The sequence below is a fragment of the Ensifer sp. LC11 genome, assembly GCF_001695835.1.
In the GTDB taxonomy this organism is placed as follows: Bacteria; Pseudomonadota; Alphaproteobacteria; order Rhizobiales; family Rhizobiaceae; genus Ensifer.
This window is the reverse complement of record NZ_MBSO01000072.1, coordinates 1-57060: the sequence shown is the minus strand read 5'-3', so window position 1 is coordinate 57060 and position 57060 is coordinate 1. Positions and strand designations below refer to the sequence as shown.

General features: G+C 62.5%; 52 protein-coding genes and 1 pseudogene (1 of these 53 only partly in view). 26 read left to right on the top strand and 27 right to left on the bottom strand.

The window, feature by feature from the left end:
- Positions 1–1416, bottom strand: partial view of a sensor histidine kinase gene (locus tag BBX50_RS28130; protein ID WP_083213737.1) — the 5' portion only. 408 nt of this gene lie to the left of the window's left edge; only the first 1416 of its 1824 coding nucleotides appear in the window; its start codon is at positions 1414–1416; its stop codon lies beyond the left edge, outside the window.
- 236 nt (positions 1417–1652) lie between these two features.
- Between BBX50_RS28130 and BBX50_RS28125 the strand changes: the two genes are divergently transcribed.
- Positions 1653–2585, top strand: coding sequence for a VOC family protein (locus BBX50_RS28125; protein WP_065778587.1), 933 nt, complete (start codon positions 1653–1655; stop codon positions 2583–2585).
- 81 nt (positions 2586–2666) lie between these two features.
- Entirely contained in the window at positions 2667–3269 is a 603-nt protein-coding gene (locus BBX50_RS28120; RefSeq protein ID WP_065778586.1) for an alpha/beta hydrolase, read from the top strand.
- 2 nt (positions 3270–3271) lie between these two features.
- On the opposite strand, the gene BBX50_RS28115 is transcribed toward BBX50_RS28120, so the two are convergent.
- The 8 genes from BBX50_RS28115 to BBX50_RS28080 form a co-directional block, all read right to left on the bottom strand.
- Positions 3272–4384 carry an ABC transporter permease gene (locus BBX50_RS28115; protein ID WP_065778585.1) on the bottom strand — a complete coding sequence of 371 codons (1113 nt, stop codon included), beginning with the start codon at positions 4382–4384 and terminating at the stop codon, positions 3272–3274.
- Between the two features lies 1 nt (position 4385).
- On the bottom strand, positions 4386–5534 hold the full coding sequence (locus tag BBX50_RS28110) for an ABC transporter permease (RefSeq protein ID WP_065778584.1): 1149 nt from the start codon (positions 5532–5534) through the stop codon (positions 4386–4388).
- Positions 5531–7261 (bottom strand): ATP-binding cassette domain-containing protein, encoded by a 1731-nt coding sequence (locus BBX50_RS28105; protein ID WP_065778583.1) that lies wholly within the window; start codon positions 7259–7261, stop codon positions 5531–5533. The genes BBX50_RS28110 and BBX50_RS28105 overlap by 4 nt, the downstream gene beginning before the upstream one ends.
- A 3-nt stretch (positions 7262–7264) precedes the next feature.
- Positions 7265–8266, bottom strand: coding sequence for a secretion protein HlyD (gene hlyD / locus BBX50_RS28100; protein ID WP_065778582.1), 1002 nt, complete (start codon positions 8264–8266; stop codon positions 7265–7267).
- Positions 8263–8967, bottom strand: coding sequence for a CerR family C-terminal domain-containing protein (locus BBX50_RS28095; RefSeq protein WP_065778581.1), 705 nt, complete (start codon positions 8965–8967; stop codon positions 8263–8265). Before BBX50_RS28095 ends, hlyD begins: the two co-directional genes overlap by 4 nt.
- A 134-nt stretch (positions 8968–9101) precedes the next feature.
- Positions 9102–10268 carry an HPP family protein gene (locus BBX50_RS28090; RefSeq protein WP_065778580.1) on the bottom strand — a complete coding sequence of 389 codons (1167 nt, stop codon included), beginning with the start codon at positions 10266–10268 and terminating at the stop codon, positions 9102–9104.
- Between the two features lie 174 nt (positions 10269–10442).
- Positions 10443–11795 (bottom strand): HAMP domain-containing sensor histidine kinase, encoded by a 1353-nt coding sequence (locus BBX50_RS28085; protein ID WP_065778579.1) that lies wholly within the window; start codon positions 11793–11795, stop codon positions 10443–10445.
- A complete protein-coding gene (locus BBX50_RS28080) occupies positions 11792–12466 on the bottom strand; it encodes a response regulator transcription factor (RefSeq protein ID WP_065778578.1) in 675 nt (224 codons plus the stop codon). Before BBX50_RS28080 ends, BBX50_RS28085 begins: the two co-directional genes overlap by 4 nt.
- 271 nt (positions 12467–12737) lie before the next feature.
- Here BBX50_RS28080 and BBX50_RS28075 point away from each other — a divergent pair, with 271 nt between their 5' ends.
- From BBX50_RS28075 to BBX50_RS28060, 4 genes are all read left to right on the top strand, one after another.
- Entirely contained in the window at positions 12738–14453 is a 1716-nt protein-coding gene (locus tag BBX50_RS28075) for a phosphoethanolamine--lipid A transferase (protein ID WP_065778604.1), read from the top strand.
- A 161-nt stretch (positions 14454–14614) separates the two neighbouring features.
- Positions 14615–14986 carry a hypothetical protein gene (locus BBX50_RS28070; protein WP_065778603.1) on the top strand — a complete coding sequence of 124 codons (372 nt, stop codon included), beginning with the start codon at positions 14615–14617 and terminating at the stop codon, positions 14984–14986.
- Positions 14987–15249: 263 nt separating this feature from the next.
- Entirely contained in the window at positions 15250–15918 is a 669-nt protein-coding gene (locus BBX50_RS28065) for a metallophosphoesterase family protein (protein ID WP_065778577.1), read from the top strand.
- 122 nt (positions 15919–16040) lie between these two features.
- The gene (locus BBX50_RS28060; protein WP_065778576.1) at positions 16041–16715 is read left to right on the top strand and encodes an HAD family hydrolase; all 675 of its coding nucleotides are present in this window, start codon (positions 16041–16043) and stop codon (positions 16713–16715) included.
- 85 nt (positions 16716–16800) lie between these two features.
- Here BBX50_RS28060 and BBX50_RS28055 read toward each other — a convergent pair whose 3' ends face one another.
- A complete protein-coding gene (locus BBX50_RS28055; RefSeq protein WP_065778575.1) occupies positions 16801–18390 on the bottom strand; it encodes an ABC transporter substrate-binding protein in 1590 nt (529 codons plus the stop codon).
- 163 nt (positions 18391–18553) lie between these two features.
- The gene (locus BBX50_RS28050) at positions 18554–19240 is read right to left on the bottom strand and encodes a GntR family transcriptional regulator (RefSeq protein ID WP_244513197.1); all 687 of its coding nucleotides are present in this window, start codon (positions 19238–19240) and stop codon (positions 18554–18556) included.
- 242 nt (positions 19241–19482) lie between these two features.
- Here BBX50_RS28050 and BBX50_RS28045 point away from each other — a divergent pair, with 242 nt between their 5' ends.
- From BBX50_RS28045 to BBX50_RS28030, 4 genes are all read left to right on the top strand, one after another.
- Positions 19483–20514 carry an amino acid ABC transporter substrate-binding protein gene (locus tag BBX50_RS28045; RefSeq protein ID WP_065778573.1) on the top strand — a complete coding sequence of 344 codons (1032 nt, stop codon included), beginning with the start codon at positions 19483–19485 and terminating at the stop codon, positions 20512–20514.
- A gap of 106 nt (positions 20515–20620) precedes the next feature.
- Complete coding sequence (locus BBX50_RS28040; protein WP_065778572.1) at positions 20621–21772, top strand: ABC transporter permease subunit; 1152 nt, start codon at positions 20621–20623, stop codon at positions 21770–21772.
- Positions 21773–21775: 3 nt separating this feature from the next.
- Positions 21776–22879 carry an amino acid ABC transporter permease gene (locus tag BBX50_RS28035; protein ID WP_065778571.1) on the top strand — a complete coding sequence of 368 codons (1104 nt, stop codon included), beginning with the start codon at positions 21776–21778 and terminating at the stop codon, positions 22877–22879.
- Positions 22872–24320: an amidohydrolase family protein gene (locus tag BBX50_RS28030; RefSeq protein ID WP_065778570.1), complete on the top strand. Its 1449-nt coding sequence runs from the start codon at positions 22872–22874 to the stop codon at positions 24318–24320. The genes BBX50_RS28035 and BBX50_RS28030 overlap by 8 nt, the downstream gene beginning before the upstream one ends.
- 32 nt (positions 24321–24352) lie before the next feature.
- Here BBX50_RS28030 and BBX50_RS28025 read toward each other — a convergent pair whose 3' ends face one another.
- Positions 24353–24940 carry a YqaA family protein gene (locus BBX50_RS28025; protein WP_065778569.1) on the bottom strand — a complete coding sequence of 196 codons (588 nt, stop codon included), beginning with the start codon at positions 24938–24940 and terminating at the stop codon, positions 24353–24355.
- 91 nt (positions 24941–25031) lie between these two features.
- Complete coding sequence (locus tag BBX50_RS28020; protein WP_065778568.1) at positions 25032–25934, bottom strand: AraC family transcriptional regulator; 903 nt, start codon at positions 25932–25934, stop codon at positions 25032–25034.
- 97 nt (positions 25935–26031) lie between these two features.
- Between BBX50_RS28020 and BBX50_RS28015 the strand changes: the two genes are divergently transcribed.
- Positions 26032–26775: an SDR family oxidoreductase gene (locus BBX50_RS28015; RefSeq protein ID WP_065778567.1), complete on the top strand. Its 744-nt coding sequence runs from the start codon at positions 26032–26034 to the stop codon at positions 26773–26775.
- 158 nt (positions 26776–26933) lie between these two features.
- Here BBX50_RS28015 and BBX50_RS28010 read toward each other — a convergent pair whose 3' ends face one another.
- Both BBX50_RS28010 and BBX50_RS28005 read right to left on the bottom strand, forming a co-directional pair.
- Positions 26934–29213 (bottom strand): methyl-accepting chemotaxis protein, encoded by a 2280-nt coding sequence (locus tag BBX50_RS28010; RefSeq protein WP_065778566.1) that lies wholly within the window; start codon positions 29211–29213, stop codon positions 26934–26936.
- Between the two features lie 170 nt (positions 29214–29383).
- Positions 29384–30031: a TetR/AcrR family transcriptional regulator gene (locus BBX50_RS28005; protein ID WP_065778565.1), complete on the bottom strand. Its 648-nt coding sequence runs from the start codon at positions 30029–30031 to the stop codon at positions 29384–29386.
- A gap of 145 nt (positions 30032–30176) precedes the next feature.
- Between BBX50_RS28005 and ligD the strand changes: the two genes are divergently transcribed.
- The 5 genes from ligD to xth are packed head-to-tail and all read left to right on the top strand — an operon-like array spanning position 30177 to position 36071.
- Complete coding sequence (gene ligD, locus BBX50_RS28000; protein WP_065778564.1) at positions 30177–32639, top strand: DNA ligase D; 2463 nt, start codon at positions 30177–30179, stop codon at positions 32637–32639.
- 26 nt (positions 32640–32665) lie between these two features.
- Positions 32666–33556: a Ku protein gene (locus BBX50_RS27995; RefSeq protein WP_065778563.1), complete on the top strand. Its 891-nt coding sequence runs from the start codon at positions 32666–32668 to the stop codon at positions 33554–33556.
- Positions 33556–34641 carry a tetratricopeptide repeat protein gene (locus BBX50_RS27990; RefSeq protein WP_065778562.1) on the top strand — a complete coding sequence of 362 codons (1086 nt, stop codon included), beginning with the start codon at positions 33556–33558 and terminating at the stop codon, positions 34639–34641. Before BBX50_RS27995 ends, BBX50_RS27990 begins: the two co-directional genes overlap by 1 nt.
- Position 34642: 1 nt before the next feature.
- Positions 34643–35284 (top strand): alpha/beta family hydrolase, encoded by a 642-nt coding sequence (locus tag BBX50_RS27985; RefSeq protein ID WP_065778561.1) that lies wholly within the window; start codon positions 34643–34645, stop codon positions 35282–35284.
- A gap of 13 nt (positions 35285–35297) precedes the next feature.
- Entirely contained in the window at positions 35298–36071 is a 774-nt protein-coding gene (gene xth / locus BBX50_RS27980) for an exodeoxyribonuclease III (protein WP_065778560.1), read from the top strand.
- Between the two features lie 115 nt (positions 36072–36186).
- Here the strand turns inward: xth and BBX50_RS30180 are convergent.
- Positions 36187–36288, bottom strand: a pseudogene (locus BBX50_RS30180) (tRNA (N6-threonylcarbamoyladenosine(37)-N6)-methyltransferase TrmO); the annotation flags it as partial.
- A 166-nt stretch (positions 36289–36454) separates the two neighbouring features.
- On the opposite strand from BBX50_RS30180, the gene BBX50_RS27975 reads away from it, so the two are divergent.
- From BBX50_RS27975 to BBX50_RS27935, 9 genes are all read left to right on the top strand, one after another.
- Positions 36455–38227, top strand: coding sequence for a cytochrome c biogenesis protein DipZ (locus BBX50_RS27975; RefSeq protein WP_065778559.1), 1773 nt, complete (start codon positions 36455–36457; stop codon positions 38225–38227).
- A gap of 10 nt (positions 38228–38237) precedes the next feature.
- Positions 38238–38975: a peptide-methionine (S)-S-oxide reductase MsrA gene (gene msrA / locus BBX50_RS27970; RefSeq protein WP_065778558.1), complete on the top strand. Its 738-nt coding sequence runs from the start codon at positions 38238–38240 to the stop codon at positions 38973–38975.
- Positions 38976–39215: 240 nt separating this feature from the next.
- Positions 39216–39434, top strand: a complete 219-nt coding sequence (locus BBX50_RS30635; RefSeq protein WP_065778557.1) for a hypothetical protein — start codon at positions 39216–39218, stop codon at positions 39432–39434.
- A 121-nt stretch (positions 39435–39555) separates the two neighbouring features.
- Complete coding sequence (locus tag BBX50_RS27960; protein ID WP_065778556.1) at positions 39556–40356, top strand: SDR family oxidoreductase; 801 nt, start codon at positions 39556–39558, stop codon at positions 40354–40356.
- An 84-nt stretch (positions 40357–40440) separates the two neighbouring features.
- Positions 40441–41784, top strand: a complete 1344-nt coding sequence (locus BBX50_RS27955; RefSeq protein WP_065778602.1) for an epoxide hydrolase family protein — start codon at positions 40441–40443, stop codon at positions 41782–41784.
- A 55-nt stretch (positions 41785–41839) separates the two neighbouring features.
- On the top strand, positions 41840–42478 hold the full coding sequence (locus BBX50_RS27950) for a VOC family protein (RefSeq protein ID WP_065778555.1): 639 nt from the start codon (positions 41840–41842) through the stop codon (positions 42476–42478).
- 78 nt (positions 42479–42556) lie between these two features.
- Positions 42557–43498 carry a GlxA family transcriptional regulator gene (locus tag BBX50_RS27945; protein WP_065778554.1) on the top strand — a complete coding sequence of 314 codons (942 nt, stop codon included), beginning with the start codon at positions 42557–42559 and terminating at the stop codon, positions 43496–43498.
- A gap of 157 nt (positions 43499–43655) precedes the next feature.
- Positions 43656–44708 carry an alpha/beta hydrolase gene (locus tag BBX50_RS27940; protein ID WP_065778553.1) on the top strand — a complete coding sequence of 351 codons (1053 nt, stop codon included), beginning with the start codon at positions 43656–43658 and terminating at the stop codon, positions 44706–44708.
- 382 nt (positions 44709–45090) lie between these two features.
- The gene (locus BBX50_RS27935; RefSeq protein ID WP_065778552.1) at positions 45091–45507 is read left to right on the top strand and encodes an organic hydroperoxide resistance protein; all 417 of its coding nucleotides are present in this window, start codon (positions 45091–45093) and stop codon (positions 45505–45507) included.
- Positions 45508–45749: 242 nt separating this feature from the next.
- On the opposite strand, the gene BBX50_RS27930 is transcribed toward BBX50_RS27935, so the two are convergent.
- From BBX50_RS27930 to BBX50_RS27880, 9 genes are all read right to left on the bottom strand, one after another.
- Positions 45750–47084, bottom strand: a complete 1335-nt coding sequence (locus BBX50_RS27930) for a HAMP domain-containing sensor histidine kinase (protein WP_065778551.1) — start codon at positions 47082–47084, stop codon at positions 45750–45752.
- Positions 47081–47821 carry a response regulator gene (locus BBX50_RS27925; protein WP_065778550.1) on the bottom strand — a complete coding sequence of 247 codons (741 nt, stop codon included), beginning with the start codon at positions 47819–47821 and terminating at the stop codon, positions 47081–47083. The genes BBX50_RS27930 and BBX50_RS27925 overlap by 4 nt, the downstream gene beginning before the upstream one ends.
- 269 nt (positions 47822–48090) lie before the next feature.
- Positions 48091–48330, bottom strand: a complete 240-nt coding sequence (locus BBX50_RS27920) for a 4-oxalocrotonate tautomerase family protein (RefSeq protein ID WP_065778549.1) — start codon at positions 48328–48330, stop codon at positions 48091–48093.
- Positions 48331–48442: 112 nt separating this feature from the next.
- The gene (locus BBX50_RS27915; protein ID WP_065778548.1) at positions 48443–49156 is read right to left on the bottom strand and encodes an SDR family oxidoreductase; all 714 of its coding nucleotides are present in this window, start codon (positions 49154–49156) and stop codon (positions 48443–48445) included.
- Positions 49157–49299: 143 nt separating this feature from the next.
- Positions 49300–50232, bottom strand: coding sequence for a LysR family transcriptional regulator (locus tag BBX50_RS27910; protein ID WP_065778547.1), 933 nt, complete (start codon positions 50230–50232; stop codon positions 49300–49302).
- Positions 50233–50817: 585 nt separating this feature from the next.
- The gene (gene chrA / locus BBX50_RS27895; RefSeq protein ID WP_065778544.1) at positions 50818–52224 is read right to left on the bottom strand and encodes a chromate efflux transporter; all 1407 of its coding nucleotides are present in this window, start codon (positions 52222–52224) and stop codon (positions 50818–50820) included.
- Position 52225: 1 nt separating this feature from the next.
- Positions 52226–53047 carry a sulfurtransferase/chromate resistance protein gene (locus BBX50_RS27890; RefSeq protein WP_065778543.1) on the bottom strand — a complete coding sequence of 274 codons (822 nt, stop codon included), beginning with the start codon at positions 53045–53047 and terminating at the stop codon, positions 52226–52228.
- Between the two features lie 295 nt (positions 53048–53342).
- Positions 53343–54101 carry an alpha/beta hydrolase gene (locus BBX50_RS27885; RefSeq protein ID WP_065778542.1) on the bottom strand — a complete coding sequence of 253 codons (759 nt, stop codon included), beginning with the start codon at positions 54099–54101 and terminating at the stop codon, positions 53343–53345.
- A 229-nt stretch (positions 54102–54330) separates the two neighbouring features.
- A complete protein-coding gene (locus tag BBX50_RS27880) occupies positions 54331–54597 on the bottom strand; it encodes a hypothetical protein (protein WP_065778541.1) in 267 nt (88 codons plus the stop codon).
- Between the two features lie 172 nt (positions 54598–54769).
- Between BBX50_RS27880 and BBX50_RS27875 the strand changes: the two genes are divergently transcribed.
- Complete coding sequence (locus BBX50_RS27875; protein WP_065778540.1) at positions 54770–55099, top strand: YciI family protein; 330 nt, start codon at positions 54770–54772, stop codon at positions 55097–55099.
- 21 nt (positions 55100–55120) lie between these two features.
- Here the strand turns inward: BBX50_RS27875 and BBX50_RS27870 are convergent, their stop codons facing one another.
- The gene (locus BBX50_RS27870) at positions 55121–56260 is read right to left on the bottom strand and encodes a sulfate/molybdate ABC transporter ATP-binding protein (RefSeq protein ID WP_065778539.1); all 1140 of its coding nucleotides are present in this window, start codon (positions 56258–56260) and stop codon (positions 55121–55123) included.
- 32 nt (positions 56261–56292) lie between these two features.
- On the bottom strand, positions 56293–57060 hold a 768-nt coding region (cysW, locus tag BBX50_RS27865; protein WP_065778538.1), incomplete at its 5' end, for a sulfate ABC transporter permease subunit CysW.

Genomic DNA, 57060 nt, shown 5'->3' with positions numbered 1-57060 from the left:
AGCCGCCTTCAAGCGAACAGAGACGATCTCCATCGTGTCACGAACGACTTCATCGATGAGAACCGGCCCAAGCTTTTCGTTTGGCTTGCGCGCGAAATTGCGCAAATGCTTGCTGATGGCGGCCATGCGGTCGACGAGACCTGAAATCCGCCGGATGTTGTCGCTGGCTTCCTCCGAGCGGCCACGCTCGATCAGGAGCGTCGCGCTGTCGGCATAGGTCTTGGCGGCGGCAAGCGGCTGGTTGAATTCGTGCGAAAGCGCCGCGGACATCTGTCCGAGCCCGGCCAGTTTTCCGGCCTGGATAAGATCGGCCTGGGTGCGACGCAACTGCTGTTCGGTCAGTCGCCGTTCGGCAATTTCCTCTTCGATCTGAGTGTTGACGCGCGCAAGGTCGGCCGTGCGTTCATCCACCCGTCGTTCGAGTTCGACCTGGGCTTCGGCCTGCATCGAGATCCGTTCGTTGAGCCGCGCGCGCCGCTGCAGAATGATCGCAACACCAAGTCCGGCAAGACAAATCATGAGCAGGGCGGCAATGACTGATGTCAGTGCCTGTGCGCGCACGGAGGCGGTGTCGATGAGGACATTCACCGTCCAGTCGGCCTCGGGCATCGGTTGCGAAAGCATGAGATATTCGCGGCTGGAATTGTTGGACGATACCGTGAGGAAATGGTTGCCGGCCGAGATGCTCTCGGACGCGGGAAGGGCGTGCACCGTTGCATCGGCGTAACGCCTTGACGCCTCGCTGCGGGCCAGGCGTTCGGAGGTTAGCGGCTGGATCGAAGCGTAAAGCCAGTCTCGATTACCGGACATAAAGATAATGCCGTCGGGGTCGGAGACGAAGATCTTGTATTCGCCGCCTTCCCAGGAGGCCTCGATGCTTTCGACATCGACCTTGAACACCATGACGCCGCGGATCTCGTCGCCGATGCGGATAGGCGAACCGAAGAAGTAGCCCCGTTTCAATGATGTCGTGCCCAAGGCGTAGAACCGAGATTCCTGGCCGCGCAACGCCTCCTGGAAGTAGGGCCTGTAGCTGAAATTCTGGCCGATGAAACTTGTCGGCCCGTCGTAGTTGCTTGCCGCGATCGTATCGCCATCAGGGGTGATGACGTAGATGTCCGAGGACTGGAGAAGGGTGTTGATGCTTTTCAGGTAGGCGTTGACCGCTTCCTTCAGCCGCCGGTCACGCGGTCGGGTGACCAGTTCCTGGACATCCTCGTGATCGGCGATCAGCGCAGGCAGCGCCTGATAGCGACTGAGATGGCCGTCGAGCGCGGTAACGGCAAGCCGGAGCGCCGTCGTTGCCTGAGCGGTTGCTTCGCGCAGATAGCTGTCGGTCGCGACCTTATGGCCCTGCCAGGCCAACATGCCTGCTAGCAACGGCAACACCAAACCGAGAACCAGTCGATACTTCACAGATGTCTGCGCCCCTCCTCGCGTGCTTGCGATAACCCGTCGCTCAACAATCTTAAGCATCGGCGACAAGGGTCACAAGCGGGACCTCACGATGCGGAGTGGTTGACGAATTTTGTTCGGCGTCAACGGTTCGTTGACAATGCGTCTGTTCGTGGCCGTCTTTCGTCGACGGTCTGATGAGCGCATCTATGACGCAACGGAGCGCCCGATGGCGCCGGAGAGAAAGGATCACGGCAATGCTCAATCAGATCAAGGGTCTGCATCATGTCACCTCGATGGCGGACGATGCGCGCGAAAACAATCAGTTCTTCACCAAGTCGCTCGGCCTGCGCCGCGTCAAGAAGACGGTCAACTTCGACTCGCCCGATGTCTACCACCTCTACTATGGCGACGAAGCCGGAACGCCGGGCACGGTCATGACTTACTTTCCGTTTCCGCAGATGCCGCGCGGTCGCGCCGGTACCGGTGAGGTCGGAACGACTGTTTTCTCGGTACCTGAAGGTTCGCTCGGCTTCTGGAAGGATCGCCTGGCGACGCTTGGCGTTTCCGGTCTCAAGGACGAGCAGACCTTTGGTGAAAAGCGTCTGAACTTTGCCGGCCCTGATGGCGACGGCTTCGCGCTGGTTGAAGTCAAGGACGATCAGCGCGCTCCGTGGACCGAAGGGGGTATCTCGGCGGACCACGCGATCCGCGGGTTCCACTCCGCTGCACTCCGCCTTCGTGATGAAGGTGCAACGGCGGAACTGCTGAAGTTCATGGGCTACGAGGAACTCGACCGCAAGGACGGCGTCACGCGGCTGATCGTGCCGGGTGGCAACGATGCGCGCGTCATCGACCTCGAAACGATGCCGAACATTGGTCGCGCCTCTCAGGGGGCCGGCTCGGTGCACCACATTGCCTTTGCCGTCGAGAGCCGTGAAAAGCAGCTCGAAGTGCGCAAGGCCCTGATGGACACCGGCTATCAGGTAACGCCGGTCATCGACCGCGACTATTTCTGGGCGATCTACTTCCGCACGCCGGGCGGCGTGCTGTTCGAAATCGCAACCAATGAGCCGGGCTTCGACCGCGACGAGGATCTTGCCCATCTCGGTGAGGCGCTGAAGCTGCCGCAGCAGCACAAGCACCTGCGGCCGATCCTGGAAACTCATCTGCAGAAGATTGACGACTAACGCGGCCGAAACCGGGAGAGACGGCTCGCCCTTGCAGCGGGCCTCCGCGGATCTTAGCTGATGCAAAACAAGGAGACAGCAATGGCCGACTTTGGCTACGTCCACAAACTGAAGGCCGGCCGGCCCGGCCAGCCGATCATCTTCGTCTTCCACGGAACGGGCGGCGACGAGAACCAGTTCTTCACCTTTGCCTCGGAGCTGTTGCCCGATGCGACGATCGTTTCGCCGCGCGGCGATGTCTCGGAACATGGCGCCGCGCGCTTCTTCAAGCGCACAGGCGAGGGCGTCTACGACATGGCGGACCTCGCACGCGCCACACAGAAGATGGCAGGCTTCGTCAAGACACTTGCCGCCGAGCATGGCGCGTCGGAGGTGATCGGCCTTGGCTATTCCAACGGCGCGAACATTCTTGCCAACGTGCTCGTCGAAGAGGGCATATTTGACAAGTCAGTGCTGATGCACCCGCTGATCCCGTTCCGGCCGAAGGACAACGCTGGCCTCAAGGGACGCCGCGTGTTGATCACGGCCGGTGAGCGCGATCCCATTTGCCCGGCGCCGCTGACGCAGGCGCTGGCGGGCTACTTCCAGGGGCAGGGTGCCGTGACCGAAACCGAGTGGCACTCGGGCGGCCACGACATCCGTCAGAATGAAATCGCTGCAATCACGCGCTTCCTGAAAGGCTGAGGCTATTCCAGCCGGCGGCGGAACAACCAAGAGGCGGCCGAGAGGGTGACCATGGCGATCAGCAACAGCGGGATCGTCTGGCGCGCCACCTCGACCGCCGGAATGTCCTTGAGAAACACGCCTTTGACGATGACGAGGAAGTAGCGCAGCGGATTGACGTAGGTGATCGGCTGCAGCCACGAGGGCATGTTCTCGATCGGCGTCGCGAAGCCCGAGAGCAGCATCGCCGGTACCATGAAGAGGAAAGCGCCGAGGATGGCCTGCTGCTGCGTCATCGACAATGCCGAGATGAAAAGTCCGAGGCCGACGACCGAGGCAAGGTAGAAGACCGCGCTGCCATAGAGCAGCAGCAACGATCCGCGCAATGGCACCCCGAAGATGAAGACGGCTGCCAGGATGTAGATGGTGATGTGGAAGAGGCCGATCATCATTGGCGGGATCAGCTTGCCGATCAGGATCTCGTGGGTTCTAAGCGGCGAGACCATGAGCTGGTCGAAGGTGCCGAGCTCCCGTTCGCGCGCGATCGACAGCGCCGTCACGATCAGGCCGATCAGCAGCGCAATGCTCGCGACCAGGTTCGGCACCATGAACCATTGATAGGTGAGGTTCGGATTGAACCAGTTGCGCGCAACGACGCTGACGGCGTCTGGCGCCGTGCGCTTGCCCGCGGGTGTGTTGGCCGCGAGTGTTCCGACGATGCGACTGAGATAACCGGAGACGATCTGTGACGCGTTGGAACGCCGCCCATCGAGAATGAGCTGGACTTCAGCCGGCTGGCTCGCTTCGATGTCGCGCGAGAAGGTCGGGCCAATTTCGATGGCGGCAATGACCTTCTGGGTGTCGATCGCCACTCGCACCTCGTCGGGATTATCGGTGAAGCGGATGCTGCGGAAGGTTGGCGAGCCGTCGATCTCCTGAATGAGGTCCTGGCTCCAGTGGCCGTTGTCGCGGTTGAGCACCATCACGTCGACATTGGTGACCTCCAGCGTCGCGGCATAGGAGAATACCAGCAACTGCAGAATGGGCGGCACGATCAGGACGGTGCGTCCCTTGGGATCGCGCAGCACTGCCAGCAGTTCCTTGACGATCAGGGCTTTCAGTCTTGTCCACCACATTTCAAGCGATCCTCTTGCGGGTGCTGCGCGCGGCGAGCGCGAAAAAGACGCCGCCGATCAAGAGCATGACGGCGATGGCTCGCGTGAACATCGGCCAGATGTCGCCGGCGAGGAACACCGTCTGCAGGCTCGGGATCAGATAGCGTGCCGGCACGATGAGGGTGATCCACTGAATGACCGTCGGCATAGAATTGATTTCGAAGAGAAAGCCCGAGAGCAGGAAAGCCGGCAGGAAGGCGGAGATCAACGCCAGCTGCGAGGCCAGGAACTGGTTTTTCGTCGCCGCCGAGATCAACAGACCCTGACCGAGCGCCGGCATCAGAAAGGTCGCCGACAGCGCGTAAAGGGCCGCGACCGAGCCGCGGAAGGGCACGCCGAAGAGGAAGACGGCCAGCAATACGCAGAGCGTCATCGAGGTGAGACCGAGAAGGAAATAGGGTAGCAGTTTGCCGGCCAGCAGTTCCGCGGCCGAGACCGGCGTTGCCATCATCGCCTCCATTGTGCCGCGTTCCCATTCGCGGGCGACGACGAGCGAGGTCAGAAGCGTGCCGACGAGCGTCATGACGATGGCGATCGAGCCGGGCACCAGGAAGTTGCGGCTCGTCAGTTCCGGGTTGAACCAGAAGCGCTGTTCGGCGGTAATCGCCGGCGGCCGGCCGGCGCCGTCGCTCAAGCGCTGGCGCGTCCAATTGGCAAGCGTGGCCTGGGCGTAGTTTTGCACGAAGTTCGCAGTGTTCGGATCAGAGCCATCGACGAGCACCTGCAAGCTCGGGTGCCGGCCGGCCGCATAGTCCGCCATGAAGCCAGTGGGAATTACGACGATGCCGCGCACGCGGCCAAGCACCAGGTCATCCTCGAATTCACGCCGATCGCGGCCGACGGTCACCTTGAAATAGCGCGACGCCTGAAAGCCGGCTGCGAGATCGCGCGTCAGCGGCGCCTCCTGCTCGATGACGAGACCGATGCGGGTCTGGGTCGTGTCGAGCGAAACGCCGTAGCCGAAGAGGAACAACAGGATCAACGGCAGCACGAAGGCGATCAGGATACTGCTCGGGTCGCGGACGATCTGATAGCTTTCCTTGCGGACCAGCGCGGCAAAACGCCTGATCCGGGCAGACCGCCTTTCAGTATGGGAGGGATGTTCGGTCATGCGGCCTCCTTCTCCTCCGAGCCTTGAACGAGCGCGACGAAGGCGTCTTCCATCGTCGGGTCCGGAAGTTCGGCGCTCACGACCTGCGCCTTCAGCTCGTCCGGCGAGCCAAGCGCGATCGAGCGGCCGCGATAGATCAGCGAAATACGGTCGCAGTATTCCGCTTCGTCCATGAAATGGGTGGTGACGAGCACTGTCACGCCCTTTTCGACGAGCCCGTTGATGTGGGTCCAGAACTCGCGGCGTGTGATCGGATCGACGCCGGACGTCGGTTCATCAAGAAACAGTGCTTCGGGCTCGTGCAGCACAGCGCAGGCCAGCGCCAGCCGCTGCTTGAGGCCAAGCGGCAGGTCCTTGGCCGACATGTCGAGCAGTCGGCCGAAGCCGAAGATATCGATCATCAGCTGGATGCGCTCGCGCTTGCGTGCGCCGGACAGTCCGTAGACGCCCGCAAAGAAACTCAAGTTCTGGGCAACGCTGAGGTCGCCATAGAGCGAGAATTTCTGTGCCATGTAGCCGAGCCGATTGCGCGCCTCGGCGGCATCCCGTCGCAGGTCGAAGCCGGCGACGCGGCCTTCGCCGGCAGACGGTTTCAACAGACCGCACAGCATCTTGAAGGTCGTCGATTTGCCGGCGCCATTCGGGCCGAGCAGTCCGAAGATCTGCCCGCGCGGGATGTCGAAGGTTATGGCGTCGGCAGCGGTGAAGTCACCGAAACGTTTCGTCAGGCCACGCGCCTCGATGACCGGCCTGCCGTTCTCGATGACAAACGGGGTCTGGGTTTCGGCGAGTTTGGAACGGCCGCCAGGCCCGCCGCCGAGCATATCGATGAAGGCGTCCTCGAAACGAGGAGCCGTGGTCGCTGCGCTTGGGCCGTGCGGGTTATCGTTCAGTCCAGGTGGTTTTGTGTCAGGCCGCATCACCAGGCGGATGGCTTCGCCCTGGATGACACCGTCAACGACATTTTCCTCGTCGAGATAGCGCGCGAGCTTCTGACGGCGTCCATGCGCAATGCCGGACACCTTGAAGACGCGGCCGGCAACGCGGGCGGTCAATTCCGCAGGGCAGCCCGAAAACAGCAGTTTGCCCTCGTTGAGCAGGAGCACGCTGTCGCAGGCCTCGGCCTCATCAAGATAGGCCGTCGACCAGACCACGCCGATGCCTTCGGCCGTCAGATTCTCAACCATCTTCCAGAGATCGCGACGGGAAATCGGGTCGACCCCGACACCCGGTTCGTCGAGGAGGAGCAGGCGAGGCTTGCGCAACAGCGCACAGGCAAGGCCAAGCTTTTGTTTCATTCCGCCCGAAAGCTTGCCGGCAAGCCGCGCCGTGAAGCGCTTGAGATCGGTAAACTCGAGCAACTCGTCGAAGGTGGCGACGCGTTCGGGGAGCGGCAAGCCGCGCAGATCTGCATAGAGGTCGAGGTTCTCCTGAACCGAAAGATCCTCATAGAGACCGAAGCGCTGCGGCATGTAGCCGATCGACGCCTGGATGTCGGCGGCATTCGTCACCGTGTCGAAACCGAGGACCTCGACCTTTCCCGCGTCCGGCACCATCAGCCCGGTCATCAGCCGGATCAGCGTCGTCTTTCCGGCGCCATCCGGGCCGACCAGACCGGTGATCCGGCCGCCCAGGATCTCGCCGGCAACGTGGTCGAGTGCCGGCGGAGCGTTGCCGAAGCGTTTGAGCACATCGACGATCCGGACGAAGGGGGCGGCGTCGCTCATCGTTCAGCCTCCCTCTTGTTTCGGAAGGTGCACGGTGACCGGCATGCCCTGCCGGAGGTCGGGGCCAGGCTTGCCGACGACGATACGCAGACGGTAGACGAGATCGGTCCTGAGCTCTGGCGTTTCCACCGACTTCGGTGTGAATTCAGCGACGGGCGAGATGAAGCCAACGGTCCCCTTGTAGGGCCGGCCGGGCGCGGTGTCCGAGGTAACCTCGACAGCCATGCCGGGATGCACCCGGCCGAGTTCCGGCTCGGCCACATAGGCCCGAACCCAGACAGGTTCGTTGAGCGAGATAACATAGACCATGTCCGATGGCGCGACGATCGCGCCAGCTTCACGGACCCTGGATAGTACCGTGCCGGCACTTGGCGCCAGCAGGCGCGTATCGGCAAGTGACGTGCGGGCGCTCTCGAGCTTGGCTTCAGCGGCCAGAACCTGTGCCTGGGCCGCCTCTATGTCCTCGATCCGACTTCCCTCTTCAAGCAGGGCCAGCGCTTCGCGAGCAGAGGTGGCGCGGGCTGCGGCTGCGGCCCTGTTGGCACTTGCCTCGTCGAGATTGGCCTGAGAGATCGTCCCGTTCGGGCGCAGTTGGCGCGCCCGATCATAGGCGAGGTTGGCGTTTTCCAGGTCTGCAAGACGCTCCTCGTGGGTTGCGCGTGCCTGGGCAATTTCGGTTGGCCGAGCGCCGGCCTTCAGCTTTGCCAGATTGGCCTTCAGCGAGCCGAGTTCAGCTTCGGCCGCCGCCTCAGCCTGCTCGAACGGAGCAGCGTCGAGGCTGGCCAGAACGTCGCCGGGCTTCACCGTGTCGCCTTCGTCGACAGCGAGGCCGGCGATGCGGCCGCTGACGCGGAAGCCGAGAGACACCTGGCGGATATCGACGTTGCCGTAGAGCACGGACGTCCGCTCCGTAGCGGCCCATCCGAGCCGCTGGGGGAGCTCGAACCACCAGGCGCCGGCTGCTGCACCGGCCATCAAGATAAGGGTGATCGCTGGCTTGTTCATGACTGGCCCTCCTTCCCACTGCCAAGAGCCGTGACGAGTTCGGCGGTGTGACGACGCAAGAGATCGAGTTCATCAGGGCCCACGGCCTGCCAGTTCATCTGCCGAAGCACGGCAGCGTGAGCCATGCGAAAGACGAGGATGCTGCCAACGAAAGACAGGGTCTTCAGCCGGACGTGTTCGGATTGGACCGGTTCGCCGAGAATGGTGGCGACCAGCCGGCCGGCCATGCCGATCATCGGGCCCATGACGTTGGAATAGACGCGCTCGAAGGCTTCGGTCGGCTCCATCTGCTCGCGGATGATGAAGCGCGCCCAGCTTTCAGACTGACGGCTGACGAAGAGAGCGATCATGCGCTGCGCCATCTGGGTGAGCAGGTCACGGGCTTCCTGCGATCCCATCGCCCTGCCTTCGCCGTCGAGATGGGCAAGGCGCGCGAGGATCGTGTTTCGGAGCTCTGCGACGTGACCGATGATGATCGATGCAAGGTGCTCTGCGGCAGCGATGTAGAGGCCTTCCTTGCCGCCAAAATAATAGGGGATCGCCTGCAGGTTCACGCCGGCCGTTTCGGCGAGCACGCGGGTGGTGGCGCCGTCAAAGCCGTAGCGGCCGAAGACGTCGATGGAACTCGTCAAAAGCTTCTCGCGGGTGGCATCGCCGCGGTCCTGCTTTGTCGGTTGAGGTGCGCTTTCTTTTTTCATCATGTGCTAAAATTATATCATTCCATCGATTAAGTCAATCGAATGAATTGGCGGTCGACGTGACAAGTGCGAGTGGCCTGATTCTCCACGCCCCGGTAAGGACGTTGGATGCGCAGATTAGGAAAGGAGATATAGGCTCAAGCGACGTCGCGCTCTTCACCCCGTTCGAGCCTTCGCTGGAAGAGAGCTGCGATGAGGTCCGACTGGGTGACGATTCCAACCAGCCGGTTGTTGGCATCGACCACAGGCATATGGTGCAGGCCCATATCCGCCATTGGCGGCACGAGCTTGGCGATCATCGTCTCGGGCAGGGCTGATTGCACCCGGCGCGTCATGATGTCGGATACGAGCCGGGGCGACTTGGGGCCAAGGCCGACGACATTTCCGAGCCGCTGACGCAACCCAGCCTGGGGCGTGAGCATCGCGTGCTTCATGAAGTCGGTTTGCGTGACGATTCCGACCAAGCCGTCTTTCTCGGTGACGACCGGCAGGGCCTTGATGTGCTGCTTCAGCAGCGTCTGCCAGGCCTGACGCAGCGACGTTTCCGGCGTTGCCGTGGCAACATCACGCGACATGATCTCGGCGCAGGTGATTTCGCCGGAGCGGCGGTTGAAGGCGCGGATCTGCGCCTGGTGGATCAGGGCGTCGAGTTCCTCCGGGCTGACATCGACCACCTCTCCATATTGGGCCAGCACCGCTTGAAGATCCTCCGGCACGATGCCGAGCCGATGCGAGGGCGCAGGATCGGTGGTTCCGTGGAACGTCGCTGCCGGGGCGAGATGAGGATAGCGTCGGCCCGTGGCATTGTTAAACACGAGCGCGATCACGAGGATGACGACCGAGTTGATGGCAACCGGCGAGAGAACGAACCAATAGCCGGCCTCGTGGATCGCCGAGCCGCCGAGCACCGCCGTCAGCGCGACCGCCCCGCTCGGCGGATGAAGGCAGCCGAGCAGTAACATGACGGCGATGGCCAGCCCGACTGCGACCGCGGCCGCGACGACCGGTTCGGGAATGAACAGCGCCGCTGTGACGCCGATCAGCGAAGAGACGACATTACCACCGACGATCGACCATGGCTGAGCGAGCGGACTTGAAGGGGCAGCAAACAGCAGAACGGCCGAGGCCCCCATGGGTGCAATCAAGAGCGGCAGATTGGCGTCGGCACCGAGTGCATAGCTGCTGATGAAGCCTGTAAGCAGAATGCCGAGCAAGGCGCCAAGCGACGAACGCAGCCGCTCCAGATGACTGATCGGAGCGAGCGACGGCTTGAAACGCTTGAGATAGGCGGGGACCTGCGACATGGAGACTCTCGAAGGCGGGATCGAATATGCCTAGGCCAATAGCATATGGCGCACATTTGGGCATGAAATCCGCATCCAAAAACGCACGTCGGATTAAAATATATGCATCGCGCCTAAAAAGAGTTCGCCAGTTGCCGTGCGAGGTGATGCTCGCGCTCGACGAGGGAGCGGGTCTCAGGTCGCCGCAGAAAAATCTATCGAGATCCTGGTGCCGCGGTCCGGTGCCGTGTCGACGGCGACGGTTGCCTGGTGCAACGCGCTGATGCGCCGCACGATCTTCAGGCCGAGGCCGAGTTGTCCTGAACTCTTCACATAGCCAAGATCTTCATTGTGGTCCGGAAGGTCAATGAGCCCCTTGCCATTGTCCTCGACCGAGACGATCGGGCCCGGACCGCAGGCCAGAACGATGCGCGTGCCCGGCGGATTGTGCTTGACGGCGTTCTCGATCAGGTTGCGCAGCATGTTTTCGACCAGTGCCGGGATGGCGGTAATCGGCGGCGTGCCCTCGTCAACGAATTCCAGCGATTTGTCGTGGTCGAAAACGAATGGCGCGATTGCCTCTGCCACGGCAGCGCCGATCTGCGACAGGCTGGTGCGCTGATAGGCCGACGGGTCGACGGCATCGGCGCGTGCCAGCGAGGTGAGCTGCTCCAGAATATGCGTCAATGCGTCCAGATCGCGCTCTGCGTTGCGCGCTCTTGGGTCATCGATGCGGCTCAGCTCCATCTTGGCGATCGAAACCGGCGTGCGGATCTCGTGGGCGATCGACGACGAGAACAGTTTCTGGGACTGGATGAGATCGGCGACCCGCGTCAGCATCCGGTTGACGGCGGTGACGAGCCGGGCAATCTCCTGCGGCATTCTCGTCACCGGCAGGCGCGCATTGCTGTCGCGCGGGTCTAGCGCATCCGCTGCCCGGGCGGCCATGGCGACCGGTCTCAATGCACTGCGGATCGACCAGATCGTCGCGCCGATCACCAGGCAGAACATCAGCGTCATTGGCACAATCATCGAATCGACCATCTCGTGCAGCAGGGCGCTGTACATGAAGCCATTCGGATCGTTGAGGATCGCCAGTTCGACGAGCACGGTCGTGCCGTTTCTTTCGAAGGTCTGTCCTCCGGCAACGCTGAAGGGTTTTCCCGGCGCAATCAGCCGTTTCCAGAATTGGGGCGCGTCGACGTTGAGCGGCAGAAAATGCTGCGCACACTCGATCGTGCAGTTTGAGTGGATGATTTCTCCCGACGCCGTACGGATACGAAGGAAGATCGAACCATTGTCGTCCTGTCGATCCAGATACCGTTGGCGCATATCGTGATCGGGCTCGAAGCGCGCCGCGCCATCACGCACATGCACATAGGCAACCAGACTTTCGGTTTCCTGCTGCAGCATGAGCACGCTGAGCTTGTCGTCATCGAACCAGTAGTCGGCAAAGACGACACCGATCTGGATCGCCATGGCGAGCAGCGAGAAAGCCACGATGCGGCGTGCGACGATTCCAATCAAAGACGGGTTGCGGCTCTTCATGGGGCTTGCCTGAGAAGGTAGCCGATGCCGCGTACGGTCTCGATCTGGACACCGCTGTCGAGCGGTTGCAGCCGCTTGCGGACCCGCGATACGGCAAGTTCCAAGGCGTTGGGAGTAACCTCCTGGCCGTACTCAGAAAGCGCCGTTTCAAGTTTTCGCTTCGGCACGACGCGACCGACCTCCCGCATCAGGATCTCCATCAATGATCGCTCACGCGGCGGCAGCGGCACGATTGCGCCATCACAGGTGAGATCCGCGGTGGCGGGATCGTAGCGCAACGCGCCGGCTTCCAGAACAGGCTGAACCGCCTGGGGGTTGCGCCGGAGCATCGCGCGGCAGCGCGAGAGAAGTTCGCGGTGATGGAACGGCTTCACGAGATAGTCGTCTGCGCCGGCGTCGAGCCCGGCAATGCGCTCGTCGACCGAACCCTTGGCGGTGATGATCAGCACCGGCAATCCCGGGTGCTCCTGGCGGACGCGGCGCAACAGCGACAGGCCGTCACCGTCCGGCAGACCGAGATCGAGCAACACCAGGTCGTGCTCGCGTGCGGCAATCGCCGTTTCCGCATCTGCCACCGTTGACACGGCATCGAGGCGCCAGCCCGCGTCCCGCATGGTTTCTCCGACCAGTTCAACCAGTCGCGGACTGTCTTCGACCAGGAGCAGGCGCATTGATTCGTCTCGATATTTTACAGGGGCCGCCGCCGACAATATGGGCTTTCGCCGAGGCTGCCAACTCCTTGCTGCGGCACCTACTTCCGCGCGCATCGGTCGGCCAATGAGCACTCTTGACGGGGTTTGGACAGCTTGTCCGCCGTATCTCCTTGGATGAAGGCGAGGCTGCAACCGAACAGCCCGCCTGGTGGCTTCCACCTCGACTGAATGCCCGCGTCTGCAGCGTCCCTCCCAGGCGCTCCTGCCGACGCCGCAGGAGAAGACCGTTTTGACATTTCCAGGAATTCGCCGGCCCGAGATCGGCAGCATTGCACTTAGCGCCATTGTCAGCGCCTATCTGCTTCTCGCCACCAACAGATCCTTCTGGACGCACACAGTCGCCTATTTCGACGATTCCGTCGTGGCGCTCCTTTCCTTCAGCGCCGCCCTGTGCCTGCTGACGTTCGCGGCGCTGACGACCGCTTCCGTCAAATTCGTGATGAAGCCGGTGCTGATCTTCTTCATCGTGGTTTCGGCCGCGGCGTCCTATTTCATCGACACGTTCGGCGTCATCATCGACAAGGATATGATCGGCAATGCAGCCGTCACGACACACGCTGAAGCCAGCCATCTCTTGACCGGCAGCCTGGCGATACATCTGCTGTTTTACGGACTGGTTCCGTCCCTCCTTGTCATCTGGGTCAAGGTCCGCCATCGCCGCTTTTTCCTGAATGCCGCGGTCAATCTCGCCGTCATCATTCCTTGCCTCCTTGTCAGCGGCGGGTTGGTTTATGCAAACTTCGCAAACGTCGCCTACGTGATCCGGCAACACAAGGATCTGATGAAGCGGTTCAACCCGACGGGGCCGGTCTCGGCCGCAGTGCGATATGCTGCTTCGACCTACAAGGAGCGCAACATCGTCGTCCAGCCGCTCGGCACCGACGCCCGGCAGGGCGGGCGGATTGCGGCCGCGGGCAAGCCGGTGGTCGTGGTTGTCGTTGCCGGCGAAACGGCGCGGGCGATGAATTTCTCGCTCAACGGTTATCAGCGCGAGACCAATCCCGAGCTGAAGGCGCTCGGTGTCGTGAATTACACCGACACCACGAGTTGCGGCACCGCGACGGCAATTTCACTTCCTTGCATGTTTTCCGTCTATCCGCGCAGCGAATACACGGACTGGAAGGCGCGTTCGACCGAAAACCTGATGAACGTTCTGACGCGCGCTGGTGTTTCAGCCACCTGGTGGGACAACAACACCGGTAGCAAGGGCATCGCCGATCTCATCAGCTTCGCCAGCATGACCAACCAGAAAAACAGCCCCCTGTGCAACAACGGCGAGTGCCTGGATGAGATCTTCCTTGGTGAACTCGACAAGAAGCTCGGCGCCACGACTGCAAACAGCGTGATCGTCCTGCATCAGCTCGGCAGTCACGGGCCGTCCTACTATCTGCGCTATCCGGAGAAGTTCCGGCGTTTCACCCCCGATTGCCGCACGCCAGAGCTGATGAAGTGTTCGGTTGACGAGATCACCAACGCCTATGACAACACGATCCTCTACACCGATTACGTGTTGGCAAGCGTTGCCCGTCTGCTGGAGAAGCACCAGGACCGCATAGCTGGCGCGATGATCTACATGTCCGATCATGGGGAATCGCTCGGTGAGAGCGGCATTTACCTGCACGGTGCGCCCTATGCCATTGCCCCGCGCGAACAGACACAGGTGCCGTTCATTGCCTGGTTTTCGAGACCCTATCAGGCGGCAATGGGGGTCGACACGGCATGCCTGGCCAAGGACACGGCGCAACCAAAATCTCATGACAACCTGTTTCACACCGTGCTCGGCATGATGAATGTCGAGACCAAGGTCTACAAACGCGACCTCGATGCTTTCGCCAACTGCACGAGGAAGCAGCCGAGCGGCCAACCGGCCTTCCAGTCCGCCGATACCGCCAAGGATCTGCCGACGGGAGCCACGGGCTCCATGGCGGCGCCCGGGGCGCTTTGAGTGCCCCAGCGCCCGCAGGCGCATAAATTCGCGCAGGCGCGGAACAAAAACGCGCGTCGATGCTTCCTTCGGAAGATGCCCTCGACTGCGTGCCGACTGCAGGCGTGACCCTCGCCAGGATGCCGTCGGTCGAAAGGGCAGCCCGCAGGAAGGAGAATTTGATGCGCATCGTCGGCATACAGGTTTCCCCCGAAAGAGCCGGCCGCGTCGGTTTCACCGTGGAGTTTATCGGCGATGACGGGCAAGTGGTCACTGTGATGTGCCCGCAGGACAGCGCCGGCTCCTTGAACCGGCTCAACGCCGTCGCGAAGGCGAAGGAGATGTTGAGCGCCGCACTTCAGGCGGATGCGTCGCTTGCAGGAGCGAGCGACCAGGCGGAAAGGCGACGCGGCGTTTTGCCGAACGCACGCCAGACTCACGATCGCGATCTTCTGGAAGAACAGCTCGAGGAGGGCCTCGAGGACACATTCCCCGCAAGCGATCCGGTCTCGATCGCCAGTTCGACAATCGCCAAAGGCCATTCCCGCCGCTAGGCAGCGGGGTCGGCGGAGGGCGTGTTCGCCATCTTTGCGGCTCTGTTGCAATGGCGACGGAGGCAAGCGTGACCTTCGAAGTTTGATCGTCACGGCAAACCGTCGGCAAGCGCCAGATGACCGCTCGCCGCAGTGGCAGGTGATCATCGCAGCGCATCTTGCATCCTTTCGCAAAAAGCCTGTTCTAGCGCTTTGATCTGGTGATATTTTTAGGCCGGAATCAGCTCCTTTGAGCCGTGTGCAGGTGTTTGGAGAAGAGGTGCATGGCCGTCCGGCATCTGACTTTCGCCGTTGGTGACATTCACGGCTGCCTTGACCAGTTGCGTGCGCTGCTGGACGAGATCGAAGCCTATGCAACCTCGGGCCGAGTGATCTTTCTCGGCGACCTGATCGACCGAGGACCGGACAGTCGCGGCGTCGTCGAATTGATCATGGCTGGCCCGACCAGGCCCGGCTGGACCTGGCTGACGCTTAAGGGCAACCATGAAGAGATGCTGTGGGGCGCAAGCAGCGGCGAGAGTGACGTCGACTGGTGGCTCATGAATGGCGGGCGGGAGACACTGATTTCCTACAACGGCACCGTTCCCGGTCGACATCTGAAGTGGATCAACGAGCTTCCCTCCATTCTTGTGGAGCGGTTTCGCATTTTCGTGCATGCCGGTGTCGATGAGACCCTGCCGCTGGAGCGGCAAGGTGATGAGATCTTTCTTTGGATCAGGAGGCCCGACGACTATTCGGGCGAATACTGGGGCCGGCATCTTTGCCACGGACACACGCCCAGCGCGGCCAATCCCTGCACCGTGGGAAACCGGACCAATGTCGATTCCGGTGCCGTGTTCAGTGGGGTCCTGTCCTGCGCCATTTTCGACGACGATCAGCCGGGCGGGCCGATCGACTTCCTCGCCACGGCGATAGGGTGGGGAACAAACTGAAAGCTGCCGTCTGCAGCGAAAACGTATAGGCCATTGTGCACTCGCCGATCAGGTAGTACGTGTGCCTCCTTCTTAAGGGCGATGCTGCTGCCGCCCGTTTCTCAACAGCTCAGGGGATTGCATTGGACGCCGCGCCTTCATCCGTCTTCACGAAGAACTTCGCTGCCCTGCTTTTCGATATGGACGGCACTCTGTTGAACTCCATGGCCGTCGTCGAACGCGTCTGGGGCGCCTGGGCGGAGCGCAACGGCCTCGACCCGATCGAGTTTATAAAGACCGTTCACGGCGTCCGGGCTGTCGATACGATCCGCAATCTGGAACTGCCCGGTGTCGATCCGGAAAAGGAAGCCTATGATCTGGCGCTTGCGGAGATCGCCGATGTCGAGGGCATCGTCGAAATCCCCGGAGCAATTGCTTTCCTGAACTCCCTGCCGCCGGAGAAATGGGCGATCGTCACGTCGGCGCCGCTCGATCTTGCGGTGCGCCGTCTTGCGGCGGCCGGCATCCCGATGCCGCAACTGATGATCGCTGGCGAAGATGTTTCCGTCGGCAAGCCTGATCCGCAAGGTTATCGATTGGCCGCCGAGCGCCTCGGCGTTCGGCCGGAAGATTGCCTGGTCTTCGAAGATGCGCCCGCGGGTATTCTGGCGGGTCTGGCGGCCGGCGCCGATGTCGTCGTCGTCACCGGCGCCCATGAAGCCGCCGCCGACACACCGCATGTGACGCTTGCCCGCTATCACGGTATCGAAGCAGAGCTTGCGAGTGATGGCACGGTATCGCTGCGCCGGGCGATCTGAGCTCGTCGCCCCGCGGCGCTCTTATTTCGTCCGATCTTTAAAGGGCCACAGGGCGTTCGCCGACCTGCGGCCCTTGAGCACCTGATCAGGCGTTCAGCCAGCACTTCGTCAGGGCATGGCCGTTCATCAGTTCGCCGTTCGGGTCAACGACCCAGCCCCCCACTTTTTCGCTCGTCGCATCGATGTAGTTGTTGAACATCGGCACGATGACGCCGCCTTCGTCGCGCAGGATCGTCGCCGCCTGGCGATAGAGCGCCTTCCGCTTGGCCTGGTCGGGTTCCCCCCGTGCGGCAAAGATCAGCTTGTCGAAGTCTTCGCGGAAGAAACGGGTATCATTCCATTCGGCCTTGGAGAGATAGGCGATCGAATAAACCTGGTCCTGCGTCGGCCGGCCGGTCCAGTAGGACATGCTGAAGGGCTGCTTGTTCCAGACGTCCGACCAGTAGCCGTCGCCGGGCTCGCGCTTGAGATCGATGGTGATGCCGCATTTGGCGGCGCTCATCTGGAAGAGCTGCGCCGCATCGACGGCGCCCGGGAAGGCGACGTCGGACGTCCTCAGCAGCACCGAGCCGCTGTGCCCGGACTTCTTGTAATGAAACTTCGCCTTGTCAGGATCGAAGACCCGCTGCGCGACATCATTGTCAAAAAGTGGATAGCCCTTGATCATCGGCGTGTCGTTGCCGACGGTGCCGTAGCCGGCGAGCACCTTTGCGACCATCTCCTCGCGATCGACCGCATATTTCAGCGCCAGGCGCAGGTCGTTGTTGTCGAAAGGTCCAGTGTTGCAATGGGCAATGAAGACGTAGTGTCCCTTGCCGGGCACGTTGCGGATGGCGACGCCCGGGAGGCGCTTGATCAGCGCGACGATTTTGGGCTCGATGCGATTGATCATGTGGATCTGGCCGCTTTGCAGGGCGGCCGTGCGCGCGGTCGAATCGTTGATGACGGCGATTTCGATCTGGTCGGCATGGCCACGCTCGGCCGATCCCCAGTACCCCTCATGCCGCTCGGCGATGTGTTTGACGCCGGGTTCGTTGGAAACCACCTTGTAGGGACCCGTGCCGATACCGGCCGTCGGATCGTCCTTGCCGCCGTTCGGCTGGATCATCAGGTGGTAGTCGCTGACGACATAGGGCAGGTCGGCATTCGGTTGGCGAAGGGTGATGACGACACTGTCGCCGTCGGCCTTGATCGTCTCGAATTCCTGGACGAAGGGCAGGGCCGCCGACTTGGAATCGGCGTCTCCATGGCGCTCGATCGTCGCCACGACGTCGGCCGGCGTCAACTCCTTGCCATTGTGAAAGGTGACATCCTTGCGGATCTTGAAACGCCAGGTCTTGGCATCGGGTGTCGCCTCATAGGCTTCCGCAATGCGATGCTCGATCTCACCCGTCGGTGAGACTTCCAGGAGCTGCTCTCCCCAGCAGCGTCCGAGCGTATAGGGGACCTGACTTGCCCAGGTCGCCGGATCGAGGCTGTTGGTCGATTCGCCGCCAACCAGGCCCGCTTTCAGAATTCCGCCCTTGATCGGCCCGGCGGCGCGTGCCGCCTCGCCAAGCAATAGGTTCGCCGATGCGACCGTTACCCCGAGCGCTGCCGCACGCCCCAGAAACTCCCTTCGCGACAGCCGTCCTGCGGCAACCTGACGGCTCATGAATTCCAGTTCTCTCGGCATGACTTACTCCCTCTCTTGCAAGACCTGCCCGGCGCACCGGTAACGTTGCAGGATATTGGAAGGAGAGGCGGCTGTCGGGCTTCTTGGCCCGCGACAGTTCGTGCCGCAGATCGACGTGAGAACGTCGTTTCTTCGAGCTCACGCGCTGCTTCTGCGGAAGGTCTCAGCTTTTGCGGGCGTAGCGCTGCAGGATGGCGGAGATGTCCGGTTCGGCCTTGTCGGTGTCGAGTTCGGCGCGCAGTTCGACTGCGTCGAGATGCTCGCGCATGATGCGCTCGGCGGTCGCTGTGTCACGTGACTGCAAGGCGCAAATGATTTGGACGTGTTCGTCGACCGCGCATTCCGGCGAATGCAGTCGCGCGAAGCGCGCAAGGATCAGCGAGCAGCGCGAGACGATCTCGCGAACAAACCGCGTCAGCGCCTGCGAGCCCGTGAGCTCCGCCAACAGGATGTGGAACTCGCCCGCAAGCCGGATTGAAAGAGGTCCGTGATCGGAAAGGGCGGCCTCTTCCTGCTTGACGTGCTGTTGCAGCCGCCTGACGCCGGCGCCGTCGAGATTGGCCACCAGCCGCCGGATGACCTCGGCCTCGAGCATGCGCCGAAGCGCGAAGATATCGCGTGCCTCTTCCAACGTCGGCTCGGCCACGCAGGCCCCCTTGTTGGCTCTCAGGTCAACGATGCCTTCGGCATTCAACCGGACCAGGGCTCCGCGCACGCTGGTGCGGCTGACCTTGAAGTGATCGGCGATCGTGTCTTCGGAAAGCTTCGTTCCCGGCTTCAAGGCTTGCTCCAGGATCGCCTGGCGCAGGAGCTTGTAGACCACCTCGCTGCGGCTTGATTTCTCAGACAAGGTTGCCTCCCCAACGGCGCCGGTCGCCGACCGGCCGAACATGCCCTTGCCCTTGGATAACGTTCCCAAATTTGCTCGTCAATATTGTATACAATCATGTTGATGTTTGTATCCGTCTATCGTATGCAATTATCGGCGCCGGCGATTATGGGGTCGGAGCCGATCGGTTCGGGAGGAGGCGTGCGACGAGGACCGCACGACCAGGACGGGTCAGGACAAAGAAAACCAATGGGAGGGAATTCATGAAACGCAGGATTCTACAGCTCTGCGCCACGGTTGCGGGCGTTGCCGTCGGGCTTGTCGCGGCGACGACGGCGAATGCGGCCTCGACGCTGGAAACCGTCAAGGCACGCGGCAAGCTAATCTGCGGTGTCTCGATGAGCACGCCAGGCTTTGCCACCGCGGATGCCAAGGGGCACATGCAGGGCTTCGACGTTGACGTCTGCCGCGCCGTCGCCTCAGCCGTATTCGGCGATCCGGAAAAGGTCGACTTCGTTCTGACCAATATCAACACCCGCTTCCAGGCGCTTCAGTCCGGCGAAATCGACATGCTGTCGCGCCAGACGACTCACACCTTCTCGCGCGAAGTTTCGCTCGGCCTCGATTTCGGGCCGACGGTCTTCTACGACGGGCAGGGGCTGATGGTGCCGAAGTCGCTTGGCGTCAACAGCGCCAAGGAGTTGACGGATGCGGCGATCTGTACGCTGCCCGGCACGACGACGGCGCAAAACCTCAGCGACTTCTTCCGCTCGATCGGCGGCAAATTCGAACTGGTCGTGTTCGAAAACCCGGACGAAAACCGCAACGCCTTCTTCTCCGGTCGCTGCGAGGCGATCTCGTCCGACCGCTCGGACCTGGCATCGATCCGAGCGGTTGCCAACAACCCGGATGATTACGTCGTGCTGCCGGAAACCATCTCCAAGGAGCCACTGGCACCCTCTGTCCGTCAGAACGATTCCAACTGGCGCGATATCGTATCCTGGTCCGTCTGGATGTTGATGGCCGCCGAGGAACGCGGGATCACCCAGGCCAATGTCGACGAGATGGCAAAGAGCGAGGATCCGGAGATCCAACGCATGCTCGGCGTCAGCGAGGAGCTCGGCAAGATGCTGAACCTCGACAACAAGTGGGGCTACAACATCATCAAGGGTGTCGGAAACTACGGCGAAGTGTTCGAACGCAACCTTGGCACCAAGACCGCGCTTGGCCTGACGCGCGGGCCGAACACGCGTTGGAGCGAAGGTGGCCTGCTTTACGCACCGCCGTTCCGTTGAGAACTGACGGGCCCGCGTTCCGGCGCGGGTCCATCTCCCTACTAAACTTTGCGCGTCTGACAAGACGCGCGGCGCTGTAGATCCTGCGTTAAGGGACGGGTGCCCCATGCCTCTGCTGTTTTACGATGCGCGCATTCGCGCCTATCTCTATCAAATGATCGCCATTGGCGCCGTGCTGTTCGTCGCCTGGGTGATGTTCAGCACCGCGAGTGCCAATCTTGCCAAGCAGGATATCGCGACCGGCTTCGGCTTTCTGGCGCGCCAGGCGGGCTTCGTCATCACGGAATCGGCGATTGCCTATGAGCCGACCGATACGATCGGCCGCGCCATCCTCGTCGGCATCACCAACACCGTAAAGGTCTCGTTGCTGGCAGCGCTGTTCGGCACCATTCTCGGGCTTCTGGTCGGTATCGGGCGACTGTCGCACAATCCCGTCCTGTCCCGCCTGATGCTCGCCTATGTCGAGGCGCTGCGCAACGTGCCACTGCTGCTCTACCTGCTGCTCTGGTATTCGCTGATCATTTCCGCATTCCCGCCGGTCAAGCAGGCGATTGAGATGCTTCCTGGCGTGTTCCTCTCAAACAGCGGCCTGGTCATGCCGGCGTTGCGCTGGGAGAGCGGCTTTACCGAGTTGATAGCTGCGCTCGTTGTTGGCCTCGCCGGTGCCGCTCTCGCCGCACGGGTTCTCGGTCGCCGCCGTGTCTTGACCGGAAAGGACATGCCGATTGCCCCTTGCGGGACGCTGGCGTTTGTGCTGCCGCTCGCGGCGGTATTCCTGGTCGCAAATATCGCCGTCTCTTGGGACGTGCCCGAACTCGGGCGGTTTCGCCTGAGCGGCGGCTATCATCTGCGCCCCGAATTTGTGGCGCTTCTGCTCGGGCTTACGTTGAGTGTGTCGGCTAACGTTGCGGAAATCGTGCGCGCCGGCATTCAGGCCGTCAGCAAGGGGCAATGGGAGGCGGCGACGGCGCTTGGCCTGTCACGTGGGCGCACCCTGAAACTGGTGATCCTGCCACAGGCGCTCCGGATCATCATCCCACCGCTCACCAACACTTACCTGACCGTCTTCAAGAACAGTTCGCTCGCCATCGCGATCGGTTATCCGGACCTGGTGATGGTCTCGAACACGGTTATGAACCAAACCGGACAGGCGATTGAAGCCATTGCCATTTTCATGGGTGTCTATCTCGGTCTGTCCATCCTGATCTCGCTGGTCATGAACTGGTACAATGCGCGGGTCGCGCTGAGGGAGCGCTGAGCGATGACGCAGATCGACACTCTCATCGCCGACACCACGCTCACCTCTCGCCAAGCGCCGCCGGCGCCGAATGGCCGGTGGCTCGGCGCCTATTTTGGAACGCCCGGCAACGCGCTGATCACCATCCTCTGCCTCGGCACGATCTTCACGCTTGCTAAGCTGGCGATCGGCTGGCTGTTCGTCGATGCGACGTTCTCGGGGACACCGGCGGAATGCAAGGCGACGAGCGGTGCCTGCTGGCCGTTCCTGTCGGCGAAGATGCGCTACATCTTCTTCGGCTTCTATCCGTTCGAAGAGCAATGGCGACCGCTGGCGGCCATGCTTCTGTTCCTCGGCGCCTGTCTCGTCTCTATGGTGCCGAAGGTCTGGGGGCGGGGGCTGCTGATCGCCTGGGTCGCGATCATCCTGCCGACGCTCTATGTGCTTATGGCTGGTGGCTACTTCGGCCTCAGCGTCGTACCGACGACGCAATGGGGCGGGTTGCCGCTCTCCTTCATGCTGTCCTTCATCGGGCTCGCCTGCGCGTTGCCGCTCGGCATCGCGCTTGCGCTCGCCCGCGCGTCAAACCTTCCGGCGATCCGCGTTCTCGGTGTCGGGTTCATCGAGATCGTGCGCGGCGTGCCGCTGATCAGCATCCTGTTCATGGCAACAGTCATGCTGCCGCTGTTCATGCCTGATGGCATCACCATCGACAAACTCATCCGGGCGCAGGTGGCGATCATCCTCTTTGCCGCCGCCTATATCGCCGAGATCGTGCGTGGTGGCCTGCAAGCGGTGCCTAAAGGGCAGGTGGAGGCCGGACACTCGCTCGGCCTGCACTATTGGCAGATCATGCGCAAGATCGTGCTGCCGCAGGCATTGAAGAAGGTTATCCCGCCGCTTGTCAGTCTGTTCATCGGCTTCTTCCAGGACACCACGCTCGTGACGATCGTTGGCCTCCTCGACTTCCTCGACACCGTCCGCACCGCCATGCGCGATCCTCAGTGGCAGGGTATCGCCGTACTCGAAGGTTATGTTTTCGCGGCCGTCGTATACTTCGTTTTCAGCGCTCTCATGGGGGCTTACAGTCGTTTCCTAGAGCAATATTTCAGGACCACGCATGACTAAAGAGATCCACGTCATCCGCAAGGCACACACGTTGGTCGCCTTCGACAGCGAGCGCAATGGCCACGTCTATATGCATGATGCCGACGTCGCCTATGACGACACGGGCTTCGTGCATGTCGGCGGTCATTATGACGGCCCGTTCGACAGCGAGAGCTCCGGCCGCGATCGCATGATCATGCCCGGCTTCGTCAATGTGCATTGCCACTCCGGGGAAGAACCGATCTCCAAGGGCATCTTCGAGGACATCGGCACGGCCGCGCTCTGGGGCAATGCGCTCTACGAATATTCCAACCTGCTGGAGATCGACGATGACGCGATCGAGGCGTCGTTGACGGTCATGGTCGGCGATTTGATGCGCAGTGGCGTCACCACCCTGCTCGACATTGCCGGGCCGCATCAAAGCTGGTTGCCGACGCTTGCGAAAAGTGGCGCACGCGCCTTCGTCGCGCCTGGGTTCCGTGAGGCGCAATGGCATGTCGAAGACAGCCACCGTCTCGATTTCCGTTGGGACAAGGCACGCGGACGCGAGGCCTTCGCGCGGGCGCTGGAAGTTGTCGATGCGGCGGCGGCACACGCCTCCGGCCGCCTCGGTGGTGTCGTTGCGCCGTCGCAGATCGAGACCTGTTCGCCGGAACTGCTTGAGGATGCGGTGGCCGCGGCCCGCAAGCGCGGCATGCCGATTACCATTCACGCCGCCCAGACTATGGCCGAACACGAGGAACTCCTGCGGCGGCACGGACTGACGGCCGTACAGTATCTCGAAAGTCTCGGGCTGCTCGGCCAGGACCTGATCCTTGGCCATTGCATCTTCATTGACAGCCATTCCTGGACCCGGCAGAGAACCGAGATCGATCTGCATCTGCTCGCCGATCGCCAGACGACGGTGGCGCACTGCCCGGTCACCTTCTCGCGTAGCGGCATGGCGCTGGAATCGGTCGGCCGCTATCGGCGTGCCGGCGTCAATGTGGCATTGGGAACCGACAGCTACCCCTTCAATATGCTGGAGGAAATGCGCCAGGCGATGATCTGCGCGCGGCTCTCGGGCAAGTCTGTCTTCGACGTCGCGACCGCCGACATTCTGGACGCCGCGACCACCGCGGGCGCCAAGGCGCTCGGCCGCACCGACATCGGGCGGATCGCTATCGGCGCCAAGGCGGATTTCCTGGTCGTCGATCTCCGCCACCATGCGATGCAGCCTGTCTATGATCCGCTGCGCAACCTCCTGCATTGCGCCGCGGAGCGGGCGATCGAGCGAGTTTATGTCGACGGGACCTGTGTCGTCAGTGGTGGACGGCCGACCTTGATCGACTATGACGGCGCACTCGCGAAACTCCAGGAGGCCCAGGACTATGCCTGTCGCAGGGCCCCGGAGAACGACCCGACGGGGCGGGCGATGCGAAAGCTTGCGCCGCTCTCCTTGCCGGGTGCGCATCCACGCTGAGTGGGCGGCATAGCTGCCCCACAGCGCAAAGGTCAGGAGAGGAAGCGGTGCGCAGCGAAAACGCAGATCAGGATCGTTGCCGCCGCACCCGCCAGCGCGCCGAGGCGCTTTTCCAGGAACTCGCGGATCTCTTCGCCGAAGCGTTGTAGCAGCCAGGCGAGCAGGAAGAAGCGCGCGCCGCGCGCGATAATGGCCGCGACGATGAACAGGCCAAGATTGATGTCGGCGGCACCCGAGAGGATCGTCACGACCTTGATCGGGGGCAGGTGCGCGAGGCCTGAAGTGACCAGCAGCAATGCCAGCATTTCCGAATCGACCGATACCCTCAGGTGCTCGAAGGTGTCGAGCTTGCCGTAAAATTCCAGGAGCGGCCTTGCGAGCGTATCGAAGGCATAGTGGCCGAGATACCAGCCAGCAATGCCACCGAGCACCGAGCAGATGGTCGCAACCAGCGCATAGCGCCACGCCCGCTCGGGGCGCGCCAAAGCCATCGGGATCAAAAGCAAGTCAGCCGGAACCGGAAAGATCGAGCTTTCGACAAAGGCGATGATGCCGAGCCAGACAATGGCGGTCTCCCGCGTTGCGAGCGACAGTGTCCAATCGTAGAGGCGTCGGAGCATATGTTCGCGGTTCCCTGTTGGTCGTAAGGCGCTCTATAGGCGAGCGAGCATGGTGTAAATGTGACCGCATTTCTCACAAACGGCGGATGCCCTAGGCAGGCACCATGCGTGCATAGCGGCCCGGCGGCTGTCCGACATGGCGGCTGAAGGCGGTGCTGAAGGTGCTGGCCGAACCATAGCCGACGCGCGCGGCAATGGCGGCGAGATCGATATCGCGTTGCCGCAGCAGATCCTTGGCAAGTGCCATGCGCCAGACGAGCAGGTACTCCATCGGCGGTACGCCAACCACACGCGTGAAACGGTCGAAAAACACCGACCGGGAAAGTGCTGCCTCGCTTGCAAGTTTGGCCACCGTCCACGCGCGAGCCGGATCGGCGTGTATCGCGCGGATGGCCGCCGCCAACCGTGGATCGCCGAGGCCGCGAAGCAGACCGGGAGCTGCGGCTTCACCCTGAATTGACCGGAGCGCCTCGACGAGCAGTACTTCCACCAGCCGCGCGAGCACCAGATCGCGGCCTGGCCTGCCGTCACGTGCCTCGTCGCCGACAAGACGCACAAGGGTCGAAAGCCGACCGATGTCGCGCAGATGCACGAGCGTCGGCAGCAGCGATACAAGCAATCCCGCATCGGGGGAATCGAGCACAAAGTATCCGCCGAGCAGACGCACGTCCGGATCGCCGTCCGGCCGTCCATGGCGAATTTCGTCCATCGGCGCCGGCGTCACCTTCGGGTCGACGAACACGGGTTGAACCGGTTCAAAGCCCGAGAGGGTGAAGCCTGGCGTTGTCGGCAGCAGCACGAAGTCGCCGGCTTCGAGTGTCACGGGTGCTTCGCCGTCGACGGCTAGGCGGCAGGACCCTTCAACGACCGTGCAAAAGCTCGGTTGCCCAAAGTCGGAATAGCGCACGGCCCAGCGACCGGCGCCGCTGATGCCCTTGGTGAACACCGTGCGCGGGTGGAGCAGTTGGATGAGTTGCGAGAGTGGATCGATCATATCAGGACGATAGCAAATGAAAGCAGGACTGCAAGCGGTAGATCGTCCTGCGCCGTCTCGATATTCCGGTCGCATCGAAACAGCGAAGGAAATGACCATGAAAACCGTACTGATCACCGGTTGCTCCTCCGGCTATGGACTGGAAACGGCGCGGCGCTTCTATGCTGAGGGCTGGAAGGTGATTGCAACCATGCGTACGCCGCGCCGGGATGTCCTGCCGAAATCCGAGCGTGTCTGCTTGCTGGCCCTCGATGTCACCAAGCCCGAGAGCATCGCGGCCGCAATCGAGGAGGCCGGCCCGATCGATGTCCTCGTCAACAACGCCGGCGTCGGTGTGGTCGGAGCCTTCGAGGCGACGCCGATGGCGCACATCCGAAAGGTCTTCGATACGAACACCTTCGGCGTGATGGCGATGACGCAAGCCGTGATACCGCAGTTCCGCGCTCGCCGGTCGGGGGTCTTGGTCAACGTCACCTCCAGCGTAACGCTTGCTGCCATGCCGCTCGCAGCTGCCTATACGGCCAGCAAGACGGCGATCACCGGCTTTACCGGTTCGCTCGCCCACGAGCTTGAGGCCTTCGGCGTCCGCGTCAAGCTGGTCGAGCCGGGTTACGCGCCAACCACGCGCTTCGCGCACAATACGGCGGTCCCCGTCGAGGATCTGATCCCGGAACCCTATGCCGCTTTCGCGGCTCCTGTTTTCGCCCAGTTCGCAAAGCCGGCCCTGGTGACGACCGAGACCGATGTCGCGGAAGAGGTGTGGCAGGCGGCAAACGATCTGTCCGGCCGGCTGCATTTCCCAGCCGGCGCCGATGCGGTTGCGCTGGCGAAGGCGAGCTGATCCGGCGAAGGGCTGTCCGGGCGGCACCGGTAAGGTGCGCGACTGGCCGTGATCCGCAAGAGCGCCGTGCGTTCATATGAACGCACCAAGGACGCTCTAGCACTTTGATTCTAGAGCATCTTTCCGCCTCACGTGGACCCACTTGAGAGCGGGTTTCTCTAGGCGATCAGGCGGAGGCGCTCCGCATCGGGCGCCGTCGCCTGCGCTCGCTCGGCGGGCGTGGTGCGAAAGCGGTCGACGAGATCGAACAGGCCGGAAGCCTGGTTCGATAGCCGGTGCGTCATGCCAGTGCTCTCCTCGACCATGGCGTTGTTCTGTTGCGTCACGCCGTCGAGCGAAAGCATGGTCTGGTTGATATGCTGCAAATCGGTTGCCTGGTCGCGCGCATCACCGGCAATCTGCTGTGTCTGTTCGTTGATTGCATGAATCTGACCGGAGATCTCATCGAGGGCATCACCGGCCGCGCGAACCAGAGAGACCCCTTTTGCCACTTCTTCGGTCGAAGTCGTGATGATCGCCTTGATTTCGCGGGCGGCCAGCGCCGATTTCTGCGCCAGTTCGCGGACTTCGTGCGCGACGACGGCAAAGCCCTTGCCGGCTTTGCCGGCGCGCGCTGCCTCGACACCGGCATTCAGCGCCAGCAGGTTGGTCTGAAACGCAATGTCGTTGATCGTGCCGATGATTTGGGAGATCGCGACGGATCCCTTTTCGATCTGGGCCATGGCGCTGACGGCATTCATCACCACGTGACCGGACCGGTCTGAACTCGCCTTTGCTGCGGCTGCGATCGTCGTCGCTGACGAGGCGTGTTCGGCTGTGCGCTCGACGGTCGCGGTGATCGCGCTGAGCGCTGCGGTCGCCTCTTCGAGTGTTGCCGCCTGGTGTTCGGTGCGTTTTGCAAGCTGGCCAATGGCGTCGCGCATCTCACCGGTTTCACCGTCGATTTGCGCACTTCTCGTCTTCACGTCGCCAAGTGTGATGGCGAGGCTCTCCAGCGACTGGTTGAAGTCCGTGCGCAGGCGATCAAAACCAGCGCCGAAGGGGTGTTCGATGTGTGCGGTCAGGTCACCCTGGGCCAGACGTTCGAGCCCTGACGCCAACCTCTCGACGGCCTCGTTGATCTGCCGCGACACTTCGGACTGGGTCGTTTCGCGGGCCTGCCGCTCCTCTTCAATCAACACCCGCGTTTCTTCGGCTTCGGTTTCGAGGCGGTTGCGGTCAAGCAGCGCATCGCGGAAAACGACGACGGAACGCGCCATGTCGCCGATTTCATCCTTGCGGTTGCCGCCGAGACCAGCGATCGCCGTGACACCTGCCGCAAGACGGGTCATGTCGGTGACGAGGCCAGTGATCGGGCGGGTCAGCCGGCGCGAGTACCAGATGGCAATTGCGAGAGCGACGGCAAGAACGGCCAGAGCAGTGGCGAGGGTCCAGTTACGCAAAGCAGTGACGGCGGCAAAAGCTTCGCGTGTGGTCATGACTGCGACCATCGTCCAGCGCGTGCCGAAGGCATCGAGGCTGGTGGCCGCCATCTGGGCCTCCTCTCCGCGGAAGTCGTCGAGCCTGCTGCTGACGATACCATTTGCCCCCGCTTGGTTTCCGAGCTCAATCCGCGCCTTGAGCATGTCGTTGTCGGGAGTGCCGGTGCTGTCGGTCAGAAAGAATCCGTTGCCGTCAACGAGAATTGTCTCGCCGGTTTCCCCGAGCCCGGTCCTGTTGCCGACGATCTCACCGATCAGCGCATCGGGCATTTCGAGGATCAATGTGCCGATCTTGCCGTCGATCGATTCCAGCGGAATGGCGATGAACGACGCAGGCCGGCCGCCGAGTGGCGCGTAGGTCTCGTAGGAGGCGAACGCAAGCTTGCTCTTGTCGGTGCCTTCGGCCGTTTCCTGAAAGACGCGGCCGAGTCCAGTGTCCTTCCAGGCGGCGTCCTTGAGATTGGCGGCGAAATTGCCCTTTTTATTGAGCGAATAGACGACGTCGCCGCTAAGATTGGCAAGCAACACGTCGCGGTAGCCATGGGCTTCCACGTAGCGGCGAAAGAGGGGATGGTAACGCGCGTGCAGCGCGTCGTAGTCGTCGGTCCCCGCGGAATTGTAGAGGGCACGCTTGTCCTCGGGATTGGGGTTCTCCATGACATAGCGGCGCTGCAGTTCGCTGCCGGCGTTGTCCCCGATCTTGGCTGTGGCCCAATTGAGGTCGGTGAGCGCCTTGGCGACGGATTTCTGCACCTGCAGATTGCGCAGGTCGTTTTCGACGGTCGTCAGATAGTGCCGAAGCTCGTTGCGGCGCGCGTCGGCAAGGGCTTCCAGTTTTTCGATCGCGGCCCGTGACGACAGGCTGCCGCTGACGGTGAGGCCGGCAAGACTGGTGGCGGCGATGGAAAAAGCAGCCAGAGCCGCCGCAGCAAGGGGGAGCTTCGCGGACAAACGCATAACAAACACCGGGCTTGAAGGAGAGGAGGCCATGCCGAAGGCTGGTCGCGACGCCTCATGCGCCCGGCAGGATGACCCCGCGCGGAGAGTTATACGGTCTCAGGTTACAGTTTGATGACGTCTGCGTGACATCGATAAAGAACGCCGTGGAGCAAGCCGGTGGTCTGCGCCTATCGCGGCAAGGCACCAGCGAGAAAGATCGCCGCGCAGCTTTCGGCGCGGGCAGCGACCGTCGCATCGTCGATGCTGCTGACGCGACCCATCATGACAGCCCGTTGCGGCTCCATCGCCATCATGCCGCGCAGCATGCCCGCCGCCAAATGCGGATCGGCAATGACGAGCCGTCCCTGCGCCACCTGCGCCTTCAACCAGCGCTCCAGTGTTGCATTGGTTCGTTCGATCGCCTGTTCCCAAAACGTCGTGGCAACCTCGGGAAAGCGCTCCGCCTCTGCAAGTACCAGGCGAATGATCGCAATCGTGTCCGCGGCAAGCACGAGATGTCCGTAGGCGGCCAGCAAGCGCACGAGACCGGTCCTCACATCTGCGGCTTCGATGTTCTCCTCATCGGCTTCGAGCACGAACTCGGCGATCCTGAGGGAGATCACGCGTTCGAACAGATCGGCTTTGGTTGGAAACAGCCGGTAGAGCGTCTTGGTGGAAACGCCGGAATTCCGAGCGATGATGTTGATGTTTGCGGCCTCATAGCCGAGATCGCAGAACTGTCTTTCAGCCGCCAGGATGATCACGCGGCGGGTTTCATCATCGGAGCGGACCTGCGGCCGGCCGCGCGGACGTGGTGCCTTTTGCTTTTCTAGCATGGCGACTTTCCAAATTGCTCCTGAAAGTGTTAGTGCGAGCCGCGGAGGAAAGCAATTGCTTTCCTAAAAACTCGACGGCTCGACGCTCCGAAGGCGCTGTTGCGCGGATATTGCGGCCCGCGCAAACACGCCTTAGCCTTGCGAGATGGCGACGTCGAAACTCAGGGCCTACCGCTCCAAACGGGATTTTTCCAGGACGCCGGAACCTGCCGGGCAGGTCGGAGGCGAGGGCAATCGTTTCGTCGTCCATAAGCATCACGCGACGGCCGATCACTATGATCTGAGACTTCAGCTCGGTGACGTACTCAAGAGCTGGGCGGTTCCAAGAGGGCCGTCGCTCAACCCCGCCGACAAGCGACTGGCGGTCGAGACCGAGGACCATCCGCTCGACTATATCGACTTTGAGGGCGTCATCCCTGAGGGAGAGTACGGCGGCGGACCGATGATCGTCTGGGATACGGGTGTCTGGGCGCCGATGGATGATGTCGACAAGAGCCTGCGAACCGGCGCCTTCAAGTTCCGTCTGGCCGGCGAGAAGCTCAACGGCGGCTGGATGCTGACGCGGCTGAAACCGAAGCCCGGGGAGGAAGATCAGCGCAACTGGCTGCTGTTCAAAGAACATGACCTTGCCGCCGATCCAAACATCGACATCCTGATGTCGCGCCCCGAAAGCGTGAAGAGCGGACGGCGGATCGAGGAACTGGTGGAGCCGCCGAAGAAACCGGTAAAACCGGTCGTTCTCAAGCCCGGCGCGTTGGCCGGCGCGGTCAAGGGCGTGAAACCGGAGCGGATCGAGCCGCAACTGGCCAGCCAGACACCGAAGCCGCCAGGGGCGCCTCCGGAAAAGGCGACTTGGCTGCACGAGATCAAGTTCGACGGTTACCGGACGATGGTGGATATCTCCGACGGCAAGGTGCGGCTGATTACCCGCAGTGGACTCGACTGGACAAAGCGCTATGGCGATCTGCCGGACGCTTTCCGGAAGCTGCCTTGTCGCGAGGCGATCATCGACGGCGAAATTGTCGTGCTGGACGACAAGGGCATAAGCCGCTTTGCGTTGCTGCAGGATGCGCTTTCGTCCGGCGCTGACGGCAAGCTCGTTTTCTATGCTTTCGACATCCTCTATCTCGACGGCTGGAACCTCACCGAAGTCGCGCTTGACAAACGCAAGGGGCTGCTCGCGCAACTGCTCCAGGGACAAGTATCGAGCCGCTCCGCCATTCAGTTCAGCGACCATGTCGAAGGCGATGGCCGCGGCCTCTACGACCACGCGGCGGAGCTGGGGCTCGAGGGGATTGTGTCAAAGCGCACTTCCGCGCCCTATCGCAGCGGTCGCACCCAGACCTGGACCAAGACGAAAGCGCTCAAAAGCGAAGACTTTGCCATCGCCGGATACACCACCTCGGAGGCGGCCGAGGGGCTTGCAGCCCTTGCACTCGGCGAATGGATGGACGGTGAGTTGCACTACCGCGGCAAGGTCGGAACCGGTTTTGACGCGGAGACGGCCAGACTGTTGCTCACACGGCTTGAGGGATTGCGCAGCGACGCGATTGCGCTCGAAGGGGCACCGAAGGAAATCACCTGGGTGCGGCCGGTGCTGAACGCGCGAATCCACTATTCCAACCGCACCACCGACAATGTCCTGCGCCATGCGGTTTTCAAGGGGCTGCGCGATGTCGAACTCTCGGCTCCGGCGCGCGCCCCACGCAAACGCCTGATCACCGATGCCGATCTCGCGAGCATCCAGGTCACCAACGCGGACCGTCGGGTGTTCGGCAGATCCGGGCCGACCAAGCTCGACGTTGCCGTCTACTATGCGCTCGTCGGCGACTTCATGCTGCCGCACATCCTTGGCCGGCCTGTGTCGCTCTTCCGTTGCCCGACGGGAAAACCCGCAGATTGCTTCTTCCAGCGACATCCCTTTACCGGCATGCCCCCCGAAATCGGTAGTTTCGCGTCCAGCAATTCCGAGGGCGAGACCAAATCCTATCTGTCGATCGAAGGCACGAAGGGGTACCTGGCGCTCGCCCAGTTTGGCGTCATTGAGCTTCATAGCTGGGGAACAAGGCGCGCTAGGCTCGAAAAACCGGATCGCATCGTCTTCGACCTCGATCCCGGTCAGGGGATCGCCTGGCGCGACGTGGTCGAGGCTGCGGTTCACATTCGCGGCGAACTGGAAGCGCTTGGTCTCGTTCCCTTCGTCAAGACATCCGGCGGCAGCGGGATCCATGTCGTCGTCCCGGTGAGACCGAAACTGGATTGGAAGAAGACGCACCAGGCGACGAGCGCGATCGCTTCGCGCCTGGCCGCGACGGCGCCGCAGACATTCACCACCACCATGGGCAAGGAAAACCGCGTCAAGCGCATCTTCATCGACTTTCACCGTAATGCCCGCGGGCACACGGCGGCAGCGCCCTATTCGCTGCGGGCACGCACAAATCTGCCTGCTTCGACGCCGCTCAACTGGGCGGATCTTGAGACTATCGACGCTCCACAGGATTTGAACTATTCTTCGCTGCCTGGTCTTCTGGATACTTTCGGCGATCCCTGGGCCGATATCGACGACTTTGCCAAGGATCTGCCGCTCATGTCCGAAACGAGGACGTAATGCGTTTGGCCGCGTAGGAGACAATCATGGCGCCCAGGGCAAGTTGGAAAGGCTATCTCAAACTCAGTCTCGTCAGTTGTCCCGTCAGGCTTTATCCGGCGACCAGTTCGAGCGAACGCATCAGCTTCAATCAACTGCACAAGGACACCCACAACCGGATCAACATGAAGCCGGTCGACCCGGAACTGGGCCTCGTCGAGCGCTCGGACCTGGTCAAGGGCTACGAGTACGAAGACAAGAAATACATCATCATCGAAGACGCCGATCTGGAAAGCGTCCGCATCGAATCCAACCACACGATGAACATCGAGGCCTTCGTCGACGAAGGCTCCGTCGATGTCATCTACCAGGACGCACCCTATTATCTGGCGCCCGATGGCGCGATGGCCGAGGAAACCTTCGTCGTGCTGCGTGAGGCGCTGAAAAAAAGCGGTAAGCTCGCGATTGCCCGCCTCGTTCTTTCCAGCCGTGAGCGGGTGGTCACGATCGGCGCCCGTGAAACGGGCATGTTCGTGTGCGTCTTAAGGAATCCGAGCGAAGTTCGCGGAACAGCTGAATATTTTGGGAATATCCCTGTCGGTCATCCGGACCCGGAAATGCTGCAACTTGCCGAAGCACTGATCCAGCAGAAGATGACGGTCTTCGACCCGAAGAACTACGAGGACCGCTACGAGATCGCGCTGATGAAGATGATCCGCGAGAAGCTGAAGGGCCACAAGCCGATCATCGCGGCCGCACCTGAACGCGGCAACGTCATCAATCTTATGGACGCACTGAAGGCGAGCCTGTCCCAGTCCAAGCCGCCGGCCAAGAGCAAGGCCAAGGCCGAGCCGGCTGCCAACGAGACCGCCAAGGCGGCGGCTCCTGCCGCTGCCAAACGGACGGCGGCAAAGACGACCGCAAAGAAGAAAGCCTGATGGTGGTTGCCGGCCAGACATTCGGTATCGTGGGGGCGCTTGCGGCGTTCCCGCGCAGGCTTGCTGCGCGGGAGGTCGAACGGCAACACGGACATTTGAGACGTGGCATGACGCGGCAGACGACCTATCTCGTCTTCGGTCGCGGTCTGTTGGCAAAGGCGAGCGAAGCCGAGATCGATGCACGCGTCGACGCCGAGCGTGCCGCGGGGCGATGGCTCGTCAGCGAGAATGGTTTTCTTCGCCTTCTGGGGCTGATGTCGGTTCCGGCGGCATCGGCGCTCACGCGGCAGTCGTTGATCGATCAGGCCAAGCTGCCTTCGCGCGTCTTTGATCTCCTGTCGTTGTTCGATGCCTTCGAACATGACAGCGAACCCTATTCGTTTCGCGACCTGATCTTGGCCAGGAAGTATGCGGAGCTGATCGCCAGCGGGGCGAGCTGGAGCGCGATTGCCCGGTCGGTGCATCGCTCAGGGCAGGTGGCGTCGCTGACGGCACTATCACTGCACCACGAGGGCCGGGATGCGATCTATGCGCGCAGCATCGAAGGCAAGAGCGAGCTCGACGGGCAGCTGCTCTTCGATCTCGGGACATTCGACGATGCCGAGCTGGAAGATCTTTTCGCGCTGGCCGAGGAGGCCGAGGCGAGCGGCGACTACGAGCAGGCAGCCGCCTTTTATCAGCGCTATCTCGCCGTGGATCGAACGGACTCGGTTGCTGCCTTCAACCGCGCCAACTGCCTCAAGGCGGCGGGACGCGAACTGGATGCTGCGCATGATTATGCCCGCGCCATCAAGCTCGATCCATCTTTCGTCGAGGCCTGGTTCAACCTCGCCGGGCTGATGAGCGAGCGGGGACGGATCGATGCCGCCCGCAGGCACCTCAAGAAGGCGATCGAGCTTGACGGCGACTATGCCGATGCGGTCTTCAACCTGGCAAAACTCGAATTCGATGCTGGCGACCTTGGCGAGGCCAGGCGCTGGTGGCGCCGCTATCTCGAACTCGACAGCGATAGCGAATGGGCGCGAACGGCAGAGCGGGGTGTGCAGTACGTCGATCTGCATCTGCGTCCAAGGACGGTAGGCTGATATGGGCGAGAAGTTTCTGTTCGACGGGCCCGAGGATGCGCCCGTCACCATTCTGCTCGCACACGGCGCAGGCGCGCCGATGGACTCCGCCTCGATGAATGCGACCGCCAAGGCGCTCGCCGCAGCAGGCTTTCGCATTGCCCGGTTCGAGTTCGGCTATATGGCGGCAAGGCGCACCTCCGAAGGACGTAAGCCGCCGCCACGTGCAGAAACACTCAACCCGGAATATGTCGCTGCCATCGAAGCGCTCGGTGCAAAGGGTCCGCTCATCATCGGCGGCAAGTCGATGGGTGGGCGGGTTGCCAGCATGGTCGCCGACCAACTCCACGCGGCTGGCAAGATCGTCGGGCTGCTCTGCCTCGGCTATCCCTTCCATCCGCCGGCCAAGCCCGAACAGTTGCGCACGAAGCATCTTGCTGCGCTGAAGACACCGACCCTGATCTGCCAGGGAACCCGCGACGAGTTCGGCACGCGCGAGGAGGTTCCGGGTTACGCGCTTTCCGATGCCATCGAGGTCTTGTGGCTCGAGGACGGCGATCATGATCTCAAGCCACGCAAGAGCATTTCCGGTTTTTCAGCCGCCGATCATCTGCAGACGCTCGCTGGAGCGGTTTCCACCTGGGCCGCCCCGCTGACCTCCTGAACTGGCTGCCGATATGAAGATCGCCACCTTCAACATCAACGGCATTACTCGACGATTGGAGAACCTGATCGCTTGGCTGGGTCAAGCCAAGCCGGACATCGTCTGCCTGCAGGAACTCAAGGCGGCCGACGGTGAATTTCCGCGCGATGCGATCGAGAAGGCTGGCTACAGCGCCGTCTGGCAGGGGCAGGCGGCGTGGAACGGTGTCGCCATTCTTAGCCGCGACAGCGAACCGGTCCTGACCCGCGTGGGGCTTGAGGGCGATCCGTCCGACAAACAGAGCCGCTACATCGAGGCGGCGGTCAGCGGCATCCTGGTCGCATGCCTCTATGCGCCCAATGGCAATCCGCAGCCGGGCCCGAAGTTTGCCTACAAGCTGTCCTGGCACGACCGCCTTCTCCGCCATGCCTCCGACCTCTATGGTGCCGATCTGCCGGTCGTGCTTGCCGGCGACTACAACATCGTGCCGGAGCCGCGCGATATCTATCCGACACGCTCCTACGACGACAACGCGCTGGTTCAGCCGGAAAGCCGTGCCGCATTCCGAAAGCTGCTGGATCAAGGCTGGCTCGACGCCCTTCGCAAAATCTATCCGCAAGAGCAGCTCTTCACCTTCTGGGACTATCGTCGGAACCGATGGCAGCGGGACGCCGGCCTCCGGCTGGACCATATCCTGCTCAGCCACAAGCTCTCTCGCGAGTTGATCGGTGCCGGCATCGACCGGCAGGTGCGCGGTGTGGAAGGGGCGAGCGACCATGCGCCGGTGTGGATTACCTTGCGTGATTGAGGCGGCCGCAGCCGCGGGGATGCAGATGTAGCCCCACGTCCAGTGGTGGTGCTGTTTCCCGGTCTATATCCAGGCCGGTGGGCGAAAGGACGCGGCCAGCCGCGATCCGACGCAATTAAACACCAGGGAGAAAGCTCCGGTCCGGCTTGAGGTCGAGAAACGGCGTGCCGCCGAGGCAATCGAGACCGAGCACGAGCAGGGTTGGGCCTTCCACCGACGGCGGCATGGTCGGCACTTTCCGCCATGCCGTCTCGGCGCCTCGCTGCATTACGATACATATCCCCCTCCAAGCGGAAACATCCGCGATACGTCGCCATGATCCTCTGCTGCGCATCTAAAGCGCGATTGCTGCCGCAAGGCATCGATCCAGTGTGGAGGGACTGATGTTCCTGTTTGTTGTAGCCTATCTCGCTGGCGTGCTGACGATCGTCAGCCCCTGTATCCTGCCGGTGCTGCCGTTCGTGTTCGCGCGCGCCGGTCAGCCCTTTTCCACCAGCATTCTGCCGATGCTGCTCGCCAAGATCGTGACCTTTGCAGGCATCGCCTCTCTCGCGGCGCTCGGCGGCAACTGGGCCGTGCAGGCAAACGCGTTCGGACGCTACGCGGCGATCGCACCCTTGGCGGTCTTTGGCGTCAGCCTGCTGTCGACACGGGCCGCCACGTTCTTGACCGGCCCGCTTGTCGCGCTCGGCAACAGATTGTCCAGGAAGGCGGCGACCGGCGAGAAGGGAAGCGTCGGCGGCGCCATCCTGCTCGGCGTTGCGACCGGACTGCTTTGGGCGCCCTGTGCCGGTCCTGTACTTGGACTCATCCTGACCGGCGCTGCTCTCAATGGCGCGAACGTGCAGACGACGCTGCTGCTTTCGGCCTATGCGGCCGGTGCGGCGACATCGCTGGCACTGGCGGTTCTTGCCGGCGGCAGGGTGTTTTCGGCGATGAAGCGGTTCCTTGGTGTTGGCGATCGCATTCGCCAGGGGCTGGGCGTCGCCGTGCTTGCCGGTGTCGCGGCGATCGCTTCCGGCTTCGACACCGGATTGCTGGCGCGCCTCTCCTATGCGAGCACGGCTGGTTTCGAGCAATCCATCCTCGACCGCTTGCGTGGCGCCGGAGCGGGTGACGTCTCCGTTGCCAGCAGCCGCATGACGCTCGCCGCAAAGGATACGCGACCGGCGACCTATCGCAGCGACCTGCCGGTGGAAGGGACCTTCCCGTCGCTCGACGGCGCCGTTCAGTGGCTGAACTCCAAGCCGCTGACACCGGCGGAGCTTCGCGGCAAGGTGGTTCTCGTCGACTTCTGGACCTATTCCTGTATCAACTGCATCCGGACGATCCCCTATGTCAGGGCCTGGGCGGAGAAGTATCGCGATCAGGGCCTCGTCGTGATCGGCGTGCACGCGCCGGAATTCGCCTTTGAAAAGCAGATTGGCAACGTTGAGCAGGCGGTTCGCGATTTCAAGATCACCTATCCCGTGGCGATCGATAACGATTTCGCAATCTGGCGGGCCTTTTCCAACAATTACTGGCCGGCGCACTACTTCATCGATGCCGAAGGACAGATCCGCTACACCCATTTCGGCGAAGGTGACTACGAAGGCTCCGAACGCGTGATCCAGGATTTGCTGGCCGAATCGGCCGGTAAGCGCAAGGCTCAATCCGACCTGGTCAAGCCGGATGCGAAAGGTGCCGAAGCCTCGCCTGATCTGACGCGGCTCGGATCCGGCGAGACCTATGTCGGCTACGCGCGCGGGGAAAATTTCGTGTCGCCCGAAGGCGTCTCGGCCGACAGCGCCCAACGCTACACCGTCAATGCTCCACGGCTGAACGAATGGGGGCTTGCCGGCAACTGGACTGTGGGAGCCGAACAGGCGCACCTCAACGAGGCTGGCGGCGGCATCACCTACCGGTTCCGCGCCCGCGATCTGCATCTGGTGCTTGGACCGGGCGCAGGCGGCAAGCCGGTGCCCTTCCAGATCACGGTCGATGGCGTGCCGCCGGGCGCGGATCATGGCGCGGATACCGATGCGGTCGGCAAGGGAACTGTCTCTGAGACGCGCCTCTACCAGCTTGTGCGCCAGTCCGGTGAGGCAAGGGAACGGACCTTCGAAATTCGTTTTCTGGAGCCTGGCGTCGAGGCGTTCGTTTTCACCTTTGGATGAGGGATTTGAGATGAGCGAAAATCACCTGCAACGCAGCCATCGGCTGCTCGGATCCATTTGGCGTCTTCTCGGTGCTGTGGTGTTGATCGGGGGCGGTCTGGCGCTTGCCGTCAACGATCAATCGACTGCCGAGGAAGGCCGGCGCATTCCGACGGCGCTCCACGATATTGCGTCAACGGAGGCAAGCCAGACGGCGGTGTTGGCCGGCGGTTGCTTTTGGGGCGTGCAGGCCGTGTTTCAGCACGTCGCCGGCGTCACGCGCGTCACATCAGGCTACGCCGGCGGCAGCGCCGCGACGGCGACCTACGAACTGACCGAAACCGGCACTACGGGGCATGCCGAAGCTGTGGAGATAACGTTCGACCCGAAGCAGGTCAGCTACGGCCAGCTGCTCGAGGTCTACTTCTCCGTCGCGCACGATCCGACTCAGCTTGGCAGGCAGGGACCGGACGTCGGCCCGCAATATCGATCGGCGATCTTTCCGCGTGACCACGAACAGGCAAAGGTCGCCGCCGACTACATCGCTCAGCTCGATACGGCCGGTGCTTTTGGTCGGGCGATCGCAACCACGATCGAGCCCGGCAAGTCCTTCTACAAAGCCGAAGCCCATCATCAGGACTACGTCTACAACAATCCGCGCCAGCCCTACGTCGTCATCTACGAGCAGCCGAAGATCGGCGCCTTGCACCGCCTTTTTCCAGGCCTCTACCGGGAGAAACCGGTGCTCGTGGCGGACAGCGCGTTGTAGTCCGCCTGCGACACATCGCACCGGAAGGCCGAAAGGGCGCACGGCTCGTCCCGGTCGTGCCGGGGCGGCTGCACCTTCGATTTGGCCCTCAGCCCGGCCGTACATGCCGATACAGTTTCGAGGCCAACCGAACACATCTGCGATACGTCCGGACGCGAAATTGACAGCCAGGGCCGGCCGAGACGGCGAACGCGTCCGGATCAAGGGTTGCCGGTCCCATTAGTGGAAGAGGAACAGTCGATGCGCATTTTCGTAACCGGTTTTGCCGTGGCCGCTCTCGCGGCGGCGCCTTGCGCCTGGGATAGCGATCCCAGGGAGCCTTCGGCAATTGCCGCGCTTTTCAGCCAGCCGCCGCTCTCAAGCGGCGCTGCCCAGTCCCAGGCGGTCACGGCACAGGACGACGCGCTCCTGCATGAAGCTCCACATGAGGAGCTGACACATCCGGCGATTGATGGATGACGGCTGAGCGACGTTCGATGGCTCAATAGTTTATGGCCTAAAATGCCGGAATTACGACATTTGAGACATGGGCTGCTCGACTTACTATCGAGGCTCCAACCAAAGGCAAAGGAGCTTGAAAATGGGAAAGAACATTAAGGGCACCGCACTGATTACCGGTGCATCCTCCGGCATCGGGGCGATCTATGCGGATCGCCTGGCGAACCGCGGCTATGACCTGATCCTCGTTGCCCGCAACCGCGGACGCTTGAATGCTCTCGCCAGCCGCCTCGCCGACGAGACGGGTCGCGCCATCGAAGTCGTACCGGCGGATCTCGGCAACAAGGACGATCTGAAGCGGGTCGAGACGCTGCTTCGGGAAGACGCAAGCATCACGATGCTGATCAACAATGCCGGCGTCGGCGCGACCGCGCCGCTGCTCGCCTCCGACGTCGACAAGATGGAGGAGATGATCACGCTGAATGTGAGCGCACTGACACGGCTGACCTATGCGGCCACACCCGGTTTTGTTGCGCGCGGCGCGGGAACGATCATCAACATCGCCTCGATTGTCGGTGTCGCGCCCGAATTGCTGAACGGGGTCTATGGTGGGACCAAGGCCTTCGTGCTGGCGCTCACCCTGTCGCTGCAGAAGGAACTTGCCGAGAAAAACATCCGGATCCAGGCCGTTCTGCCGGGTGCGACGGCGACGGACTTCTGGGATATCGCCGGCACGCCGATCGAACATGTGCCGAGCGAGATCGTCATGCGGGCTGAAGACATGGTCGATGCAGCGCTTGCCGGCCTCGACCAGGGTGAGGGGATCACCATTCCGGCGCTACCCGATGCCGGGGACTGGGCGGCCTACGAGGCGGCGCGCCAGAAGCTGATGCCCAACCTTTCGAGGAGCGCGCCTGCAGCCCGCTACAACGTCGGGGGATAGCGCCGATCGCTTCCCGAAATCCGTCCCGGAACAACTTGGCGATGCCGCAGGCATCGCCTCACCGCTCTAACAAGGAGAATGATGATGTCCAGTCGCCATTTGCCAACCGCCCATAGCAGTCGCTTGGCAGCCCTCGCGCTGTCGGCAGCGATCGCAATCCTGCTTCCTCCGATCGCCACACATGCCGCGGGCGCGTCTTCGGCCAGCAGCGTTCAGATCGCCGCTGCTGCCAAGCCCGCCGTCGACGAATCCATCCGTCCCTTCCAGTTCCATGCGAGCGAAGAAGCGCTCGCCGACCTGAAACAGCGGATCGAGGCGACGAGATGGCCGAGCCGGGAACTGGTGACGGATGGAATGCAGGGCGTGCAGCTTGCGACCATGAAGAAGCTCGCCGACTATTGGGCGACGAAGTACGACTGGCGCAGGGTCGAGAAGAAGCTCAACGACCTGCCGCAGTTCGTCACCAATATCGACGGCGTCGACATTCACTTCATTCACGTGCGGTCCGGGCACAAGAACGCGATGCCGCTCATCGTCACCCATGGCTGGCCCGGTTCGATCATCGAACAATTGAAGATCATCGAACCCTTGACCAACCCGACCGCTCACGGCGGTACCGAGGCCGACGCCTTCGACGTCGTCATCCCGTCCCTGCCTGGTTATGGTTTCTCCGGAACGCCCACTGAACACGGCTGGGATCCGGTGCGGATTGCTCGTGCCTGGGCCGTGCTGATGCAGCGGTTGGGCTATACCCATTACGTCGCCCAAGGCGGCGACTGGGGCGATGCGGTGACAGAACAGATGGCATTGCAGCGGCCTGCCGGATTGCTGGGCATTCATACCAACATGCCGGCGACCGTGCCGGCCGAGATCCAGAAGGCCCTGGACGCCGGTGATCCAGCGCCGCCTGATCTCTCGGCCGACGAGCGTCGTGCCTACGGTCAGCTCGATTTCTTCTACAAGAACGGTCTCTCCTACGCCCAGGAGATGAGCAAGCGTCCGCAGACGCTGTACGGCATCGAGGACTCACCGATCGGCCTTGCCGGCTGGATGCTGGATCACGACGCGCGCAGCTACGAGCTCATTGCCCGTGTCTTCGACGGCCAGTCGGAGGGTCTGACGCGTGACGACGTGCTCGACAACATTACCCTCTACTGGCTGACCAAGACGGCCGTCTCATCGGCGCGCCTCTATTGGGAGAACAAGCTCGCGTTCTTCGCACCGAAGGGCGTGCAGATACCAGTTGCCGTCAGCGCCTTTCCGGATGAACTTTATCAGGCGCCACGCTCCTGGGCACAGAAGGCGTTCCCGAAGCTCATTCACTATAATCGTCTCGCCAAGGGTGGACATTTTGCTGCCTGGGAACAGCCAGGCGTTCTGGTCGATGAGCTGCGAGCCTCGTTCAAGTCACTGCGTCAACCGAGCTGAAGGGGCGGGCGCGAGCCCGCGCCCAACCCGAACCGAACCACAAAGGAGAACCACCATGACAGGTCCAGGTAACGACAAGAAAGCGCCAACAGTCGATTTGAAGTTTGAGGTCGCGCTCATACCCGTTTCGGATGTCGATCGCGCCAAGGCCTTCTACGGCCGCCTCGGCTGGCGGCTCGATGCGGACTTTCCGGTCGGAGATACGTTCCGCGTTGTCCAGTACACGCCGCCTGGTTCGCCGGCCTCGATCCATTTCGGCACCGGGTTGACCTCGGCGGCTCCCGGATCGGCGAGCGGGCTTTATCTGGTGGTCTCGGATATCGAGGCTGCGCGTGCTCAGCTCATTGAGGCTGGCGCGGAGGTGAGTGCGGTCTTCCATCGCCAAGGACCGGGGCAGCCGCCGATTGCCGGCCGCGATCCTGCGGGCCGCAGCTATCGCTCCTACGCTACCTTCAGCGATCCCGACGGCAACGGCTGGCTGCTGCAGGAGGTAAGCGAGCGCTTGCCCGGCCGCGTCGATGCGGACGTCACGGAGTTTGCTTCCGTGGGCGATCTTGCGGCCGCGTTGCGGCGCGCAGCCGCCGCGCATGGCGAGCACGAAAAGCGCAACGGCGGCCAGCACGACCACAACTGGCCGGATTGGTATGCGGCACACATGGTCGCCGAACATGCGGGAAAACCGCTGCCTGAATGAGATGCGCTCAAGACCGCCGCGTTTCGTCCATGGCGCAAATCTGCTATAAGCGACCATTCCAGACAGGAGCGACGTGAGATGCACAGGATCGGCTATGTCGTCTTTCCAAGGTTCCAGCTCATGGGTTTCGCGGCGGTCACCGCCTTTGAGGTCGCCAATCTGACCCTTGGCGAACAGGCTTACGAGATAGCATTGTTGTCGGAAACCGGCGGCGAGATAAAGTCGTCGGCCGGCTTCGGCGTGCTGACGAAGGCCTTCGACGATACGATCTACGACACCGTCATGTTTGGGGCCGGGACGGAAATCGAGCCGGTAACGCCGGGGCTCGTCGCGTTCGCGCGGCATGCATTGGAGGTCTCGCGGCGCGTGGCCGCACCCTGCACCGGCGCTTTCGTCCTGGCGGAGTCCGGACTTCTCGACGGGCGCCGCGCCACGACCCATTGGGTGTTTGCGCGCCAGCTCCAGGAGCGTTTCCCGGATGTGAAGGTCGAAGAGGATCGCATCTTCATCGTCGATGGCAGCGTCTGGACGTCTGCCGGCATGACGGCGAGCATCGACCTGGCGCTCGCCATGATCGAGAAGGATCACGGCGAGGAGGTTGCCCGATCGGTCGCACGCAAGCTTGTCGTCTATCACCGGCGCGCCGGTGGGCAGTCGCAGTTCTCCGCCTTGCTCGAACTGGAGCCGAAGTCGGACCGCATCCAGAAATCCGTCAACTATGCCAAGGCAAACCTGCGCAATCTGTTGTCGGTCGAGGAACTGGCGGATGCTGCCGGGTTGAGTGCGCGGCAGTTCAGCCGGGCTTTCCGTTCGGAAACGGGCCAGTCGCCGGCAAAGGCAGTGGAGCACCTGCGGGTGGAGGCGGCGCGTTTGATGATGGAGCAGGGGCGTCACTCGATGGATGTGATCGCCGAGGAAACCGGCTTTGCCGACAGCGATCGCATGCGCCGGGCCTTTCTGCGCACGCTCGGGCAGCCGCCGCAGACGATCCGCCGCAACGCGCGAGAAGGCGTCGCCTGACTTGAAGGAGAGGAAAATCGGGCGTGCCGGCGATTGTATCGGTGTGTATCGCGCGCCCGATTGCCTACACGCGCTTTCAAATCAATCTGCTCGGCACACCACCGGGATACATCGGCACTCCATTGGTGAAGGCAGTTCAATTCACCGGAGACAGCCAATGTCGGACGAAATCAACCACCCGCGGCGTCAATTCATCGGCGCGCTCGCCTTGTCGCTTGCCGCTGCGCAGTTCGGTGCTACCGGTGCAGCACGGGCCCAGTCCGGGCGCGCTCACACATCGCGTCTGCCGGCGATCACGCCGGGCACGAACAAAACCTTCGCTTCGATCAGGCAGATCGATGCCGGTGTGTTGAATGTCGGCTACGCCGAGCTTGGCGAGCCCGATGCACCGGTGGTCATCCTGCTGCATGGCTGGCCCTATGACATCCACACCTATGTCGACGTGGCGCCGTTGCTTGCGAATGCCGGCTATCGCGTCATCGTCCCGTATTTGCGCGGTTACGGTACCACCCGGTTCCTTTCCGCCGATACGCCGCGCAACGGTCAGCAGGCGGTCATTGCTGCCGACATCATTGCGCTCATGGATGCCCTCCACATCGAGAAGGCCGTGATCGGTGGCTGCGACTGGGGCGCCCGGACCGCCAACATCATCGCCGCGCTGTGGCCGGAGCGCTGCAAGGCCCTGGTCTCCGTTAGCGGCTACCTGATCGGCAGCCGCGAGGTGAACAGGAAGCCGCTGCCGCCGCAGGCCGAGCTTTCCTGGTGGTACCAGTTCTATTTTGCGACCGAGCGCGGATACGCGGGCTATCATGAGAACCGCAAGGAGTTCGCCAGGCTGATCTGGAAGCTTGCCTCGCCGAAGTGGAACTTCGACGATGCGACTTTCGATGCCAGCGCCGCGGCACTCGAAAATCCTGACCATGTCGATGTCTCCATCCACAACTACCGTTGGCGGCTGAGCCTTGCCGAGGGCGAAGCGAAATACGACGATCTTGAAAAACGCCTCGCCCAGTTTCCGGCGATCACCGTCCCGACCATCACGCTGGAGGGCGATGCCAACGGCGCTCCGCATCCCGATCCGGCCGTCTATGCCAAGCGGTTTTCAGGCAAGTACGAGCACCGGCTGATTACCGGCGGCATCGGCCACAACCTGCCGCAGGAGGCGCCGCTGGCCTTTGCCGAGGCAATTCTGGACGCCGATCGCCTCTAACGCAGTGAAATAATGAAATTCAAAGCACTAGATGGTTTTGTTACTGTGATGCGGTAACGGAGCGATCGCAATCTCTACAGAAACAATCACCATGGCGCAGGATCGCACTGTCCGATCCTGCGCTTCTTCGCGAGGGACCGGCCGGAGGGAGCGGTCGCGATCGCCCGCCAGGCCAAAGCCCGCGCGTGACGACCCGGGCCGCCGATGAGCGGGCAGTGGCTCCTTCGTATCAGAATGTATCGGTTTCTTCAGGTTTGCGAAGTTCCCTACATTTCCGTGCGCTCGCGAAACATCCCGTACACGTGGCAAGCGCCATATGTCTTCCGACAGCGGCACAAGGGCATGGAGCCCGATTGGATACTCTGTCGAAAGGAACACCACTATGACCGACACTGAAAAGCTATTGTACACCGGCAAGACCCACACGATCGGCGGCCGTGAAGGGGCTTCCCGCAGCGATGACGGGCGTCTGGACGTCAAGCTCTCCTCACCGGGCAGCAACCGCCCCGGGACGAACCCGGAACAACTTTTTGCAGCCGGCTGGTCGGCGTGTTTCATCGGAGCGATCGGACTGGCGGCGGGGCAGCAGAAGATTACGCTTCCAGCGGATACCGCCGTCGACGCGGAAGTGGATCTGCGCAACCGCGACGGCGGATACTTCCTGCAGGCACGTCTGAATGTCAGCCTGCCCGGCATCGACCGCGAGGTAGCGGAGCGGTTGGTCGAGGCGGCCCATCAGACCTGCCCGTATTCCAAGGCCACCCGCGGCAACATCGACGTCACGCTCACCCTTGCCTGATCCGGGGCATGTCGCCGGCACGCGACGAAAAAGCCGAAAGATCGAAGCGGCGGCCCTTGTGGCTGCCGCTCTTTCCGCGGGCGTCGGTTGGCCGTCGCGCCGGTCCTGTTGACCGCGCCATGCCCTGGGCCGGCCGGTGTCGCGCAGCAAGCCAGTCACTTGTCGCCGAAAGCTCGACAATCAGCTTAAAAAGATGCTCTATCGCCTTCGTCTGAAACGGATTTCTGGTTGCACATGGAATATCATGCTTGCTCGCGCCGAATGACGAGTTCGCCGACCAGGCCCCCGCCAGCGCGGTTCTTGAGGGTCAGCGTGGCATTGATGGACGCCGCAAGCTGCTGGGCGATGGCAAGGCCAAGGCCGGTTCCGCCGGTGTCGCGGTTGCGGGAATCCTCCAATCGGAAGAACGGCTTCAGCACGGCTTGCAATTGATCGTCGGGAATACCCGGCCCGCGGTCAAGCACGGCGATGACCACCGTGTCGTCGGCAAGTCGCCGCGCCACGATCTCGGCGCAGCCGCCGAATTTGAGGGCGTTGTCGACCAGATTGGTGAGAATGCGCCTCAGCGCCTGCGGCCGGGTCGTGATCGCGCCGCCATCGATATCGCTGGCGGTAACAGGCTTGCCGGTGTCCTGGTAGTCGTAAACGAGGCTTTCGATAAACGATGAAAGGTCGACCTTGGTCGTCTTTTCGACATTGCCATGGGCACTGCGCGCGTAGGCGACCCCCTCCTTGACCAGGCTCTCGATCTGACCGAGGTCCTGGATCAGTTTTTCCCGGTCTGCGAAATCCTCTGCCATTTCCGCGCGCAGTTTCATGCGGGTGATCGGTGTCTGCAGGTCATGGGATATGGCGGCAAGAATTTGTACCCGCTCTTCCAGATATTGGGCGATGCGGTCTCGCATGGCGTTGAACGCGGTTGCCGCATAGGCAACCTCCGTTGGACCCGTTTCGTTGAGCCGCGGCGTGTTCCGGTTCGGGTCGAGCGTGTCGGCGGCCTCCGCCAGATTGACGAGCGGGCGCACGGCCTGTCGCATAGCAAACCAGCTGCAGAGAAGAAGGAGGGCGAGCTGAGCTATGAGCACGAAAGGCAGCCAGTCAGCCAGCGGCATGACACCTTTCGGATAGACATCGATGGTCAGCGGCGAACCGTCGCTCAAGGTAAGATGCGCCTGAAGACGTCGGCGGCTACCCGGGATCGTTTCGACCTTGACCGGGCGATCGAGACCGGTCGCGCGCTCGATCTTGGAGGCGATCTCGGCGGCGGCCGGATCGAGCGAAGGGTTGCCTGGAACGCCAGGGCCGAGAATGAAGCTATAGTTGTCGCGGCCCAGTCGGTCGAGCAATGCAGCCCGCTCGCTCGCGGGCAGGCGATCGAGGATCGCGATCGACGTCGCGATATCATTCTCGAGCGTATTGAACATCACCGACCGGGCGGCCGTGTAGCGCTCGAAAAACAGGACGGTGAACGACATCACATGCGCGATCGTCAGACCGGCGAGCAGGATAACAAAGAGCCGCGCCCTAAGCGTGCGCGGCCATAGTCGAAAACCTGTCGGCTGGGCGGCCATTGTCATTCGCGCGCCTCAACGATTTCGATCGGCACCGAAAAGACATAGCCTTCGCTGCGCACGGTCTTGATGTAGGTGGGCTCACGCGCGTCGTCGCCAAGCCGCTGGCGGACACGGCTGACGAGCAGATCGATCGATCGGTCGAAAAGGTCGGCCTCGCGCCCCTGGGTGAGATTGAGCAGTTGGTCGCGGTTGAGTACCCGCTGGGGGTGGTCGATGAAGACGCGGAGCAAGCGATACTCGGCGCCGCTCAGCGCGATCACTGTGCCATCGGCATCGATCAGGTGGCGTGCGGTCGTATCGAGCCGCCACGTGCCGAAGCGCAGCAGTTGTCCGGCTTCCGAGATCTGAAGGTTTGGCGGCAACATGCGCGAACGCCGGAGCACCGCCTTGATCCGGGCAAGCAGCTCGCGCGCCGAGAACGGTTTGGCAAGATAGTCATCCGCGCCCATTTCGAGGCCGAGGATGCGGTCCATTTCGTCCGAGCGGGCCGTCAGCATGATGATCGGGATCGCCTTGTGCTTGCCAGCGCGCAGTTCGCGGCTGAGCACGAGCCCGTCATCGCCCGGCATCATCACGTCAAGCACGATGAGGTCGACCGTGTTGCCCTCGAGAAAGGCGCGCATTTGCCGACCATCGGCGGCGACTGTGGTGCGCAGCCCGTTCTTGTTGAGATAGTTCGATACGAGTTCCCGGATTTCGCGGTCGTCGTCGACGATCAATACGTGGTCGATATGTTCCATCGAGCGACCTCCCCGGCCTCAGCTTGGCGCCTCATCATATGCCGCAGCGTTGCGCGGTCAAAACCGGCGGAACTCTGCTCGCACTCCATTGGCGCGCAATATGTGTCTCAGGTGTGTTTTCGGCATCCAGACTTGCGTGGGCATGTATTGCAAGCCGGCCTGGATACATTTCGACACAATTCCGCGAAACCGGGACGCTCGGCCAGAGGGCGGAAACACACAACCCGCCGTTCGTAAGAGCGACGGGTTGCGGCGGGACGCGGGTTGCGTCAGATCTTTGCCTGGGCTGCGCGTTGCGTGCGATACTGCACCGTGGGCAAGCCTCCCCAGCCCCAATTGTCCAGATCGACTTCTTCGATAACGACGTAGGTCGATTCCAGCGGCTTGTTGAGCACGTCGAGCAGCACCTGGCTCACGCCATTGATGATGGCTGCCTTTTCCGCGGCCGAGACCGAGTTGCGGTCGGCTGTGGTGCCTTCACGGGTCACCTGAACTGTTACGATCGGCATGGTCGTCTCCTTTATAAGATTGCAAACGGTGCCTGGCGGCAATGCCTGCGATTTGGGCTTTCGCGAGGACGGCCGGGCGTGGCTCTGGCCGTCCTCTTGGCGCTCGTCGGACCTACCAACGTCCGGCGTTCTGGCCGCCGTCGACATGCAGGATCTCACCCGTGACGAAACTGGCGCCTTCCAGGTAGAGGACGGCATCGACGATGTCGCGGATCTCGCCCATCCGGCCGACGGGGTGAAGCGTCGAGAGTGCCGCGTGGGTTTCGGGCGCGTGCATTGGGGTCTTGATGATACCCGGCGAGACGGCGTTGACGCGAACACCGGTCTTGGCAAATTCGATCGCGAGCGCCTGGGTTACGGAATTGAGCCCGCCCTTGGTGAGCGATGCCAGTGCGGCCGGAACGCCGGCAATCGGCTGATTGACGAGGCTGGTCGTGATGCTGACGATGTGGCCGGAGCCCTGCTTCAGCATTTCGGCGGCGGCGCGCTGGGTGATGTGGAAGAAGCCGGCGACGTTCACGCCCAGGTTCAGGTCATAGTCTTGCTGGGTGAATTGGGTGAACGGCTTGGCGGTGAAGACGCCGGCATTGTTGACCAGCGTGTCGATGCGGCCGAAGCGTTCCAGACCTTGGCGAACGACCTTCTCTGCCGTCTCCGGATTGGCGATATCGCCGGGTACGGCCAGGATACCGGCATCGGCGCTCTCCTGAATGGACCGGGACGTGGCGATGACACGGTAGTTGCGATCGCGGTATGCCCGCACAAGGGCGGCGCCGATTCCCTGCGATGCACCGGTGATAACGGCGACCTTCTGCTCATTGCTCATGGACGTGATCCTTCTGTGATTGCAACGGGCGTTTCGTTCGGCCCGTCCTTCGCCCTCGGCGTTGGTGCAATCAGATTTAGATCCATCCGTTCATTGAGAGAATTGTCACGCCATGGTGGTCAATCAACCGAAAATCGGCACAATCAGCTGAGAGCGTCCGCTTCGGCTGCCATGCGTGTGAACTCGGTCCGCAGCCGTGGCACCGCGAAATCGGCAAAGGCGCGCACCTTCGGCACCGACATGCGGCCCTGGGGCGCGAGGAGATGGACCGGCATCGGCGGATACTCCGCTTCGGGCAACACGATCTTCAGGCGCCCGTCTCGGACGTGACCGGCGACATGGTAGGAATAGAGCCGGGTGAGGCCGGTTCCGGCGGCGGCGGAATCGACGGCGGCCCGCACGCTGTTGACGATGCATCGCGGCGCGAACTGCACCGCACGCGGGATCAGCGACCCCTCGGCCGGCGGAAACGTCCAGGTGTCGAGGCCGAAATTGGTGAAGGCGACGATCTGGTGTTTGGCGAGATCGGCCGGCTCGTCGATGCGCGGATGGTTGGCGAGATAGCGGGGGGAGGCGACGACCACGCGCCGGACATCGCCGCCGATCCGCGTCGAAATGAGCGAGGAGTCTGCCAGATGGCCGATACGGAGCGCGATATCGACGCCTTCGTCCACCAGGTTCACGAAGCGATCAAGCAGGAGAAGCCTGGCCGAAACAGCAGGGTACAGGTTGAGGAAATCGTCAAGGATCGGGCGCAGCACCTCTTCGCCGACGATCGGTGGAGCCGAAATGGTCAGCGTCCCGCGCGGGGCTGCACGTTCGCCGCCGGCGAGCATGTCGGCCTCCTCCAGGTCGATCAGTACCCGTCGGCAGGCGGCAGCGTAGCGCTGGCCTGCCTCGCTCAGTTTGAGCGACCGTGTTGTGCGATGCAGAAGTTCTACGCCAACATGCGCTTCGAGCAGGTTGAGCGCGCGGCTAACCGCCGTCGGCGACCGCTTGAGCCGGCGGGCGGCACCCGCGAGGCTGCCTTCATCGATGGCGGTGACGAAGACCTTCATCGCATCGATCCGATCCATTATGCCGCGCTCCGTAATACCGATGGCTGAAGAGGCGACATTCACCCGCAAAATGGCGGAAGTAAAGACGCGCTCGGCCTTCTGGGCGGCGAGCGCTCCTTTGGGACGGCCGCGATCAGGTAGCAAACAGGTGCGTGATCAGTTCGGAGGCGGAGCCTTGCCAGAGTTCGCCCTTGCCTGTTCCCGCCCAGAGGGAAAGAAGTCCGAGGACCCTTTTGCCGTGGATGCGTCTTCCACAATCGACCCGGGGCAGAGGCTGTCCGGGTTCGTTGTCCATTGATGGCATCGTCGCGCGGGTGACGGTGCTGTAGACGGTTGCGGCGAGATCGATTGGCTGGCACTGTCACCCTGAAGGCGAACCGCTCCCATGAGGAACCCGATGTCGCGACGAACGGACCAACAGGATCCACCTCCCAATCTTGTCGAACACTATCGCCCGGTGCAGCTCAAGGCAGTTCTTGCCGCTTGCGCGATAAAGCACCGGGAGCCTCCGCCGCTTGTGGAGCAAGAGCAGTTCCACGGCTCGCAATTGCCGGAGGGTTTTCACCTTCCCCAGTCGGTTTACGACGACTGAGCCAACTGCAATCAGGTTGTCGCGAGCGTCCAGGCCATGCCGGCGAGTGCGCAGCCAAGCAGTGTGGCGATGACCGAGGTGCGAAAGCGGAAGATCGCCACGCCTGCGGCAACCGTCAGCAGAAGTGACGGAAGCAGCAGTGACCTCAGCACCGGAATATCAAGGACGAACGGCCCCAGTTTCCATGTCCCGACCTCGCCAAACAGCGTGTGCAGGCCGAACCAGACCGCGAGGTTGAGGATTACGCCGACGACGGCAGCGGTGATTGCGGACATGGCGCCCGTCAGCGCGACGTTGTTGCGTAAGCGCTCGATAAAGGGGGCGCCGAGGAATATCCAGAGGAAGCAGGGAACGAACGTGACCCACGTCGTCAGCATTGCGCCCAATGTCGCCGCCATCATCGGACTGATTGTACCGGGATCGCGATAGGCGCCCATGAAGCCGACGAACTGCACCACCATGATCAGCGGACCGGGTGTCGTCTCGGCCATGCCGAGCCCGTCGAGCATCTCGCCGGGCTTCAGCCAGCCATAGTGCTGGACAGCTTCCTGGGCGACATAGGCAAGCACGGCATAGGCACCGCCGAAGGTGACCACCGCCATCTGGCTGAAGAACAGGGCGATCTGGCTGAAGACGTTGTTCGGACCGAGGAAAATGATGAGCAGCGCGAGTGGCACGAGCCACAGGGCGAGCAATACGACGGAAATCCTGAGCGACCACGCAAGGTTGGGGCGGGCGTGGGCGGGGATGTCCTCTCCGAGCGCCGAATCTTCGTCCTTGAGCACCGGACCCGCCTCTCCCTTGTGGCCGCCGCCGATGCGGAAGAATGGCGAACCCGAGCGGGCGCCGACATAGCCGAGCACGCCGGCTGCGAGAATGATGAGCGGGAACGGAACCCGGAAAAAGAAGATCGCGACGAATGCCGCCGCCGCGATCCCGATCATCACCCTGTTCTTGAGTGCCCGACCGCCAATGCGGAAGACGGCCTGCACGACCACCGCGAGCACCGCCGCCTTGAGGCCGAAGAACAGGCCCTCAACGACGGTGACGTTGCCGAAGGCGGCGTAGATGTAGCTCAGCCCCAGGATCGCCAGGAAGCCCGGCAGCACGAAAAGGATACCGGCAACGAGGCCACCGGCGGTCCGGTGCAGGAGCCAGCCGATATAGATCGCAAGCTGCTGCGCCTCGGGTCCGGGCAAAAGCATGCAATAGTTCAGTGCATGCAAGAAGCGATGCTCGCCGATCCAGCGTTTTTCGTCGACGAGAATGCGGTGCATGACCGCGATCTGCCCGGCCGGGCCGCCGAAACTCAGCGCCGCGATCCGTGCCCATACCTTGACGGCTTCGCCGAACGGAATGCCGTGGCTTTCCCGCTGCCGCGCCGCCTTCGGCGCGGCCTTGTCCGCGATATCGGTCATGTCAGGCGTCCTTCTTGGGGGAGGGCCAGTTGTGGGTCTCATTGGTAGCATCCCGGCACCAGCGATAGAAGGCGTCGTAGAGCAGCATCCCCGCCTCCAATTGCTCGAGATCGTCGGCATACATGCGCGAGAGACCGAGGGAGGCGGCAAGCAGGCCAGGCGCTTCCGGAGCAAGGTCGAGACGGGCTGTGTCGGCGCCACGCACGATGGTGGCCAGCCGCAGCAGCGGTTCGGTGGCAAGTCCGAATTCTTCGACCATGACGTCGAATGTGCAGAGTTCGCCGCGATGGCTCCAGCGGATCGGGGCGTCGATATCGAAGGGCGTCGCTCCAAAGCGTTGGCCAACCAGTTCGGCCTCGGCAGGGGTGACAAACAGGAAGACCGCCTTCGGGTCGACGAAACGGCGGATCAGCCAGGGGCACGCGATGCGATCGATCTTCGGTCGAGCGCGGGTGACCCAGACGGTCCGTCCGACGGCGTCGCGATCTGGTAACGCGGAAATCGGTACGGCGGGGTAGCCAACTCTTGTCCAGGCCTCGAAACCGCCTTCGAGCACATCGGCAGCAATGCCGGCATGCCGAAGCCAGGCCGCAACGCCATGGCTGAGTTTCTTGCCCTGCTGACAGATGATCACCGCCGACGTCTTGCCGATGGTACCCATCCATTCCTGCACCTTGTGATAGTCGCTTCGCCCCGAGCCAGGGATCAGGCGCGGATCGACGGCGAAATCCTCGTCGACCCTGACGTCGATGAGTTCAGGGCAATTCGGGGTGCCAATCAGGCGAGCAAGCTTTTCGGGAGAAATTTCAAGAAATGACGACATGACGCGTCCTCCGGATGATCGGTTCTATGGACGCGATGCTTCGGCTGGCGCCTCATGGGGTGATCGCACCCCCATGCGCAAAGTTTGCCGCCGTTCACAGCCCGCTGTCAAGCCGCGGATCGGCGGTGGCTTTGCGGACATGACGGCGGGAGCACTTGGGTGTCGATGTGTGATCCGGGCAAATTACTGGAGGATTGTTACAAGTCTTTGGCGGTAGGATAGTTCCGCCATGCGTCAGCAGGGCGACCTGAGTGCTGAAGGTCGCACTCAGGTCGCGGAGGGCGGCACGTTCGGGCTATTTGCCGGCCCCCTTGGCTGCGATCTCGATCACGTCGGCGACTTTCTCGGCTTGCGAGGCGAAGACCGCGTGGCTCGCTTTGATTTCGGTTACCTGGCTGCCGGCGCGTTCGGCCATGCTTCGCTCAAGGTCCGGATTGATGGCGCGGTCTTCGGTTGCGACGATCGCCCAGCTTTTCTTCGTGCGCCAGGCGGGTTCGCCGACCTTGGCGGTGAAAACCTCCTTGGCGGCGAAGACCTGTGCCCTTGCGGCGAAGGCCGCATCCGCCGCCGGAAGATCGGCGGCAAAATCGGCGGCAAATGCCTTCGGATCGAGATAGAGGTATTTGCCGTCGGTCGTTTCCTTGATGCTCATTGCGGCCGGCGGCTTCGAACTGCCAAGACTTGCGATGTCTTCGCCCTTGTTGGGCTGAAACGCTGCCACATAAACCAAGCCCTCCACTTTCTTGTGATGGCCGGCTTCAGTGATTACGAGGCCGCCATAGCTGTGTCCGACAAGCAGCGCTGGCCCGTCCTGCAGGTCGAGAACACGGTTGGTCGCCTCGATATCGGCGGCAAGCGACGTTAGCGGTTCCTGGACGACCGTCACGTTGAAACCGCGGCGCTCCAGAATGTCGCTCGCCTTGCGCCAGCCGGAGCCATCGGCGAAAGCGCCATGAACGATGACGATGTTCTTGATTTCGGCCGCCTGTGCGGCGAAGGCGACGACGCTTGTCGCAAAGGCAAGGGCAATGGTTGGGAGAATGCGGCGGTTCATGCGATCGTTCCTTCTTTTGTTCGGGAGGCAACGACGACAATCTGGCCGGAGGGAGGTATCCCTGATGTGTCGATCTTCACGTGGATATGTACCGCATTGTAGCGGTCGCCTACGAGCGGGGCCGCTATATCACCGTTGCGAAGGGCGCGGCGCGCGACCGTGCGGCCACCGGAAGGACATCTTCCGACCTGTGGCTCCAAGAGAACGTCGCCGGCCGGTGCGAGGCGCGTTACGCTTCGACCAGGATCACAATTGACGACGGCACGACGCCGTCATAGGCCATTGCGTCCGCTGCGGCCTGGCTCTGCATCGCTTTCGACAGGGCGTCCATATCCGGGACATCCATCATGACGGCGACACGGGTCGGGTCCCCAGGATCGACAAACGTCCGGATGTTGGTCACGCCGAGCGTCCCGAAGAACTCCTTGCGTTTCGGCGACTTCAGCCAGTGTTCCGCGCCTTTTGTAATGTTGTGGTGGGCGATGATGGTTGGCATTCCGTCCTCCCTGTTTTTGACGCGGAACGGTTTCGTCGCAACTTTTCCCGGTTTATCCGCGTTCCCTCAAGGAACGGCCAGGTGGCTGGACTGTCAATTAGCTCATCGGAGCTAGAAGGGAGACCTGGCAGCCCCCGTGTGTTCAGCATTGGCCGCTTGGAGGAAGATGCCCATGCCGAAATTCATAACGATCGGATATGGCGATCGCGTCGGCTACGACCGCACGGCGGTAGCCGTCCGCGATGCTGCTCACGCGCATGATGCGAAGCTTCGAGAAAACGGAGCGCTGATGGCGGTTGCGGGCGCGCCGGTTCAGGTTCGCAACACCGATGCTGCCGGGGTCGAAACCACGAGCGGCCCATACATGTCATCGCCGCTGCCCGTGGCAGGGTTCGCGGTGATCGAAGCCGCCGATCTGGCGGAAGCGATCGATATGGTCTCGCAAACCCCCTGTGCCGTTGCCCGGGGCGTGGTCGAAGTCTGGCCCCTCGAAATCCCTTGAGCCAGACTTCCTAAGTGTTTCTCACGACGCCTGAATTGCGAGTCTTGCTTCCGGAGCCTCGATGGCTTCCGGCTCGTCCGCTTCCGCCGCCTGCGGTGCTTTGGCAGCGGCCTGCGTCTGCGCCTCTCTGAACAGCTTCCATTTGGTCGGTCTAAAGGCGATGCGGCTGTGGTCGCCGGCATTGGCGCGTTCGGGCGGCAGCTCGATCTCGACATGTGGGTGGTTGCGGCCAAGCGCGAGTTCGAGATGGCGGGTGCCGGCGACGCGGCGGCTGGCGGTGACCAGGCCGGCGAGACAGCCGCCGCAGCCGTCGATCAGCTCGATGTCGTGCGGGCGGAAGTGGAGATTGGCCGGGCCGTCGGGCTCGGCCGGGGCTCGAAGCCCGATCGGCCGGTCCTCGAACCAGATTTCGCCGTTCTGGAGCGTGACGGCCAGCGCGTTCGACTGGCCGATGAAGCCGTAGACGAAGGGCGAGACCGGATGGTCGTAGATCTCGTCGGGGGTGCCGACCTGTTCGATCACGCCCTTGCTCATGACGACGACGCGGTCGGCGAGCTCCAGCGCCTCGTCCTGGTCGTGGGTGACGAAGATGGTGGTGTGGCCGGTGCGGTCGTGGATGTCGCGCAACCACTTGCGCAGCTCCTTGCGCACCTGGGCGTCAAGCGCGCCGAAGGGCTCGTCGAGCAACAGCACGTTCGGTTCGACCGCCATGGCGCGGGCGAGCGCCACACGCTGGCGCTGGCCGCCCGACAGCTGCGCCGGATAGCGCTTGTCGAGACCGGAGAGCTGCACCAGGTCGATGAGGTCGAGCGCGCGGCGGCGGATCTCGGCGGCCGGCGGCCGGCGACCCGACGGGCGCACCTTCAGCCCGAAGGCGACGTTGTCGAGCACGGTCATGTGGCGGAACAGGGCATAGTGCTGGAAGACGAAGCCGATGTTGCGCTGCTGCACGGTCTTTTGCGAGGCATCCTCGTCGCCGAAGAAGATGGTGCCGCCGGTCGGGCTTTCCAGCCCGGCGACGAGCCTGAGCAGCGTCGTCTTGCCGGAGCCGGAGGGGCCCAAGAGCGCGATCAGCTCGCCGGAGCGGATGTCGAGCGAGACGTCGTCGAGCGCCGGGAACCGGCCGAATTCCTTGCGGATGTTGTGAACGCGCACGTCCATGGCAATACCTTTCAATGGCCTGCGGCTCTCAGTCAATGCCTGCGGCTGGCGGCGATCTCGGCGCTGTAGCGGATCTCCAGCGCCGTCTTCAAAATCAGGGTGATCAGCGCCAGCAGCGCCAGCAACGCCGCCACCGCGAAGGCGGCGACGAAGTTGTATTCATTATAGAGGATTTCGACCTGCAACGGCATGGTGTTGGTCTCGCCGCGGATATGGCCGGAGACCACCGAGACGGCGCCGAACTCGCCCATGGCGCGGGCGTTGCACAAGAGCACGCCGTAAAGCAGCCCCCATTTGATGTTGGGCAGCGTCACGTGCCAGAAGGTCTGCCAGCCGGACGCCCCCAAGGACAACGCCGCCTCCTCGTCGCTCGATCCCTGTTCCTGCATCAGCGGGATCAGCTCGCGGGCGACGAAGGGGAAGGTGACGAAGACGGTGGCCAGCACCAGTCCCGGCACGGCAAACAGGATCTGGATGCCGTGGCTCTGCAGCCACGGGCCGATCAGGCTGTGCGAGCCGAACAACAGCACGAAGACGAGGCCGGAGATCACCGGCGAGACCGAGAACGGCAGGTCGATCAGCGTCGTCAGGAACGCCTTGCCCTTGAACTCGAACTTGGCGATCGCCCAGGCGGCCGCCACCCCGAAGACGAGGTTGAGCGGCACGGCGATCACCGCGACGATCAGCGTCAGGCGGATGGCGGAGAAGGTCTCGGCATCGCCAAGCGCTGCGACGAATTCGCCGACCCCCTTGCGCAGCGCCTCGGTGAAGACGGCGGCGAGCGGCAACAGCAAAAACAG

Coding starts and splice junctions, on each gene's coding strand:
- BBX50_RS28125 (WP_065778587.1), top strand. CDS start 1,653: ATGCTCAATCAGATCAAGGGTCTGCATCATGTCACCTCGATGGCGGAC.
- BBX50_RS28120 (WP_065778586.1), top strand. CDS start 2,667: ATGGCCGACTTTGGCTACGTCCACAAACTGAAGGCCGGCCGGCCCGGC.
- BBX50_RS28115 (WP_065778585.1), bottom strand. CDS start 4,384: ATGTGGTGGACAAGACTGAAAGCCCTGATCGTCAAGGAACTGCTGGCA.
- BBX50_RS28110 (WP_065778584.1), bottom strand. CDS start 5,534: ATGACCGAACATCCCTCCCATACTGAAAGGCGGTCTGCCCGGATCAGG.
- BBX50_RS28105 (WP_065778583.1), bottom strand. CDS start 7,261: ATGAGCGACGCCGCCCCCTTCGTCCGGATCGTCGATGTGCTCAAACGC.
- hlyD (WP_065778582.1), bottom strand. CDS start 8,266: ATGAACAAGCCAGCGATCACCCTTATCTTGATGGCCGGTGCAGCAGCC.
- BBX50_RS28095 (WP_065778581.1), bottom strand. CDS start 8,967: ATGATGAAAAAAGAAAGCGCACCTCAACCGACAAAGCAGGACCGCGGC.
- BBX50_RS28090 (WP_065778580.1), bottom strand. CDS start 10,268: ATGTCGCAGGTCCCCGCCTATCTCAAGCGTTTCAAGCCGTCGCTCGCT.
- BBX50_RS28085 (WP_065778579.1), bottom strand. CDS start 11,795: ATGAAGAGCCGCAACCCGTCTTTGATTGGAATCGTCGCACGCCGCATC.
- BBX50_RS28080 (WP_065778578.1), bottom strand. CDS start 12,466: ATGCGCCTGCTCCTGGTCGAAGACAGTCCGCGACTGGTTGAACTGGTC.
- BBX50_RS28070 (WP_065778603.1), top strand. CDS start 14,615: ATGCGCATCGTCGGCATACAGGTTTCCCCCGAAAGAGCCGGCCGCGTC.
- BBX50_RS28065 (WP_065778577.1), top strand. CDS start 15,250: ATGGCCGTCCGGCATCTGACTTTCGCCGTTGGTGACATTCACGGCTGC.
- BBX50_RS28055 (WP_065778575.1), bottom strand. CDS start 18,390: ATGCCGAGAGAACTGGAATTCATGAGCCGTCAGGTTGCCGCAGGACGG.
- BBX50_RS28045 (WP_065778573.1), top strand. CDS start 19,483: ATGAAACGCAGGATTCTACAGCTCTGCGCCACGGTTGCGGGCGTTGCC.
- BBX50_RS28040 (WP_065778572.1), top strand. CDS start 20,621: ATGCCTCTGCTGTTTTACGATGCGCGCATTCGCGCCTATCTCTATCAA.
- BBX50_RS28035 (WP_065778571.1), top strand. CDS start 21,776: ATGACGCAGATCGACACTCTCATCGCCGACACCACGCTCACCTCTCGC.
- BBX50_RS28030 (WP_065778570.1), top strand. CDS start 22,872: ATGACTAAAGAGATCCACGTCATCCGCAAGGCACACACGTTGGTCGCC.
- BBX50_RS28025 (WP_065778569.1), bottom strand. CDS start 24,940: ATGCTCCGACGCCTCTACGATTGGACACTGTCGCTCGCAACGCGGGAG.
- BBX50_RS28020 (WP_065778568.1), bottom strand. CDS start 25,934: ATGATCGATCCACTCTCGCAACTCATCCAACTGCTCCACCCGCGCACG.
- BBX50_RS28015 (WP_065778567.1), top strand. CDS start 26,032: ATGAAAACCGTACTGATCACCGGTTGCTCCTCCGGCTATGGACTGGAA.
- BBX50_RS28010 (WP_065778566.1), bottom strand. CDS start 29,213: ATGCGTTTGTCCGCGAAGCTCCCCCTTGCTGCGGCGGCTCTGGCTGCT.
- BBX50_RS28005 (WP_065778565.1), bottom strand. CDS start 30,031: ATGCTAGAAAAGCAAAAGGCACCACGTCCGCGCGGCCGGCCGCAGGTC.
- ligD (WP_065778564.1), top strand. CDS start 30,177: ATGGCGACGTCGAAACTCAGGGCCTACCGCTCCAAACGGGATTTTTCC.
- BBX50_RS27995 (WP_065778563.1), top strand. CDS start 32,666: ATGGCGCCCAGGGCAAGTTGGAAAGGCTATCTCAAACTCAGTCTCGTC.
- BBX50_RS27990 (WP_065778562.1), top strand. CDS start 33,556: ATGGTGGTTGCCGGCCAGACATTCGGTATCGTGGGGGCGCTTGCGGCG.
- BBX50_RS27985 (WP_065778561.1), top strand. CDS start 34,643: ATGGGCGAGAAGTTTCTGTTCGACGGGCCCGAGGATGCGCCCGTCACC.
- xth (WP_065778560.1), top strand. CDS start 35,298: ATGAAGATCGCCACCTTCAACATCAACGGCATTACTCGACGATTGGAG.
- BBX50_RS27975 (WP_065778559.1), top strand. CDS start 36,455: ATGTTCCTGTTTGTTGTAGCCTATCTCGCTGGCGTGCTGACGATCGTC.
- msrA (WP_065778558.1), top strand. CDS start 38,238: ATGAGCGAAAATCACCTGCAACGCAGCCATCGGCTGCTCGGATCCATT.
- BBX50_RS30635 (WP_065778557.1), top strand. CDS start 39,216: ATGCGCATTTTCGTAACCGGTTTTGCCGTGGCCGCTCTCGCGGCGGCG.
- BBX50_RS27960 (WP_065778556.1), top strand. CDS start 39,556: ATGGGAAAGAACATTAAGGGCACCGCACTGATTACCGGTGCATCCTCC.
- BBX50_RS27955 (WP_065778602.1), top strand. CDS start 40,441: ATGTCCAGTCGCCATTTGCCAACCGCCCATAGCAGTCGCTTGGCAGCC.
- BBX50_RS27950 (WP_065778555.1), top strand. CDS start 41,840: ATGACAGGTCCAGGTAACGACAAGAAAGCGCCAACAGTCGATTTGAAG.
- BBX50_RS27945 (WP_065778554.1), top strand. CDS start 42,557: ATGCACAGGATCGGCTATGTCGTCTTTCCAAGGTTCCAGCTCATGGGT.
- BBX50_RS27940 (WP_065778553.1), top strand. CDS start 43,656: ATGTCGGACGAAATCAACCACCCGCGGCGTCAATTCATCGGCGCGCTC.
- BBX50_RS27935 (WP_065778552.1), top strand. CDS start 45,091: ATGACCGACACTGAAAAGCTATTGTACACCGGCAAGACCCACACGATC.
- BBX50_RS27930 (WP_065778551.1), bottom strand. CDS start 47,084: ATGACAATGGCCGCCCAGCCGACAGGTTTTCGACTATGGCCGCGCACG.
- BBX50_RS27925 (WP_065778550.1), bottom strand. CDS start 47,821: ATGGAACATATCGACCACGTATTGATCGTCGACGACGACCGCGAAATC.
- BBX50_RS27920 (WP_065778549.1), bottom strand. CDS start 48,330: ATGCCGATCGTAACAGTTCAGGTGACCCGTGAAGGCACCACAGCCGAC.
- BBX50_RS27915 (WP_065778548.1), bottom strand. CDS start 49,156: ATGAGCAATGAGCAGAAGGTCGCCGTTATCACCGGTGCATCGCAGGGA.
- BBX50_RS27910 (WP_065778547.1), bottom strand. CDS start 50,232: ATGGATCGGATCGATGCGATGAAGGTCTTCGTCACCGCCATCGATGAA.
- chrA (WP_065778544.1), bottom strand. CDS start 52,224: ATGACCGATATCGCGGACAAGGCCGCGCCGAAGGCGGCGCGGCAGCGG.
- BBX50_RS27890 (WP_065778543.1), bottom strand. CDS start 53,047: ATGTCGTCATTTCTTGAAATTTCTCCCGAAAAGCTTGCTCGCCTGATT.
- BBX50_RS27885 (WP_065778542.1), bottom strand. CDS start 54,101: ATGAACCGCCGCATTCTCCCAACCATTGCCCTTGCCTTTGCGACAAGC.
- BBX50_RS27880 (WP_065778541.1), bottom strand. CDS start 54,597: ATGCCAACCATCATCGCCCACCACAACATTACAAAAGGCGCGGAACAC.
- BBX50_RS27875 (WP_065778540.1), top strand. CDS start 54,770: ATGCCGAAATTCATAACGATCGGATATGGCGATCGCGTCGGCTACGAC.
- BBX50_RS27870 (WP_065778539.1), bottom strand. CDS start 56,260: ATGGACGTGCGCGTTCACAACATCCGCAAGGAATTCGGCCGGTTCCCG.